Consider the following 57671-nt stretch of genomic DNA (forward strand, 5'->3'; position numbering starts at 1 on the left):
GAAGCAACCGACACCACCACCTGGTTTGGCTTTAAAGACGACGTGGTTATACGCATTGCGTCAGTTGACGGCGAAACACAGTTAGATATTCGCAGTAAGTCGCGAGTTGGCCGCAGCGACGTCGGCAAAAACGCCGACCGCATCCGCGAGTTTTTAGCCGCATTGTAGCTCGTGCCTCTGGCACGAGTCTCAATGATCAGTCGCGCTGTAAGCGCGACCTACTATTTAATTGCCAATTGTAGTCGGTGTAGCGGATGGCAATGTCGGTTTCTATTAAGCGTTGACGCTGCGCTTCGTTATCCGCTAAAGCTTGTGCATATTGGCGCATATACTCACGAACGCCGGCCTCGTTGCCTTGCCTGAAGTCCTCAGCGTACCAGTCAAAGATCTTCGATAAATACAGACCCTTTTCGTCGATACCGTTTTTATCGCGATCGTGTAAAAACGACACCATTTGGTCTTCAAGCTGCTGTTCAAGTTCGTCAGCGATAAAAGCTTCTGCGCGAAGTTTAGGACAGCTTACAGCGGCACAGACCAACGCGGCATGAATGCGTGGCTCGTCAAAATGAACGCGGATTTTTTCATGTTCCAGCCAGTCCAACGTGCGCTTTTTGCCCAGTAAGGTAAAGAATTCCTGTTCCCAGGGGCTGGTGAACAAGCCACCTAAATCCCTTATTGATTCCGCGTCGCCGGATTTAAATTGATCCCAGTTGTTGATAATCAGTTGCAAGGTAAAGGCGTTATAGGCATTGATTAAAAACGCCAGTTGCTGGTTTTCGTTCCATTGCTGGTATTGCCCTTGATTGACCGAAGAAAGTTGATTGAGGTAAATATTAAGCACATCGGGAGAGTCGGCCAAAGCGGCGTAGTCAATCGCCGATTTCAGGCCGTTATCAGAAACCACCACACGCTGCTGCAGCACCTCGGTAAAGGCGAAGTGCTGATGATTAAAGTCTTTGGCATGAGAGGCCACTGTAAGTAATAAAACTAGTAAAGCAAAAAAACGCATAGTGATCTCCTGGCTATCCGTAGCGTGCGTCCCGACGCACGGTCAAATAAGGCTTGCGTCAGGACGCAAGCTACACTTAGATCGCCAATTTCGTATCATGGTCGCGCAGCATAAATAGCGCAATACAGGCTGCCAGCATTGGCCAGGCGGCAAAAAACAACAAGTTATTGAACGCATCGATGTATTGCGGGAATGAAGATAACGTGGAAACACCGTGCATTACCAATATCACACCATAGGTAATGGTTTTCCATAGGCCCGCCAAAAATGCTAAGCACAACAAGATTTGCAGAATGCCTAGTACGGTTGCGATGGTTGCTGATAATCCTGCAATACCGTAAAAACCTTCGAATACCGCGGCGGTATGGCCTGGATTTAACAGTTTATCCAGTGCCCACACGAACATCACAATAAAAATGCCAACGCGAAGTGTTAGCAGCGCCCAGGGTAGCTTTTGTTCAAGTGTATTACTCATTTTTAATTCCTTTATTTTGTGCCGATGATCGGTTTAGGCGCTTCGCGCGGTGTAGGCTCGTGCTTCGCACTCGCGGTTTGGGGGCTGCAAAGCTACACCGTCCGCAGGCCCTATCCCCTCGCGCCGAAGGCGGCGAGCTACACCGCGAGAGCGCAGCTCGAGCCTAAACCGCGCGCAGCGCCTACCCCGCGAGCGCAGCGAGCCTATTTGAACTTCTGAAAAGGCTCATCGACCGGCGTCTGTGCAATGGCGTTGGTGTAGTTGCTCATGGTTTTTTGCGCAATACCCAAAATAACCTCTAGCACCTGACGATTGCCGTAGCCTGCATCAAAAAACGGACGTAAGTCAGTTTCCTCTACGTGACCGCGTTTCTCCAGCAGCGCCTCGGTGAAAATACGTAGCGCTTGTAGCTTCGGGTCATCAAGCGTTTCGCCATTTTTTAGTTGGCGGGTAATAGAATCATCAGCGCCCATCTGCTTGGCAATGGCAGTATGCGCCGGCACGCAATAATGGCAGCTGTGGTAAACGTTAATGGTTTGCCACACCACGGTTAGCTCGTTCTCATCAAAACTACTATTGGCAAACAGTTCGTGAATATCCTGATAAGCTTTTAATAGCCCCGGGGCTTCTGCCATCACAGCGTGCAGATTTGGGATCATGCCGAAGGACTTCTCAGAGCCCTCCAGCAGGGGTTTGCTGTCCTCGGGTGCTGATCCTTTATCGTGTAGTTTAAAGTCTGTCATAGTGCTTCTCCTGTTGCATAGTCTGTGCTTTTCTGCACAAAGTATTGAAAATTGTATTTACTATCCGAATACGCTATTGCGTTAACGGCGCGACAGTCTGCGCAATAAAACGTTTGATCAGCGTCGTATCTTCGCGCGGTTGGTTGTCCGCAGCATCCGCGTAATGTCCGGTTGGCTTGGCTACCCAGATCGAGTCTTTTTTAACCAGTTGCATTTGAGCATTACATAACGGGCAGGCGATCAGATCATTTTCATTGGCATCGCTGGGTTGACTTACCACCGGGCCGCAAGTGGGACATTCGTGCAGTGGAATGCCGTCATCACTGTGCATTAAAATCCGATCCAGCTGACCTGCTTCATCCAACGCAAACATCACTTCAACCCAGCGTTGATGAAATTGCGAACCGCTGTTCTCTTGCAATATGCTCAACGCTTTTTGTTTTGACATCGGGGCTCGATAGGGCCGCGCACTGGTCATCGCGTCAAAAGCGTCGGCGACACCTATAATCGCCGCTTCAAGCGGAATCTGCTGCTGACTTAAACCGAAAGGATAACCTTTGCCGTCAGGCCGTTCGTGGTGCAGCTCGACAGCTTTTATGACTAAATCCGACAACGGGTGAGCAGCGAGTAGTCGTGCGCCATTGCCGGGATGCATCTTAATAATGGCAAATTCATCGTCGCTTAATTGCCCGGGCTTTCCCAGCACCGCATCAGCAATAGAAACCTTGCCAATATCATGCAGAAAACCACCGAGTCCGATGCGGGCTATGTCGGCATCCGCAAAGCCCTGATGACGCGCCATCAGCTTGGCATACTGAGAGACTCGCCATAGGTGACCGCCAGTATAGGGGTCTTTTGCTTCAACGAACCACGCCATTACAGCCAAGCTCGTCAGCAGTTCCGTTTGTGACTGCCTGGATAAGGGCGTCGCAGTTGCTGCGCCAGACCATAACGCTTTAAGTCGATTAAACATAACGCTGCTCCGTTGCTGTGTTGATTACATCATAGAAGCATTAATTGCATACTGGGAAGCGCTAAAACTCGGTACCGGTGTTTTGGTCGTGTGTTCCGTTGTTTTAGATGTAACGCTTGGTGTTGCAAAGGGCTAGGCTAAAAATGCAACAACCAACGAGGAGTGTTTATTATGAAAAAAGCAACTGTTCAAACCGCCTTGATGACAGGTGTCGCTATGGCATCAATGGCAACAACCAGCGCGATGGCCGCCGGTAATTCACAGCTGACACTGGCAAGTGCGGCCCCACAAGAAGTGCAGCAGAAGTTTAACCAGTGGCTTGGCGGAGAACAAGTGGAAGGGCGCATGGAGCGTTGTTATGGTATTGCCCTAGCGGGAGAAAACGATTGCCGAGCGGGCGCAGGCACCAGCTGTGAGGGAACGTCGACGGTCGATTTTCAGGGTAATGCCTGGACGTTTACGCCCAAGGGAACCTGCAGTTACATTTTGACGCCCGAAGGTGAAGCTTCATTACAGCCGTTAGACCGCAACACGGCATAAGTTATGACGGGTTTTAACTCGGTGCCAGTCCGATCCCTGGGTAGCGGGATTGGACTGAGTTTTAAAGCTGATTTTTATGATGCCGTGATGTCCCTTGAACCATCTGCATTCTGGTTTGAAGTACATACCGAGAATTACTGCGCGGTGGGCGGCCCGCGGCGGCGCATGTTGGCAGAAATAGCTGAACGTTTTGCTGTAAGTCTGCATGGCGTTGCGGGCTCGCTCGGCAACAGTTCGCATGATCCACACGCCCATTTAAAGCAAGTGAACCAATTGGTGCGGCAAATAAATCCGGCACTGGTGTCGGAGCATGTTGCCTGGTCAATGAGCGATCACGAATATTTTGCCGATCTGCTCCCCATCAAGCGCACGCAACAAGCCCTTCAGACATTGGTTAATAATATTGACAGGTATCAGAATGCGGTTGGCCGGCAAATTCTTATTGAGAATCCAACGCACTATGTTGACTTACTCCACGACTGTGCAGAGCCCGAGTTCATGCTTGAGGTAACGCAGCGCAGTGGCTGTGGTCTACTAATGGATTTAACCAACCTTTACTTGAGCCAGATTAATTGTGGTATCGATGCCGGGCAGTATATCCGGAAGATACCGGCCAACGCGGTTGGCGAACTTCATGTTGCCGGGTTCGAGCCCGATGTGGGCGTGCATGGACTCCTAATTGATAGCCACAGCCAGCCGGTACCTGACGCAATCAAAGATTTATTGTCACTCGCTTACCAACAGTGGGGTGATAAACCTACGCTGCTTGAGCGTGATGCAAACCTGCCAGCCTTTTCTGAGCTCCAGCAAGAAGCGCAGCAGTTGCTTGATATCAAAGAGGACACTGTGCATGCCATCGCTTGAACGGGAAATGATTAAGAATTTTCGATTTGGGTGCGCGAGTCACCGATTTGCGATTTATGCAAATAATCGGATGGCGGCACTACGCACAGCCTTAGAGCAGAATTTTAAAACATTAGTTGCTTATTGCGGTGCGCCTGGCGTGCGACCGTTGTTGCGCGAGTATTGTCAGGCTCACCCGCCGACCTCGCCCTATTTAGTCTATTTTGGAGAGCGACTCAGCGAGTTTCTCCGTCGCCGGGGTTTGTTCGTTGAGGCCGACCTTGCTGCGCTCGACTATGCCTGGCTGTCGGCGCTAATGGCGCCTGAAGTCATTGCTGCCGCGGCCACGCAGCTGACTAAGCCCGGCCGGCTGTCACAGCTACAGTTAAATCCTAGCTTTTGTATCTGTTCGTGTCAGACACACAACTTAGCACAATGGTTGTCATTAACGCAGCAAAGCACACAACAACCATTGCCGAATCAGGATGACAATGCGCAACTTCATACAATCGATGTCTTACTTTACCGCAACCAGCATATGCAGATTAATGTGTTGCCATTGAATGAGCCTGAGTCGCTGTTTATTGAATGTTTGCTACAAGGTTTAACCGTAGAGAAGGCGGCGCAAAGGGTTGCCAGTGGATACCCTGCATTTTCCCTGAGCGAGTGGTTTGCGCGCTTACTTGTTATGGGAGCCTTTTATGAAAAGTCTGAGTAAAGTCCCGGAGTTCGCTCGAGACAGTGTTTTGCTGGGTACACGCTTGTTATTGGGGCAAGTTTTTCTTGCTTCAGGGTTATCAAAATGGAACGCCTGGTTTGACTTTGATGAGTCGAAATTAACGTTATTTAAATACGAGTTTTTTTGCCCTGATCCGCCGCGGGAAAATGCGTTGCAATTGTGTGAGGCAGCAACTTTAAGTTACCCACCTGACAGTTTTGGACTCTGGATTGCAGAGACTATGGCGTATCTTGCCGGTGTAACCGAAGTGGTGTTACCTGTGCTGCTCATTGCGGGTCTACTGAGTCGTCCGGCCGCTATGGGCCTGCTGGGTATGGCACTGTTCATACAGTTAGCGGTGTATCCCAGCTGGGGGCACTTTATTAATCCGGCTGCCTGGTGGCTGCTTGCTGCGGGCTTCATTATCGTATTCGGGCCCGGCCGCTTGAGTGCTGACTTTATTATCCGCAAGTTTTGGCTTAAAAGGAAAAAACTATGAAGCTAGTGCATAAGATCTCGTTGGCATTTACTGCGGTGGCATTGGTTTTTGTGGTGTTTATCAGCTTGATGGTATTCACACTGAATGTTAACCAACAAAGTATCGAGCGGATTGATCACTACAATAATCAGCTAACAACTGCCGGCACCGCACAACGATTGCTATTAGCGATGGAAAATGGTCAGCGAGGCTTCATTATTACTGGTTATGACGATTTTATGGCGCCTTATTCTACCTCTCTTACTCAGTTTAACGACAGCCTTGCTGGGTTGAGAAAGTCGGAGTCGACTGCGGCCGGAAACAACGCATTGCAGGATATTCGTGATATTTTTGATGGCTGGCACGAGATCGCTTTGTTACCCACTATCGAAATGGCAAAGCAGGGTGATTTAGAACAAGCCCGCCGATACATTGGTCAAGCACGTGGTGAAATGCTGTTGGAGGATTTACGTACCCTGTTTGCTGATTATCGAACACTCAAACACGAGGCTATTACGCAACAACAAAAAAAGGCGACGTTTTATGACCAGCTGAGCTTTTGGGTTATGTTTGGCGGTGCGGGGTTACTTTTACTCGTAATTTTGGTTGCTGCGCTGTCAATTCGGCAGCAGCTGTTAAGTCGCCTGCAACAGGTCACTGATGTGGCGGGTGCAATTGGTCAGGGTAATTTAGCTAAACCAGTAGCGACTGACCAAGCCGATGAAATTAATGCCGTTATGCTTGCACTGGAGCATATGCGCAGGCAATTACAGCACACACTTGATGGTGTTCAGCGCGCCAGTGACGAGATTCATCAAGTCGGCAATGATTTAGTGAGCACAGCGAGTGAGCTAAGTCATACCGTAGAGCGGGAGAGTGTGACAAGCGATGAGGTAGTGCAGGCTATTGATGCGTTAAATGACCACATTGAACGTGTTGTGACACAATCTTCGCAAGCCGGGGAAGTTGCTGCTGGCGCTGGCGGGCGTGTGCATGAGAGCGCATCGACTGTCGAGCATGCGGTGGCGACGATGCAGTCGATTGCGACGTCAGTTAACGAAGCGTCATCAGATGTGCATAGCCTGGGGAAACAGTCCCAGCAAATCACCGAAATTATCGACACCATTAAAATCATCGCTGACCAAACTAATTTACTGGCACTCAATGCCGCTATCGAGGCAGCTCGTGCCGGCGAACATGGCCGAGGCTTTGCGGTGGTAGCTGATGAGGTCAGAGCGTTGGCTAACCGAACCAGTCGCTCGACCGGTGAGATAGAAGCGATGATCGAACAAATTCAGCAGGTTGCACAACGCTCAGTAACGCAAATGAATGCGGGCGTGGAGCGGGTCAATCAGGGGGTTGAAGAAGGGCAGGCAGCTAAGCAAGCAATGCAGACGATTCAAACGCATTTTGATGAAGTCGTTGCGCTGGTTACGCAGATATCGACTGCGTTGGATGAACAAAAACAAACCAGCACAACGTTATCAGCAAGTAGTAAAGAATTTCAGCGCAGCGTTGATGAAACAGCAAGTGCCAGTCAAACAACCAGCGCAGCGGCTGAACAACTCGATCGCTTATCGGCGCAGCTGCAACAGTCTTTAAAACAGTTTCAGCTTAAAGGCACATCAGTGTGAGGAGTTATCACAACTCACGGTAATGATTAGCCGAAACGTTGGCATAGCGCTTAAAAAAGCGGCTGAACGCGGTTGCAGACTGATAGCCCAGTTGCTCAGCGATAAGTTCCAATGGCAGGTTGGTATTACTGAGCAACATGCGTGCACGTTGCAGACGCAATTGATCAACCAACTTTTTCGGTGCCAGACCCGTTTGCTTGTGACAGCGTTCGGCGAACGCACTCGGTGATAAAAACACTTTTCGCGCCATAGCCTCGACGGACCAGTCGCCGCCGGGTTCGTCAATGATGGCAAGCACGAGTGTGCGTAAGTGACGATCCTGCAACGCGGCCAATGGGCCATTAAGTTCTTGGTGGGCTTCAAGCACTGCCCGTAGCAGGTGAATGGCCAACACATCACTCAAACGTTGTACGATAGTTTGGCTACCGGGCTCGCCGGCTTGAGTTTCGGTTCTGATCATACGAATCAGTGCTTGCATATCATGCGCTTGTTGTTGGTGATTAAGCACTATCCAGGGCGGCAATAACCTGAACACGGTGTCGGTGATCTGTGACGGGCTGTCAATGTCGTAGCAGACAACGCCGTTTTGTTGATGTTCAAGTTGGCAAAACTGCGGAATATCTTGTTCAGGAATTTCGCTGGGTACGGGCTGGCGACTCAGGAAATGTGAAATGCCTTGATTAACGAATACCACATCGCCTGCATGAAGCGCCTGCACGTCAGTCTGGTTTGACGGAAACCCAAACCAACAATCGCCTTGTGTTATTAGGTGCAGAGCTGCTTTGTCGGGCTCTCGGGCGAGTAGGGTCCAGTCGCCACACAGGCCCGACTGAAAGTGAAACTCGGTGCCTTGTGCAACTTGATTGAGTAGCGCATCAACAGTATTTGGTGTTTTGGTTGCTGAGTCCGGTGTTTTAGTCATGTTGTTTTGCTTTGGACAGTGTCATTATTTAGTAAATCACTCGCTAAGAGTGCAGTAAAGGGGTAATCGTCATTGGCAATCAAAACGGTAACATTAGCGCGTCCGCATCCGGCTATCGTCGGTGATATGGTTCCTTTTTTAGAAAAGTTGGGTATTGAGGTAGAGCAAATAACGCGCCTTGAACAGTTGCAATACGAGCTGACGTTAACAACCGATGCAGTGGTGATTTCATTAGCCGTGACCTCAACTGTAAGAGCAACCGTTGAGCGTGTGCTAAGCGAAGTAATGCGATTGAATCCTAACGTGTTACTCATTTTTTCCAGTGAGTTACCGCTTAAAAAGAAACAGAAGAACTTATTTTATATGTTATCACGCTACTTTGAGAATCCTTGCATCACCGATTGTGATAATGAATGCGCTCCGACCTATGATGGGCGCTGTCTGTATATTTGTGGTGATGATTTAAAGCTTGAAGGGCGCCGACAAAAAGTAAGGGATTTGATAAAACGTTATTAAAACATCCAAAATACCAATGAGTTACGTAATCCAATGACGATGTAGGCTTTGCGGTATAGGCGCTTCGCGCGGTGTAGCTCGTCGCCTTCGGCGCGAGGGTATAGGGCCGAAGGCCGGTTTAATGCGTGAAGCTTATACCCCCTCGCGCCGAAGGCAGCGAGCTACACCGCGAGTGCGCAGCACGAGCCTACACCGCGCGCAGCGCCCAAACCAGAATCAATCGATAGGATAAAGCAGTGAAGAAAACAGTTATTTTGGCCTTAACGGCCATCCCGCTGGCAGCCCCTGTTATGGCACAAGAGCCAATGGAAGTCATTGAAGTGATGGGCCGCGATAGCGAACAGCTGGTATTGCCGTCGGAAGAAGAGACCGAAGGCTTATTTGGATTGGCTGAGAGTCTCAAGGATATTCCGCGTGCGGCGACGGTGATTAATGAATCGCTGATGCAGGAAGCGGCGATCGATGACTTGCACGATATTGCGCGTTTTGTGCCCAACAGCTATGCAGCGGCTGGCTTTGGCAACCCGTCACTGCCAACTATTCGCGGCCAGCTGGGCGAATTATATGAAGCCGGTATGCGCCGTCAGGCCGGTAATAATGGCTTAGGCATTCCGATGTCCTTTAATGCCATCGAGGGCATTGCGGTGGTTAAAGGCGCACCGCCGGTGATGTTAGGCACCAGTCAGCGGGTCGGCGGTTTTGTTAATTTACAGCCCAAAAACGCCAACGTTAACCGTGCTCACACGCGACTGGCGGGTGAGTGGGGGCAATGGAGCCAATACCGTCTGCAGTTAGACCACAATGCGGTATTAAAAAGTGATGAACAGGCATTGCGGGTCAGTGCTGAATATATCGATGAAGACAGCTTCTACGATTATCACCAGCACCGCAGCGATGACTTATTGGTCGCTTACCAGTGGCAGCCCAATAGCGATACCCAGCTTGACGTCGCATTGGAGTATTATGACGTCGCCTGGACCGACAATGCCGGCATCAACCGGCCGACACAGAACCTCATCGATAATAATATGTACATTACCGGCCAGGGCGTGCAGCCTAACGGATCGACGGTGCCGGGTGCCGGTGCGGTTATTAGCCCGACTGGCGAAGTGCGCATTGATCGCAGCACCACACTGAACGATCCACGCGACACTAATACCGCGGAAACGACCTTGCTGCATGCTAAGTTGCAGCATTACTTTAATGACGACCTGGTGTTAGTTAATCGCACTTATTATCAGTATTTAACCCGCGAAGGCATCAATCAGAATAGCTTTGTCGAGATCATCGATGACGCCCATACCTTTGAGAACCGCACCGAGCTGCATATTGCCAAAAAGACAGTGATCGGTGCTAATTTGCGGGTTAATGATGTGTTGGGTTACAGCCAGTTCACGACCGAAGCAGACAATCCAATCGATTTAACAGGCCCGTTGAGCAACCGTCGCATTCCATTGACTGATGCGCAGCAAGCGCGATTAATCGAGCTGCGACCGGGGCTTTTTGTGTCGCCGGGCGGCCAATACGATTTAGACGGCGATGGTGCCGGTGATTTTAATCTGTCTGATACTACCGACTCGACCAGCTATCAGTGGGGTGTGTTTGCGCAACACGAGCAGGCACTAACCGAACGCTGGAGCATCACAGGCGGCGTGCGAGCCGATTATTATGACGTCGATGCCGAAGATCCGCTGGCGCCTGCCGGTGTTGAAGCGCAACGTGACGGCTACAGTGACTGGTTATCGGCGCTGAGTTTATCCACACAATATGCCTGGACGCCGGATTTAACCCTGTATGCAACCGCCTATAAAAGCGACTCGACCTCGAATTCTATGGCCGGCGGCACCGTACTGAATGCGGCTGGTGTGATTGATGAACAGAACTTTGCCACCGAAAACGAATTGTATGAAATTGGCCTGAAATACGCACCGTCTGATGCGCGCTGGTATGCCGACGCGACGCTGTTTGACCAAACCCGCAGCCTGCGTAATCGCGATGGCTCTAACAGCGGTATTCGAACCGAAGGTATTGAAGGCCAGTGGCATTTTGCGGCTGACGCATACTGGGTAACATTGGCCGCCAGTTATATTGATGCCTACTGGGATAATTCGGCGTCGTCGCAGGGCACCGGCCAGGTTGCTGATGCCTTTGATGATTCGCGCCCTGATATTATCGAGGGCACCGGTGTGGGCTCGCCAAATTTCACCTTGTTTCCGGCATCGACTCAACAATTGCAGGGTATTCCAGAGGTGCAGGCGTCACTTGTGGCGGGCTGGTCGATCACGGAAAATTGGTCGGTGGGCGGTGATTTAAGCTATACCAAGCACTTTCCGCTGGACTATCTGCAAACGGTGTTTATCCGTGACCAGCATACCCTGAATTTGCACACGCAGTACCGTGTGACGCCGCAACTGACCGCACGGCTGGATGTATTTAATGTCACCGATCAGGATAACTGGTCACCGGTATTCGAAGGCGGCTATTTTGGTGCCACGCTGGCATTTCCATCGCAGCCCGTGCACGCTCAGTTAAGTGTGCGTTACGCATTTTGAGGCTGGAAAAAAGCAATTAATGACCTATAATAAGACCTGTTAATAGTCTTTTAGGAGGTCTTATGAAAACGGTCAGGCCCATTTACGCACGCAACTCGACCAGTATTAGCGAGTTGAAAAAAAATCCGATGGCGGTTGTTGAGGAGTCTCATGGAGAGCCGGTAGCGGTGCTGAATAGAAACCAGCCCGCGTTCTACTGTATCCCGGCAGCGACCTATGAGGCGCTGATGGAAGAACTCGATGATAGGTATTTAGCTGAGTTGGTGAAGAAACGTCGACATGAAGATGAAGTCGAGGTGAATATCGATGACTTATAAGCTGACGTTTAAACGTTCAGCTTATAAAGAATGGAAGAAGTTGAACAAGGATGTTCAGGCGCAATTTAAAGTCAAGTTAAAACAGAGGCTTGAGTCGCCGCACATATTATCCTCTCGTCTAAGGGGGATGGATAACTGTTACAAAATTAAGTTACGCAAACTAGGGTACAGACTGGTTTACCAAGTAAGAGATTCCGAGCTTGTAGTTACGGTAGTAGCTGTTGGCAAACGGGATAAAAACCAAGTGTACGAGAGTGCACGCAAGCGATTGGATTAATTCTTATGTCATTGAAAAAGCTACTGTTGCTGTTGGTTATTATTGCGCTGTTTATCAGTGCATTTGTTTTTGATTTAACCCAGTATTTATCGCTGGATGTACTTAAAGAGAAGCAACAGCAGCTTAATTCATTGTTTGCTGAAAACCCTGTCAGCACCTTTGCGATTTATTTTGCCATTTACGTTATTTCTACAGCGCTTTCTCTGCCCGGCGCGACTGTATTAACACTAGGGGCCGGCGCGATATTCGGGTTTGGTTGGGGCTTGTTGTTAGCTAGCTTTGCCGCCTCTGTTGGTGCTTTCTTATCATTTTTAAGTGCCCGTTTTATTTTGCGCGACTGGGTACAGGCTAAATTCGGTGAGCGACTGGATGCGATCAATCGCGGTATTGAACGTGACGGCGCGTTTTACCTGTTGAGCTTGCGACTGGTGCCGCTGTTTCCGTTTTTTGTCATTAATCTGGTCATGGGGCTGACCCCGATCAAAGCCTGGACTTACTATTGGGTCAGTCAGGTGGGTATGTTGCTGGGCGCTGCGGTTTATATCAACGCCGGTACTCAGCTGGCGCAAATCAATAGCCTCGGCGATGTGGTGTCGGCGGATCTCATAGGCGCCTTTGTCTTACTTGGCATTATGCCGATTATCGCCAAATTTATTTTAAGCATCGTTAAACGCCGCAAGGCATTCAAAGGCTACCAAAAGCCGAAGTCGTTCGATAACAATATGGTGGTCATTGGTGCCGGTTCTGCCGGGTTAGTCAGTGCTTATATTGCCGCCGCGGTAAAAGCGAAGGTCACATTGATCGAGCGCGATAAAATGGGCGGCGACTGTCTGAATACCGGCTGTGTGCCCTCTAAAGCCTTGCTGCATGTGGCGAATGTGGCACACCAGGCGCGTCATAGCGAACATCTCGGCGTTAAAGCTGACAATGTGCAGGTCGATTTTAAGCAGGTAATGCAACAGGTACAAGACGTTATTGGTAAAATCGAACCCCATGATTCGGTGGAGCGCTATGAGCAGCTGGGTGTTAATGTCGAACTCGGAGAGGCGCGTATTGTGTCACCATGGGAAGTCGAAATAACACAAAATGGCGAGACCAAAACCATCACTACCCGCGCTATCGTAGTGGCGACCGGGGCGCGTCCGTTAGTTCCTGAGTTCGAGGGACTGGGTAACATCGATTACCTGACTTCCGATAATTTGTGGTCGTTGCAGGAATTGCCTGAACGATTGGTGGTACTCGGCGGTGGCCCGATTGGCTGCGAATTATCACAGGCCTTCCAACGGTTAGGTTCACAGGTAACCCTGGTGGAGATGGCGGATCGTATTTTAGGTCCGGAAGATCAGGATTCGGCGGAATTGTTAGCTAAGCAGCTGCAAAACGATGGTATTGACTTAAAAACCGGTCACAAAGCTAAGCGCTTTGAACAACACAACGGCGAAAGCCTGTTGGTGGCGGAACATGACGGCAAAGAACAACAGATCCCGTTTGACCGGGTATTGATAGCGCTGGGCCGTCAGGCCAACGTCAGTGGTTTTGGCCTGGAAGAGCTAGGTGTCGAAACCGATCGCACCATCAATACCAACGAATTGCTGCAAACCAATTATCCCAATATTTATGCCTGTGGTGATGTGGTCGGCCCGTATCAGTTTACTCATGTTGCCTCGCATCAGGCTTGGTATGCAGCCGTTAATGCCTTATTTGATCCGCTTAAAACCTTCCGCGTGGATTATTCGGTCATCCCCTGGGTCACTTATACTTCACCGCAGGTTGCAAACGTGGGTCTGACCGAACAACAGGCGCAACAGAAAAACAAGGAATACGAGGTTACGACCTACGATATTGGCGAGCTCGATCGCGCGATAGCCGATGACAATGCCTATGGACGGGTTAAGGTATTGACCGTGCCGGGCAAAGATAAAATTCTCGGGGTTAATATTGTCGGCCCGTCTGCGGGTGAGCTGTTAGCCGAATATGTGCTGGCGATGAAGCACGGCATTGGTCTTAATAAAATTCTCGGTACCATCCATAGCTACCCTACGCTGGCAGAAGCCAATAAATACGTTGCAGGTGAGTGGAAGCGTGCTAATGCGCCGCAGAGCTTGCTAAACTGGGTGGAGAAATTCCATCGCTGGCGTCGGAGTTAAAATGCGCACGTTAATCCTCGGCTTATTGTTATTACTGTCTAGCGCAGCTTATGCGCAGCCGCAAACGGTCTACTTTTATGCCTGGGGCGGCAATCCGGCGGTTAACGACTACCTGCGTTGGGCAGCACGTGAGCTTAAAGCGCAGGACATCGAATTGCGCCACGTTAAGGTGGCGGATATTGCCGAGGTGGTAAAGCAATTAACCGACGGCCGCAGTAACGCCGACTTGATGTGGATAAACGGCGAGAACTTTCATGCTCTAAAAGCAGCGGATAAGTTGTACGCGGCAGCCGAACAGGTGCCAAACCTGGCCCATGTGCGGGACGAATTGAACTGGCAAACCGACTTTGGTGAATCGGTCGATGGTTTGGAAATACCCTGGGGGGTGGGTCAGTTTTACCTGCTCAGCTGCCAAACCTGTTTAACCGGGAACACCATTTCAGCCGAAGAGTTACTACTATATGCCGAACGCAATCCCGGCCAAGTCAGCTATCCGAAACCACCGGAGTTTCATGGCACGACCTTTTTAAAAGCGTTATTACTGTCGTTAAGCGAACAAGATGAGGTGTTCCAGCAGCCGGTGTCGGCAGTCGATGCCGAAAAACTCACGCAACCGTTGTGGAATTACCTACAGCGACTGCATCCGCTTTTATGGCAACAGGGCGAGAACTTTCCCGCGTCGGCTTCGGAAATGCGTAATTTATTTGCCAACAGCGCGTTGGATATCGCGGTCAGTTTTAACCCCAACGAAGTGCAAACACTCGTCAGTCAGGGCCGAATCCCTTCAGGAACGCAGCGGGTGACCCTGGGTGATGCCGCGATTACCAACCATCACTATCTGGCGATCCCTGCGTCGGCTAAGGCGAAAGATGCGGCCGTTGAGGTGATTAATTTTATGCTCAGTGACCAGGCTCAGCTGCGTAAAGCGCAGCTTGATGACTGGGGCGACCCGGCGGTTGTCGAACTGTCAGGCGCCAAAACACCCGCATTGTTGCCGGTAGCACCGGATTTTCACGCCAGTTGGCAAACCTACCTGGAGCAGGCGTGGTTAGAGCGCTTTCAGTAACGGTATTACTGGTATTAGTCGGCGTGCCGCTACTCGCGGCATTGCAGGCTTTGCAATTGCCATCAACCATTGACTGGGCGCTATGGACATGGCCGTTACTGCAAACACTCTTAGTAACAGGGGTCAGCGCGCTGCTGGTTGCCTGGCTGAGTCTTGCGGTTGCGCCTGTTATTGCAAATAGTCGCTGGTTTAATGGTCTTAGCGTGGTGCTGGCAACACCGCATGTTGCCTTTGCTGTGGGGATTGTGTTTTTGTTCAGCCCTACGGGTTATCTGGTACGCCTTGTCGAAGCCATGACCGGTCTGCTGCCGACACCACCTAGCGGCTGGCCATTACCGGATAAGTCGCTGCTGACGTTGACGCTGGTTTTGCTGCTAAAGGAACTCCCTTTTATGTTGTTGATGGTCAGCACCCAGCTAAAACAAATTCCCTACCAGCGCTGGTTGTTGCAGGCGCAGAGCATGGGCTGGTCGGCACGCCGCAGCTGGTGGTCGTTGATTGTACCGGTGCTGTTATCACGCCTAAAATTACCCTTGGCTGCCATTATTATTTATACCGTGTCGGTCGTCGATATCCCTTTGTTATTAGGCCCCAATGCGCCGGGTTTACTTGCCGTGGTGGCTTTTGAGCAACATTACCAATGGGGCAATCAGGATAATGCCAGTCAGGGCGTGTGGTTGCTGATATCAACCAGCGCCCTGGCATTGGCGGCCATGTTGATGGCTATTCGCGCGTATCGGTGTGTGGCTGAACGCTTACGGCAGCAGTTTGCTAAAGCGTCGCGACGACAATGGCATCTGTCGTTTGCGGGCAGCGCCGTTGCGGCGGCGCTGGTTTTGGTGTCGCTACTGGTTATCGGGATGTTAGTGGTGCAAAGTATTGCCGGAGCGTGGTTTTATCCCGATTTACAGCCCGGCGCATGGCAGCCGCAGCGCTGGTCAACGGAGTGGCCCTATATGGCACCCCTGTTATGGGATACGTTTTGGGTTGCTCTAGTTAGCGCTATAGCGTCGGTGGCGGCAGCGGTTATGGTATTAGAGCGACAACGACAGCGCCGGCAAAAGCAGCTGAAGGTATTGCCATTACTGTTGTTGTTGGTGCCGCAGTTGGTGTTGGTTCTGGGCTGGCAACAGCTTGCAGGACAGGGCTCTGAGGGCGCTGTTTTAGTGTGGTCACACGTGGTATTTGGCTTCCCTTATGCGTACCTGGTTATGCACGGCGCCTGGGTGAATTTCGACGAGCGTTGGCTTTATCAGGCGCAAAGCCTGGGCTACAGCTATGGTCGTGCCTGGTTTACACTGGTGCCCCGGATGCTGAAAGGACCGCTGCTAACGGCCTTTGCTATCGCCTTTGCGGTGAGCATTGCGCAATATCTGCCGACGCTGTGGCTGGCAGGGGGGACTTTGCCGACCTTAACCACCGAAACAGTCAGCATCGCCTCCGGCGGCGACTGGCGTTTGGCTGCGGTCTATGCGGTGATGCAGACGTTATTGCCGTTGCTGGTATTCAGTTTGGTTTTAATGATTCAACGTCGACAACGGGGAACACAAGTCAGTGTCTGACAATACGGATTCATTACTAATTCGACAGCTTAACATCAGCCGGCAGGGTAAGTCGCTGATAAGTCTGACGGAACTAAGGGTTAAGCCCGGTGAGGTGGCGACCATCGTTGGCCCCAGTGGCAGCGGCAAAAGTACGTTATTGCGCTGGGTTCTGGGCGAGCCGCTGCATGATTTTAATGCCAGCGGCGAACTTTGGCTGGGTGGCAAACGTATGGATAAAGAGCCCATTGAGCGGCGTCAGATTGGCTTGATGTATCAAAAAGGTGACCTGTTCCCACACTTGACGGTATTGCAGAATTTACTCTTTGCGCTGCCGCGGGTTGGCAAAGCAGAGCAGCGGCAACGTGCAGAGCAGGCACTGCAGGCGGTGGGATTACAGCATAAACGAACGGCAATGCCGGATGAGCTCAGTGGGGGGGAACAATCGCGTATTGCTTTGATCCGATCGTTGCTGGCTGAGCCTGAGGCCATTTTGCTGGACGAGCCGTTTTCGGCGCTGGATACGCAATTGCGTCGGCACATTCGCGAGTGGACTTTTGCGCAAATCAAACAACGCAATATCCCGGCCATTTTAGTGACGCATGATGCGGCTGACCATGGTCAGGGCCCGTTGGTAGAACTTGGGGAAACACATGTTTGATCCGGTTATTACGCCGCTAACGCGAAAAATACTCGAGCCAGCAGTGGGCTGGTTAGTTAAGCGCAATATCAGCGCTGACCAGGTAACGGTGAGTGGTTTCTTAATCGGCTTACTGGCAGTACCTGCACTGGCGTATGAATTTTACACTGTGGCGTTGCTGTTTATTTTATTAAACCGCCTGGCCGATGGCCTGGACGGTGCGGTAGCTCGGCAGACTCAGCAGACAGATGCCGGCGGCTATCTGGACATTGTACTGGATTTTATTTTTTATAGTGCGGTAGTGCTGGGTTTTTTACTGGCAGAACCGGCGCAAAATGCGGTGGCCGCCGGGGTGTTAATGGTGACCTTTATGGGCACCGGCTCAACGTTTTTAGCCTTTGCCGGTATTGCCGCCAAACGCGGTATCGAGAACCTCGATTACCCGAATAAATCGTTGCACTACATGGGCGGTTTAACCGAAGGCTTCGAGACCATACTGGCGTTTGTGCTGTTCTGCCTGTGGCCGCAACACTTCGTTATGCTCGCGTACGTATTTGCCACCGCCTGCTGGCTAACCGCGCTAACCCGCCTGTACAGCGGCTACCGCACACTCCAGTAGCTCGTGCCCTGGCACGAGGCGCGAAGAGGACACACGATTTATGACGATGGAAGCGATTATACGACTGACAATTTTTCTTAGCGTGCTGGCGTTGATGGTGGGCTGGGAAGTGGCGCGGCCGAAGCGGCAGCCGCGGTATAACCGTTGGCAGCGTTGGCCGGCGAACCTCGGCATTGTTGTTATCGATACGCTGGTAACGCGTTTGTTAGTGCCGGCTGGTGTGGTAGGCGCGGCGCTATGGGCACAGCAGCAGGGCGTGGGCTTGTTCAATATGCTGCAAGTGCCCGCTTGGCTTGCTGTCGTGGCGAGCTTTATTTTACTGGACATTGCCATCTACTGGCAGCATCGCGCGTTTCACCGTATCCCCGTGTTATGGCGTCTGCATCGTGTACACCATGCCGATCCGGACTTTGACGTAACTACCGGATTACGCTTTCATCCCATCGAAATAGTCTTAAGCCTGGGCATTAAAGCGGCCGTGGCTGTCGTGCTGGGTGCGCCGGTTTTGGCGATTATCATTTTCGAAGTGGTATTAAATGCCTGTTCGCTGTTTAACCACGGCAATGTGGCACTGCCGCCAAAGTTAGAAAGAGCCGTTCGCAAAATCTTGATCACTCAGGAACTTCACCGCATTCACCATAGCAGTGTAAAAACAGAAACCAACTCCAACTACGGTTTTAGTGTTAGCTGGTGGGATCACCTGTTTAACAGCTACACCGGCCAGCCCCAGGCTGGCTCAGACAACGTCGACATCGGCCTGACCGACTACCGCGACGCCTCGCTCACCACCAAACTTTGGGGCCTGCTGCGTATTCCTTTTAGGTAAATCAGCTGTTTGTGCCTGCTGCACGGCTATTGGTCGCTTCGCGACGGCTGTTTGCCCTGCGGGCGGCTATTTGTGCCTACGGCACGGCTGTTAGCAGCGAGCCTACGGCCGCTGCGGCTTTATTGCTGGGTGCATTTAAGCGTCTTTTTTTGTCTTTAAACAGCCGCAACGAGCGAAGGGATGTTGCCAACAGCCGTCGCGAAGCGACAAACAGCCGCCCGCAGGGCAAATATCCGTCGCAAAGTGGCAAGGAGCCGCCCGCAAGGCAATGAACCGGTGAAGCCCCTTGTCCGCGTTTACAGATAATGCTATATAGTACACAAAATATTAACAAAATAAGGTGCGCGCATGGACAGAGATGCGATCCTTTTGCGTAACAATGTCAACGTTCGTGGTGATGGAGATACCACGCTGCTTTTTGCTCACGGGTTTGGCTGTGATCAAACCATTTGGAATCAGGTAGCGCCGCACTTTTATAACAAATGTAAAGTCGTGTTGTTTGACTACGTTGGTAGCGGTGAGTCTGATTTAAATGCCTACGATGAACATCGTTATGACTCGCTGGATGGCTATGCACAAGACTTAGTCGAGGTAATTAAGGCGCTCGATCTGGATAACATTGTGCTGGTCGCTCATTCGGTCAGCGGCAGCATTAGCGCTATTGCCTACCCGGAGATTAAGCAGCGGTTAAAGCACATTGTTATGCTGAACCCGTCACCGCGTTACATCCATGACGAGCCGGATTACGAGAGCGGCTTTGCTAAGGAAGACGTGGATCAGCTGATTATGATGATGGAACAGAACTTCTTCGGCTGGGCGCAAACACTGGCGCCGCAGGTGATGGAAAACCCCGAGCGGCCGGAGCTAACGGAACAATTACAGCAACATTTTACTGCCGGTGAAAATCGCCTCGTGCGTGCGTTTGCCCGCGCGACCTTTTATTCGGATACACGTGACAAGCTTAGTGCGGTCGACTGCCCGGTGACTATTTTGCAGGCCGATAAAGATATCGTTGTGCCAAAGCAAGTTGCTGAGTACACGGCTAAGCAATTGCCGAACGCAAGACTAATTGAGATCGATGCGCGGGGGCATTATCCGCATGTCAGTGCACCAGCGCAGATTGCGGAGCAGCTAGAATCGTTAATCGAATCGTTGAAGTCGACTGCATGATTAAAAGTATTCGTGACTGGCCCATACGTACGTTGAAGCTTGAATTAGACGGGCGAACCATTAAAGATGTGAGTCGGGCGTTTGCTGCGCATATGGGGCAAACGCCCGAGCAACTTATCGATACGTCTCTCGACTCGATATTGACTGCCGCCTCGCGGTTGTACTTCTTATCCGCCCTGGACCCAAAGTTACGCCAAAATCTGGACTGTGAACAACACACGCTTTACTTAAAAACGCCGCTCGGCAGTTTGCCGTTTTTAACATCGGCACATCCGCAACATGCTAACCAGGCCTTACTTGTTTTTATGCCGGCGGATCAACACCTGGTACTGCAACAACAACTGATCCAGGAGCGTGACTATACCGAGAGCCTGAATCGTGATTTAAGTAGGCAACAACATCAGTTAATCGACCAGCGTAATCGCCAAAAAGAGTTGCTGGAAAAGCTCGAAAATACTAACCATGAATTACTGCAAACCGAAAAGCTTGCCGCATTGGGCCAACTCGCTGCAGGTATCGCGCACGAAATTAACAATCCGGTTGGGTATATCCAGTCTAACCTCAATAGCCTGGATCATTATCTCACGACATTACTGGCTATTTTAACGGACGCTAAAGGTGACGACATCAAGCAGCGTCTGGCAGCCGAGAACTTTGATTTTATCAAAGACGACCTGGTGGATTTGCTGAACGAGAGCCAACAAGGGGTGCAGCACATCACCAGTATCACGCAGGCGTTAACGCAATTTACCCGTGCCCCGGGCAAGGAGCAAACCTGCGAGTTGCATGATCAAATCAATACTACCCTGCGGGTCATCCATAACGAACTTAAAAATAAAGCTCATATACAGCGCCAATTCAGCCAAAGTCCGTTAAGGGTTAGGTTTGATCCGGCGCAGCTTAACCAAGTGATGATGAACCTGCTAATCAATGCCGCGCAGGCTATTGAACGGTTTGGCGAGATCAATATTGTCAGCGAAATTGACGGCAATTATGCCAAAGTCACGATAACCGACAGTGGCGCGGGTATGGATGAACATACCCTGAACCATGCGATAGAGCCGTTTTTTACCACCAAACCCGAGGGCGAAGGCACGGGGCTGGGGTTATCGCTGGTGTATAACATGATACGTCGGCATTTTGGCAAACTACAGATAGACAGTGATGTCGGGCAGGGCACAACAGTGACTTTGTGGCTGCCGTTAGCACAGGAGTGTGACAATGACTCAGATAGCGAATCCGGAACAACAGCCCGGTAGCTCAACGATTGCTCGTGGCTACTGGTTTGCACTGGCCTGCATTAGCAGCGTTTGGGGTGGTTTAATTACATTGGGCGCGCTGCTGGATATGTTTGGGACCAGCACGCGGCTGATGTTAGCCGATGGTATTGTCACCTTATGTGTTGCCGCTTCAGGGTGGCTGATTTTACTCAGTGATCGGTTTAGACAACGACTCGGACTTGTTGACACCTGGTTGTGGCAATCGCTCGCCGTGCTTGCCGCAGTTATCAGTGCAGCTTTATTGCTCCAGGCATTCAGTACTAACCTGTTAGTATACAACGCTGTGGTATGTGCTCAGCTAGCCATAGGTTTTGCGCTTTTACCCCATTTAAAAGCGGGCTATCACCAAGCGCAAGATACGATTTGGGTTTGGATTTATTTAACGCTGATATTACTGCTGGGCTTTGCCTGGCTAAATGTTGTTAATCGACCACTAGCTTCAGCCAGCATCCTTTATAATTCATTACCCGGCATTATTTTAGTCACCAGCTTTGCGCTTCTGACTGCAGCTGAAGTTATTCGCCAATTATTGCTGGCGCAAGCCGCTAAACCAACCGATGCAACGACATCGATTAATCAACTCGACAATGATCTAGCCCGGTTACCCCTGCCGGTGTTACTGATTGATTACGAAGGCAAGGTTATTACCACAAATGGCTCAGGGCTGCGTTGGAATAGCGCTGAGGCCAGCACCCTGGTTGGTCGTCATATTCACTGCTGGTTAAGCGAGGACGATTGGCAAACGTTGCGTCTGAGTTTGCAGCGGCAACCTGATCACTTCAGTTACCGCACCCAGTGGATCAATGAGGATGGTAAGTGCGTTATTGATTTGAACATAAGTCGTCGTGGTGAATATTGGGTAGTACTGATTATTGAGCAACAGGAGCTGTCACTGGTGCAACAGCAACTACAGCAGGTGGTTGTGGCGCGAGATAATCTTGGATATATCGTCGACCATCATCTGCAGCCACCCGTGCAGGCCATGCAGCAGCAACTGCTTGAGATTAGCGACCAGACCGACGACGCCGTTTGTAAAGAACGGCTGCAACAGTTATTAAGCGCGATGCGGCAGTGGTTGCGCTTGTTACAAGAAACCCAAGCTTATGTGTTACTTGATCGTCATCAGCTGCATGCCCGCAGCTGTAACCTCGAAGAGATTAGCCAGCAGGTGGGGACTGAATACCACGAACGCCTGCAGCATTTACGCGCCTCATTGCAAATTAGCGTTAACCACCAAGCAGTTGGCGATGCAGGCCTGTTATATGAGCTGGCTAAGCAGTTGGTCAGTAACTCACTTAAGTTTAACTCCCCACAACGGCGGTTGCAGTTGCAAATTTATACGCAGCGCTTAGGAAGCAATAAAGTTGCCTGGTGCTTTGCCGATAACGGACAGGGTTTTAAAAACCACCATGCAAAACGCCTGTTAAAGCCGTTTAGTCGTGGTCAGGGAGTCGAAACCATAGCCGGTAGTGGCATGGGATTGGCGCTGGTGGACAAAATTGTTGACTTACATCATGGAATGTTGACTATAGAGAGTTCGCCTGAACAGGGATGCTTAATTAAGGTGGTGCTGACGCAGGCCGCTGAAGGATAAACGATGACATCTGATGCATTATTATTACAACTACTAGAAGATATGCCCTCGGCCGCATTGCTGGTCACACTAGAGCGAAAAATTCTGTATGCCAACCCGGCAGCAGAGTCAATGCTGATGCAAAGCGACATTGAGTTACGTGATCGTATTTTGCCATTAAACTTTGAGGCGGATTCGCTGTTGGGTGCGACTGGTACGTTGGCTTTGCCAAACGGCACTGAGCTTCCGGTTAGGCATTTTAATGTACCAACGTTTTGGCACGGCAACCCTGTGCGAATGGTACATTTAGAAGACGTATCCGCACTGCAGGGGCTGCAGGAAAAAGTTGCCAAGTTTGCTAATTATGACACGTTAACCGGCTTACCTAACCGCAGCCTGTTAGAAGATCGCCTAAAACAGGCGTTCAACTTAGGCCAGCGAAACAGGGGCTGTCTGGCGGTGGTTTTTTTTGACCTCGACGGTTTCAAACCCATCAACGACACCCTGGGTCACGAGCTTGGTGATAAATTACTGCAAGCCGCTGCCGAGCGTTTTAAACAACACATTCGCCCTGGCGATACGTTAGCGCGTTTGGGTGGTGATGAGTTCGTGGTGGTATTGCCGGATTTAAGTCACCCCAGCGACGCGGCATTGGTTACAGAAAGGATGCTGGCATCTATTGCCGAGCCTTTTATTATTGATAACAACGAGTTGCCAATTTCGGCCAGCGCCGGCATCGCCACCACCCAATTATATGATGAGCAACCGCTGCAGCTAGTGCGTCAGGCAGACATGGCGATGTTCGAGGCGAAAAAGCAGGGGCGCAATAATTATCAGTGGTTTGATCCCAAGTTGGATGAATCGACTAGCCGCACGCTGAAAATTCGTCATGCGCTCAAAGCGGGCATTGAGCACAAGCAGTTTGAACTGCACTACCAGCCACAATTTGATTTAGCCAATAACGAAATTATCGGCTGCGAAGCCTTGGTGCGCTGGAACCATCCTACCATGGGCATGATTTCGCCGGTCGAATTTATTTCAATTGCGGAAGATACCGGCCAAATCGTTACCCTGGGGCGTTGGATCCTGCGCAGGGCGTGTAAAGATTTTGCTGAGCTACGTAATCGTATGCTCTCTGACGCGACGGTGTCGGTAAACATCTCGGCTATCCAGTTGTTGCGGCAGGAATTTGTTGGTGACGTGGAAACTGCGCTGAAGGAATCGAAGTTACCCGCGCGCTGTTTAGTGCTGGAAATGACCGAGTCCGTGCTGGTAGAAAGCCCGCAGTTGGTCAGTCGTAAATTATCAGAACTTGAAGATTTAGGTGTGCACGTTGCTTTGGATGACTTTGGTACGGGCTACTCAAGCCTCAGTTATCTAAAAGACTTGGCGGTCGATTGGGTTAAGATTGATCGTAGCTTTATTCAGGAGCTGACGCATGACAGCCAGAATGCCGCTATTACCGAACGCATTATCTCGATGGCGCACCACTTAAAGTTACAAGTGCTGGCAGAAGGTGTGGAGACCAGCGCGCAACGCGATTACTTGCGGCGGGCCAATTGCGATGCCATGCAGGGCTTTTTGATGGCCAAGCCCATGCCTAAACCAGCGTTAATTGAGTTTATTAACGACTACCAGGCGGATGCTGCCTTTGATGACGAACGGGAAGCGCGGACGTTGTTGATTGTGGATGACGAGGAGAACGTGCACAAATCACTGCGGCGCTTATTGATGCGGGATGGGTACCATATTCTGACGGCATCAGGGGTTAACGAAGCCTTTGATTTACTCGCGCAAAACCGCGTCGATGTGGTGTTATCCGATCACCGCATGCCGCAAATGCAGGGCGTCGACTTTTTAACGCATGTGCGCTCAATGTATCCGCACACAGCCCGAATAGTGCTGACCGCCTATCAAGATGAGGAAGTACTGTCGAAGGCATTAAACGAAGGCGAAGTATTTCGCTTTTTAACCAAGCCTTGGGACGACGAAAAAATACGCCAGGCGGTGAGGGCGGCGCTAGCCAGCTAGCCGACAGCTGGCGCTGCTTGGCGCGGCCTGCGGCCGCTTGTTTGGCGGCGCGTGCTTCGCCGCGCCTTGCTGGGCACTCGCGTTGCTCGTTTGCCTGGCGGCGCTGCGCGCCTTGCTAAACCGGGCTCGTGCTTCGCACTCGCTTTATTCCCAATCCTGCGGTGCGTTCGGCTTCGCCCGCGGATACACAGGCCTCCCGTCGACTGCGGGCTCGCCCCGCCGGTGCGTTCGGCTCCGCCTCTCTAAACCGACGGCTACTTACGATATGCAAAGGTTCTGCTACGACTGCAGAGCCATCTCATTTTTTGTGTTTGGACGTTGAATTCTTTTCAGGTGTGAGTGGCGTTCCCGGCAGGAGTCGAACCTGCGACCTGCCGCTTAGGAGGCGGCTGCTCTATCCTGCTGAGCTACGGGAACACGGCGCGAATTATGCCACCCAGGCAGGATGAGAGCAAGGTGGACATATCAACCCTCGGCGCCTTGAATGCCTTTTTGCATGAATTCAACACCCTCACCGTAAAAATGAAATGGCGCTCGCGATGAAGAGGGCCTCTTGCATATCGTAAGTAACCGCCGGTTTAGAGAGGCGGAGCCGAACGCACCGGCGGGCGAGCCCGCAGTCGACGGGAAGTCTGTTTATCCGCGAGCGCAGCCGAACGTACCGGCGGGGCGAAACCCGCAGCCGACGGGAAGCCAACAACATAAAGCGAGTGCGAAGCACGAGTCAAGCTTAGCAAGGCGCGCAGCGCCGCCAGGCAAACGAGCAACGCGAGTGCCCAGCAAGCCGCCGAAGGCGGCGCCTAGCGCTCTACCGGAATAACCCAGTCGTTAACCTGCACGTTGGTCAGAATACCGTCGCCGTTTAATTCGGCCACGGCGGTGTTGTGCTGTACCTGGGTAACTTCAACGGTAAACTCACTTACCTGCCATTTTTGCCGGTAAAGACCTTCGTTATCAACAAAGTTTGATGGGTGTACCACCTTTAACTGATCGCCAACACGCACGCCATGTTGTTCGCCCAGGTTAAATTGAATTTGATTGTCCTGTTGCCAGACAATCCGGCCACGAGTGGGTTTACAACGTAATTGATCGCGCACGCCGGCGGCTAGATCTTCAATGCCTGTCATCAGTGCCGCACCAAAGGGCTTATCCCAGAACTCATTAGCGGCAACGTCAACAGCTTCATTGCGGTCGTAGGTCCAGGCCTCGATATCATTGACCCGGGCGCGGGTCAGTAATTCACCACTGCTGGCATTTAAAAGGTACAAGGTCAGCGCATAGTTGCGGCGGTAATCTGAATCCAGGTAACCCCAGCCGCGTTCAATTTCAACCATAGACAAATCATCGAATAGGCCAAACACCACATACTGGCTGTCATTTGCCATGCCGATTTCGCGCGCCATCACGCCCAAATGTTCCAGGTTAAGCTGGTTTAACGCGTCATTAAGGCCGGTATTACGCGACAGCGTGTGGCTTACAAAAATACGGTCGCTGCGGCTGGCTATTTCGCGTGTCAGGCGATCGGCGGCGACTTTACCTAACGACCATACTTGCCCAAACGCACCATGTTCGCGGTTACTGAGTTCAAAGGGCACAACCGTTAACGCGACCTTGTAATTATCCGCCTGACAGGAATTATCACGGTTCCAGATTTCGGCCTGTAGCACAACAAACATGCGGTCGCCGCGGACTTCTTCACGGATAATATTGACGCGCTCGACATCGCCGGTGGCGCTGACCTGGGTTTGGTTGGTACTGAGCACGCCGTCAACAATGGACTGAACGCTGGAAATTGAACTGCCGGTCATTAGCAGCGCCTGCTGCAGTGCGTTTTCTATCGCGCGTTTACGTGCGGCATCGGTGTCGCCGTTAACAATGCGCGCACTGCCCTGAGCTTCGACGACGCGCGCCTCGGCCGTAACGGCAAACACCAAAACTAACGCCAGAAGTATGATTTTCCAGTTCATTCACTACCCGCTTGACAGAATTTTGTCGGTATTTATTAACTGAACTGACAGAAGCAAAAAACGTACCACTAAGAACTTAGTAATAAACTACCCGTTTAATTTTCTGCTGGCGGCTAGTGCTTTGGTAAATGCGGTGCACCTTCTGAAAGTCCAACTTCAGTTCAGTGGCATAATACTCGCCGACGGTATAGGTGCGAATAACCTCGGCACCACGGATAACACCATCGACCGAGGCCTGGAAGGTATCGTTAGTCAGCGCCCAATTTTCCACTGAACTGCCGCCGGCAATACGTTGCCCGTACACTTGCTCGGCCAACTCGCGGTAGGCTGCTAACTTGGATGCACGCATCGCGGCTAAGTCTTTGTGCTCCTGGTTATCACCAGGTTGATCTGCAATAGGTGCGTAGCCAACCGCGGTTAGTACCGGGAATTGATCCGGGGTTTCGGTTTCCCATTCCACGTGTTGCTGGTCGTAAGCCAAATTGTAATAAGCACTGCAGCCGGATAACAGCATGGATGCGGCAATGGCGAATGTAGCAGCGTATCGTTTCATGACAACCTCGTCGTATTTGCGGTAACACCTTACGTGATACCTGCTATAACGGCAGCAGCACAAAAATCTTTAGGTGCAAGTAGCCACCTTAAAGACTAAACTTCTGCAACAGCTTAATCACCATCGGATGCTGAAACGGCCGCTTAAGCGTAATCGCATAAAACTGCTCATACACATTAGGTAGCTGCAAATAACGCGTCAACTGGCCGGAATTTAGCTCGTCCCGCACAACCACGTCGGGGATCACTGCCAACGCACCGGTATCGCGGGTCAGCAGCCGTAACATGGCCATGTCATCAGCCTCGGCCAGAATAATCGGCTGCCAATTATACTCAGCACTGAGCATGTCAAACGCCGATCGCAGCGATAGGTTTTCCGGCGGTAATACCCAATGCCGGCCAATTAACGCATCAGAGGTCAGCGCATCAATGCCAAGCCCGGGTGGGCCAATCAATGATACCGGCTGACGCGCCAGTAACCGACTTTGCCATAATTGTTTGTCACCGCCGCGCACATTGGTATTGGCCAGCGCAATATCAATTTGGTGATTAGCTAGCTCAGTAAATAGCTGATCCGGCGTCATCGAGTGCAGACGGTAATGCACTTGCTGCTGATGCACCAGGTCACTGATAAAGGCCTCGACAAAGTTACGCGACATCGTCGAGGCATGACCAATACGGATAACCGCAGGCTGCGATGACGAGCCGTCCTTGATTTGCTGCACCAGACTTTCGCCCTCGGCAAAAATGCGGTCCGCATGTTGTTTGGCAATATGACCGGCTTGCGTCAACACCAGTTGTCGTCCCCGACGTTCGAATAACGGTGTCCCCAGCCAATCTTCCAGCTGTTTAATTTGCGACGATAATGCCGATTGCGACACATGCAGCTTTTGTGCGGTCTGGGTTAAATGGCCACTATCGGCAACATGCCAAAAATAAAATAAGTGCTTATAATTCACGCGAGCCTCTTAAATGTTCTTTTAAAAAGAACGAATTGTTAGTTTATATCTATTTTACTTAACATTGTCCAGCCGCCACACTACCCAAGTTAATTATTTGGTAATACGTAGGACGGGGTATGGCAGAACTGCTGACAATTTCAGGAATTCGGCCCATATTGCTGGCGCTGGTGGGCGTGCTGGCGATGGTGGTGCTGCGCTACTCGTGGCGTAACTTTCGTTTAGACCCGCGCCGCGGCGTTTTTATGCGCTACATGAGCCTGTGTCTGGCTGCGGTGCTGGTACTCATTGTCAGTAATCACTTACTGCTATTTTTTGCCGCCTGGGTATCGATAAGCCTGCTATTGCACCAGTTACTGATGTTTTACCCCGAGCGCGACAGGGCGGTGTTAGCCGCGCACAAAAAGTTTATTCTGGCCCGCTGCTCCGAAACCTTTCTGGGCATCGCACTGCTGCTAATTTATCTGCAAACCGGCACCGCGACACTTGATCGTGCGTTAGCGTTGATGCCACAGGAGCCTCACCTTATGCAGCATGCCGCGGCCATTTGTCTGGTAATGGCGGCGCTGATTAAATGTGCCCAGCTACCACTGCATGGCTGGTTAATTCAGGTGGTAGAAGCGCCAACACCGGTATCAGCGTTGTTGCACGCAGGCATTATTAATTTGGGCGGCTTATTACTATTGGTCACTAAACCGGTGTGGAGCGTCTCCACGCCCGCCATTTGGCTACTGTGCCTGGTGGCGGCAGTATCATGCTGTGTTGCGGCATTAATTATGGCGACACGGATCAGCATAAAAGTTCGCCTTGCATGGTCTACCAGCGCCCAGATGGGGTTAATGCTGCTGGAAATCGGCCTCGGTTACTACGATCTGGCGCTGCTGCATTTAGTCGCGCACTCGGTTTATAAGGCGCACGCGTTTTTGTCGGTGAGCGAAGTGGCGTACATCAAGCAATCGGAAGCGCGTTCACTGCCGCGGGTAGTCATGGTGTTTGTGCTATTTCAGCTTGCCTGTATTGCCGCGGCATGGCTGCTCACCGGGTCGGCTAAATGGTTGCCATCGGCGCTGTTGGCTATGGTCCTGGCAACCATTTGGATGAATTTAAACCGCAGTGGCTGGCGACTGTTACTGTCTTCAGCGCTGGTTATCAGTTATGGCCTGCTGGTGTGGGGTGCTGCGCAGATAATCGATAATCGTGATATTTCGCTGCCATTAGAGTTAGCCACCGCCGCCATCGCTAATGTGTTTGCCATTTGCTATTGGCTGATACATCACACCCCGCAATATGCTGTCAGTCAGCGCTGGTTTATTAGTTTAAATGCCGGTTTGTATCTGGATGAATGGCTGACCCGGTTAGTGTTGTGGCTATGGCCGAGCCATCCCATCCACTACTATCAATCACGCAATAATGTCAGTGCCGTAAAGGGAAAGTTGTATGAGCAAACTCGCTGAAGTTGCCGCGCAGGCTGTCGCTAACGTCGCCCCGCAATGGCCGCTGCCACAGTGGGTGGCGGTTAATCCATTGTGGGAATTTCGGCATCGCCCGCTGCCGGAGGTTGCCGCTGAATGGCGCTATTATGGTGACGTGGCGTTAACCATGAGTGCCGAGTTTTATCTACAGCAGGCAGAGCAGGGCGGTATCGATGCAGAGCTGATTAGCGAGGATATGCGGCTGGGTTTACTTAAGCTTCGCGAAACGCCGCGCTTTTATAATGTCAGCCATCTGGTTGACCGCTATCAGCAGCGCCGCCGCAAAATGCTGTGGCACGACGAGGTGGTATTCCAAATAAGCCAGAGTTGCGGTTTGTTTATGCAGTTTCCGCGGCGCTTTCAGGGGCAGGGCAGTGCCAGTTCGCTTTACCAGCACTGGTTAACGATTTCGCGCGCGGACCGCGGTATCGAAACACTGATGGATGAAGAAGATCTGAACCAACTGTTTGCCGGCTTGCCCGATACACCGGCCGCGCTGTTTCAGGCCTGCGAGGAAACTTATCTGGCGTCGGCTGGTGATAGCGAACAGCGCTATTATTGTCAGGCACTGCTGACTGACGTGCTCGGCTGGGCCGCAGCCTTGAGCTATCAGGACCGTCAGTATGGAAGTGACTGGCTGATCCAGTTATTGGCGATTCGCATGGCCTGGGATTTTATTTTGTGGCAGCTGGCAGAAATGACCAACGCGGATGTGTTTGCATCCATTGCGGACCATTTCAGGCAGCAATTAAGCCATAGCGAACAGGCGTTAGAGCAAGTCAGTGAGCGCCAGGCGGTGTTCTGGCAATGGCAAAAAGCTTACGAGAAAACCCAGCTTAAGAAGCTACAATTTAAGCCGGCGCCTGAGGTATCGGCTGATAAACCTGAGTTACAAGCGGTGTTTTGCATCGATGTGCGCTCTGAGCGCTACCGCCGCGCTTTACAAGCTGCCGGGCAAGCACAAGGCTTGCCAACCCGGACTAAAGGCTTTGCCGGCTTCTTTGGCGTGCCGTTGGGGCGCGAAGACGAGCAACAACGCATCCCGCATGTTCCGGGCTTATTGAGCCCGAGCTTTTACGTTAAACAGCAAGGTACCGACGCGCCGCTAAAAGATTTACTGTCCCGTGCATTTAATAGCCCGGCATCGATGTTTACCGGGGTCGAAGCACTGGGTCTGAGCAAACTGGTGGAATTGATCAAGGGCAAACCAGGCTTGTTGGATACCGCGACATTTAATGCCGACTCAGAGATTTATCACAACGGTCAGCCAGTTACCTGTGATCAACTGGCGGAGATGTGTGCGCAGGCATTGGCCGGTATGCAATTTACCGAATTCGCTGAACACGTGGTGCTGGTCGGGCATGGGGCTAAGCACAGTAATAACGCCCAGCGGGCGGGCATGAACTGCGGCGCCTGTGGTGGCCAAACGGGAGCCCTTAGTGCCCGCGTATTGTGCCATTTACTGAATCAGTCGGCTATTCGCCAGCGTTTGTCCGCCCACGGCTACAACATTCCCAGCAATACGGCCTTTTATGCTGCTTTGCATGAGACAGTGACCGATGAGGTTTTTTGGCTCTCGGACGATGTCCCGGAAAAGCTGCAGGCAACGTTTAAACAGGCAAGTGGGGCGCTGCAGCAGGAACACAATCGTGCAACCCGTGCCAACCACTGGGCCGAACTACGGCCGGAATGGGGCCTTGCCGGTAATCAGGCTTTGTTTTTTGGTAACGCCCGGCGTTTAAGCGAGCAGAACCCGCAGGGCCATACCTTTTTGCATGATTACGACGCGCAACGTGATACTGACGGCTCATTGCTTACTGCATTGCTATCAGCACCGGGATTGGTGGCGAACTGGATTAACTGGCAGTACTACACCGCGGTGACCGAGCCCGCCCGTTTAGGCAGTGGCAATAAGTTGCTGCATAACCGCGTAGCCAATGATATCGGCGTATTCGAAGGTAATGGCGGCGACTTGCGACTGGGGCTTGCCTGGCAGTCTGTGCACGACGGCGAAGATTTCGTCCATAAACCGTTGCGTCTTAGCGTCATTATCGAAGCAGACGACGAAGCGCTTATCCACAAAGCCCTGGCACAAGCCAGCGACTTTAACCAATTGTACCAACATCAATGGATTGACGTTTACCGACTCAACGCACGAGGTGATCTATGCCCAATCGAGTAAGAACCGACAGCGAGAAAACGTCAGCGCCGTCAACGCGCACCTGTTATTTATTGAAAGATCTCTACGACTGCATTCGCAATCGGCCGTTCAATAAGCCGTTCAGCCTGCAGCACGAAGATGGCAGTGTCGATGAAGGACTAACAACAGAGCAAGACATGAAAAACGCATTATGGCGACGTAAAAACCCATTTTTACAGCGCCCGGTAGTTTTTAAGTGTTAAAAATCATACTAAACGCTAGCGTATTTTGCCTTTGGCGTTGTAGGTCAGGCTGTCTTTTTTGGCGTTTGAGAGGATGGCTTGTTTGAGCTGTTCGATGCTGTTTAAGGTAGATTGCACAACGCGTTCGTTTACCGCACTTTGCTGCTGCACATCAGCTAGCTGACGTTTTATTTCAGTTACTTGTGCGGCGAGGGCATCGTCGTCTTTTAACAAGTTTGCATCGGGATGTTCACGTAGCGTGGCGTCAAGCGAAGATACCTGCTCAAGCTGCTGCGCTTTTTGCTGTGCGATATCCGCAACGCTGCTGTGTTGGCGTTCTACAATGGCTTTGAGTTCTTGCTGTTGCAGTGCAGCAAGGGCATCTAGCGAGTCTGCCAGCTGTTGTAGAAGCTCGTTAACAGGTGTTGCGGTAGCGCTCATAAATTAGCGGTTACTCGTCGCCGTCAATTTGCGAACCAAACAGATCGCCTTCGAACTGCGCTAACTTAGACGCTAAACGGTCAACGTCGACTTTATACGAACCGTTTTCGATTTGCGCCTTGATGCGGTCAACCTTCGCCTGGTCGATACCGCTGCTGTTCATCGCTTTTTCCTGCAGGCCGCTAAGTTGTTGCGCCTCTGAGGTTAACGATACGGAATCACCGCCGCTTTTAGCGGGTGCCGGGCTGTTGCCGGAGTTATTACCACCTTCCACCTGACGGTTAGTCTTGGTGTCGATAGTGGTATTTTTTAATCCTGCATTATTGATATTGATTGGCATATTGTCTCGCCTCGCTAGATAGAAGTTCTCGTGCCCTTATCGACACTTTGCGAGAAACCTTTAATCTTTTTTGCTACTTTTTTGACCGTCGACATATTACAACTGCACGGTCACTTCGTTTAAACCGGTGACAATCGCTTCTAACGACTTGTTAGAACGCGTGTTTTGCACCGCCACCGACTCGCCTTTCAGGCCGTCAGCCAATGCTTTGCCACTGGCTGTTATTTGCAATGCCTTGCTTTTAGCCACTATTGTAACCTTTTCCCCCGAACAAACAAGGCAGGTGTCGCTGGCTTCAATCGGCTGTCCGGAGCGCACGCGTCTTTTGATCCGCGCGCCGACTAACGTATCTGCTGAGGTAAATACATTAGATCGAATACGATTAATATCCACTTCTTGTGTGGTCAAATCAGATTCCGAAACCAGGTGCCCCGGAGACATCGGTACTGCAGCCGTAATTACCGGCTTATAACGATAAATACGAACCGGCACATAGGTACGCCAGGCGGTTGGTGCGGCGCACTCAATTTCAACCGTGGTATAACTATCGAGCCCTGAATTAGAGGCAAAACTGACCTGCGGCTGCTCGCTGCATTTTTTGGCCACCATACGCGGATCCAGGTTATTCGCCACAATCTCGACCCGACCATTATCGGGCGCAGTTACCTGAGCTTTAACAAAGTCGTGCGCCAACGTCTGCAAGGCTTTGTGATCTAAACTATCGCTTTTACGTTCGTTTGCATTCGCAACCGAGCCCGAATGCGCTATGATCAAAAGCAAACTGATTAATAAGCTATTGCGTATTATCATTGTCTAATTCCACTAAGGTTTAATGGTCTTCTGCCGACACATTCTTTAACAATAGAGAATGTTACTAACGTCAAGTTTTTGTCACTGACGTTACGGCACCACGAATTACAATAGCTTAAGCAAGGAGCATGCCAGCGGTCAGCCTGCTCCGATAAAAGGAGTGAACATGGCGAGTATCCTGGACTCGGTAAACCAACGCACACAGATGGTCGGCCAAAATCGGCTGGAATTATTACTGTTTAAGCTGGCCGGTAAACAGCGTTTTGGTATTAATGTATTTAAAGTGCGCGAAGTGCTGCCGTGCCCTAAGTTGACCGCCATGCCGCATCGCAATCGTTTAGTTCGCGGTGTCGCTCATATCCGTGGCCAGGCTATCTCGATTATCGATTTGAGTATGGCTACCGGTGGCCCGGAAATTACTGACATCCAAAACCGCTTTATTATTATTGCCGAGTATAACCGCACGGTGCAGGGCTTTTTGGTCGGTGGTGTTGACCGCATTATCAATATCAATTGGGAAGAGATCCTGCCACCGCCAAAAGGCACAGGCCGCGATGCCTATCTGACCGCGGTTACCGAAATTGACAAAGAGCTGGTCGAAATCATCGATGTCGAGCGTATTTTGGCCGACATCACCCCGGTTAATACCGACATCAGCGAAGAAGTCGCTAACCAGCCCATTAACGTGGCGAAAGAAAACCTGACGATTTTGATCACCGATGACTCGGCCGTGGCTCGTGGCCAGATTAAGCGTGCGTTGCAGTCACTTGAAATTCCAATGGAGATTAAAAAGAACGGTAAAGAAGCGCTGGACTGGTTAAAAGAAAAGGCTCAGGAAGTCGACGGCGATGTGCATCCGCACGTGCCGGTGCTGGTATCAGATGTCGAAATGCCGGTTATGGATGGCTATACCCTGACCGCCGAAATCAAAGCCGATCCCAAACTCGCCGGTGTTCATGTTATTCTGCATACGTCGTTGAGTGGGGTGTTTAACCAAGCTATGGTTAAAAAGGTGGGCGCCGATGACTTTATCGCCAAATTCCACCCCGATGAGCTGGCAACTGCCGTTAAAAAATGGCTTAATGCAGAAGCAGACGTCAATATTGAATAAGCTTAATCAGAATAAAAACAACGCAGTAGAGAAAACGTGACCAATAAAGAGCTCAGTCAGTCAGAGTACCAGGAGTTTCGTCAGTTTTTAGAGCATCAGTGCGGTATCGTGCTCGGTGATAATAAGATGTACCTGGTTAAAAGTCGCCTTAGCCCCTTGATGGCAAAATTTAACATCGACTCGCTATCCGAGTTGGTGAAAAAGTCGATGAAGATCAGCGAGCGCGCACTGCGGGCAACGGTTATCGATGCCATGACCACGAATGAGACACTGTGGTTTCGTGACACCTATCCGTTTGAGATCCTGGCGAGCCGGGTACTGCCGGAATTTAAAAACAATGCGGCACCTGTCAAAATTTGGTCATCGGCCTGTTCGTCAGGGCAGGAGCCGTACTCTATTGCCATGACCTATCTGGAATACAAAGCCAAAAACCCCGGCGGATTAAAAGGCGGCATTCGTATTACTGCCACAGATATATCGAACAAAGTCTTAGACCAATGTGCGGTAGGAGAGTATGACAGCCTTGCAATAGCCCGTGGCCTGTCGGCTGAACGGCAAAAGAAATTCTTCACCGAAGGCAGCAAGCCCGGAGCCATGAAAGTAAAGAACGAAGTAAAAAGCTTCGTTCAATTTCGACACTTAAACCTGTTAGACAGCTACGCATTGCTCGGCAAATTCGACATCATTTTTTGCCGCAACGTACTCATCTACTTTTCTGCGGAAGTAAAGCGGAAAATCATTGCCCAATTCCGGCAATCCCTCAATCCCGGCGGCTACCTTTTCCTGGGGGCATCAGAATCAATTTCCGGTCTAACCGAAGACTTCGAAATGATCCGCTGCAACCCGGGAATCATTTACAAAAGACGTTAACGTGCTTCGCTGCGTTAACGTCTTTCGCTAGGCGCGGCCTGCGGCCGCTTGCCAGGCAGCGCGTGCTTCGCCGCGCTTTGCTTGGCGGCATTCGCTTCGCGATGCCTTGCTAGGCGCGCCTATCGGCGCTTGTTGCAAAAGCCGTAACTTGCGCCTCCGGCGCAAGAAGGCTCGTCGCGCCAAAGGCGCGACTTGCGTTTTTACGTCAAGGGGCGAAGCCCCGCCAAGCAAGCGGGCAGAGCCCGCGCCGAGCAAGGCACGGCGAAGCACGTGCCGCCCAGCAAGCCAGCGAAGCTGGCGCCTAGCGTTCCACCCTGGCACGATCTCTGCATAGTTTCCCATATCAAAAACACGGGAGACGAAAAAATGGCACTTTCCATGGAAAAAATCATGGGCATTCAGCAATACACGCTGGGCGTACGTACCCAACGTGCGGAGATGATTGCCAATAATATCGCCAATGCCGACACCCCCGGCTACAAGTCCAAAGGTCTTGATTTCCAGCAAGCGCTTAAACAAGCGCAGCGCGGTTCAGAAAGCTACAAGCTAGCCCGTACCCACGACAAACATTTTAACGTCGAAATAAAACCCACCGGCCAGGAAAAGTTCCGCGTGCCGACACAACCTGATACCGGTGACGGCAACACCGTCGATGTGCAGTTGGAACAAAACTTGTATGCACAAAATGCATTGGAATACGAAATGACCATGAACTTCCTTGATGGCCGCATCAGCGGCGTAAAGAAAGCACTTAGTGGTCAATAACGGGGTAGGCAGTCATGAGCTTATTTAACATTTTTAATATCAGTGGATCGGCGATGAGCGCTCAGTCTGTGCGCTTAAACACCACCGCCAGTAATTTGGCGAATGCCAACTCGGTCAGCAGTAGCGTGGATGAAACTTACCGCGCGCGCAGCCCAGTGTTTGCGACCGCATTAGCCGACGCCGGTGGCAATTACCGTGGCGACAGCCTGACTAACCAAACCCAGGCCGGGCAAGCGGCCGGAGTCAAAGTTAAAGGTATCGTCGAAAGTCAGAAACCACTGCAAATCGAATACGCGCCAAATCACCCCATGGCAGACGGCAACGGTTACATCTACCGTTCTAATGTCAACACCATGGAAGAGATGGCCAACATGATTTCCGCCTCGCGCTCGTACCAGAGCAACGTGCAAGTCGCGGATACCGCCAAAACCATGACTCAACGCTTACTGCGTTTAGGTCAGGGTTAAGTAACGGGTAACCAGGAGATAACCGATGGAAGGCGTAAGTAATAACTCCTTCATTGATAAAATGCGATGGCAAGAAGACGAGCAAGCAAAGTTCGAAGATCCATCGCAACGTCAACGTTTGGAGCAAGAGGATTTCTTTCAGTTGCTGACTCAGCAATTGAACATGCAAGATCCAACTAAGCCTGCGGACAATGATCAGATGATCGCGCAGATGACCAACTTTACTATGGCCGAGGGAATATCGGAGCTGTCGAAGCAGTTCACGGCGTTTACCGAAAACATGAATTCCAGCCAGGCATTGCAAGCGTCTACTCTTGTTGGTCGCAATGTTTTAGTGCCGACCAATAAGGCACACATGGAGGCTGGAGGCACTGCTTCGGGGATGATAGCTACGCAACAGTCTGCACAGAATGTTCGTATTTCGGTCAAGGACGAATCAGGCTCAGTCGTTCGAACAATTAATGTCGGTGATATTGGCCAAGGTACTAAAGACTTCCAATGGGATGGCCTTGATGAAGCCGGCAATCCATTGCCGGAAGGCAAATATACGTTTACTGCCAATGCCCGCATTGGCGATAGCAGTGAAGAGTTGCCCTTACAAATGAACGCCGCAGTTCAGAGCGTCAGTATGGGCGGCGAACGCGGCATTGTTCTTAATCTTAAAGGTTTAGGTGGCATCAATTTTGCAGATGTTACGGAAATCAGTTAATTAGTGAGGTGATTTATGTCATTCAATATCGGTTTAAGCGGTATTAACGCGGCGCAAAAGGATCTTGATACCACCGCCAACAATATTTCAAACGTTCGTACTACCGGTTTTAAACAATCGAGAGCGGAATTTGCAGATGTGTATGCATCAAGTATTTTTAGTTCGAACAATGCTAAAGTGGGTGATGGTGTGCTAACCGCTACTGTTGCTCAGCAATTTAGCCAGGGTACCTTAGAGTTCACCAACAATTCGTTGGATATGGCGATTAGCGGTAACGGCTTTTTCGCAACGACCAGTGAGATTGGTCAGCAGGATTTTACTTACACCCGCTCTGGTGCGTTCAAGTTAAACAACGAAAGTTTCATTGTAGATAACCAAGGTAATTACCTGCTAGGTTTTCCAGTTGATCGCCAATCGGGAGCTCTGCAGTCGACCAGTTTAGCGACTGCAACGCCACTGCAGATACCTGATTCAGCCGGAGCACCATCAGCGACGAATAACGTGTATCAGTCATTTAACCTGGATTCACGTGCACCGGGTGTAACTGTTCCAGAGCCAGCTGCGACACCACCTATTCCGGGCAACCCGTTTGATCCTGAAGATCCAACTTCGTATACTTCGTCGACGTCATCGACTATCTATGATTCTTTGGGTGAGTCGCATATCGTTACCACCTATTATGTAAAACGTGACTCAAACCAAGCCGGTATTCCGGATAATTCTTGGGATGTTTACACCACGGTCGATAATCAGCCGGTGGATTTAGGAAATACAGGTTCTGCATTACCGGGAGGAGTCAATAATCCTAACGGTAACCCGGTACAAGGCTTTCGAGTACAGTTTGATGACTCGGGTACTCCTCAAGGGCCACTGGGTGGCACGGGCAACACCTTCGAGGAGCAATCTTTTTCGTTGCAAGGTGTGCTGACGAACGGCGCAGCGACAAGCCAACAGGTTAACATCTTCTTCCGTGATCGTAATGACCAAAATGGTGATTCGGCGCCTACACAGTTCGCGTCTGATTTTGAAGTAAATCTGCTAGAGCAAGACGGCAGCACGGTGGGTCGCTTAACCAACCTCGATATCGGTGAAGATGGCTTGATCCAAGCGAGCTACTCTAATGGTGAAGTACAGTATTTAGGCCAAGTGGCAATGACTCGATTTGCCAACGAGCAGGGCTTGCGTCAGGTGGGCAACACCTCTTGGAAAGAAACTCGTGAATCGGGTGAAGCACTTGCTGGTGCGGCAAACTCAGGCACCTTTGGTGCGATTGAATCTTCTGCATTAGAAAACTCTAATGTAGATTTGACCAAAGAGCTGGTGGATCTGATCGCAGCGCAGCGTAACTTCCAGGCCAACTCGCGGTCACTGGAAGTGAACAACACGTTGAACCAGACTATTCTGCAGATCCGGTAGGGGCTGCGCCCGGGGTAGAAGCTTTGCTTGGTTTAGGGGCTTCGCCAGGGTTAAACTTTTTCGGCGGTGCGGAGGCTTTTTGCGATTTCGTCGCGGCTATTTGTGCCTACGGCACGGCTGTTTATCGGCTTGCTTCGCTCGCCGATGGCTGTTTAAACATAATGAGGGGCTTGCATTCGCAAGCCCTTTTTATTTCTTGCGCTAAAAGCGCAAGCTACTGACACTCCGTAGCTCGCGCTTTTAGCGCGAGGCGTTTTCGACTTTTTTTTACAAGCGAAGCGCCAAGCAAGTGGTCGAAGGCCACGCCAAGCAAAGCGCGGCGAAGCACGCGCTGCCCAGCAAGCAGGCGCAGCCTGCGCCTAGCACCTCGAAGTTGGCATGATCTCTGCATACTCCTAACCAAGACGACAAATTTTTGGCTGGAGGTCAGCGATGGATAAAATGCTTTGGATTGGTATGAGCGGCGCAAAAGAGAACATGAACGCCGTCTCACTACGTGCCAACAACCTGGCAAACGCCAATACCACCGGGTTTAAAGCCGACTTACAACAGGCGCGATCGATGCAGGCGTTTGGAGAAGGCTTGCCTACCCGCGTGTTCGCTATGACAGAAAGCCCGGGGCAAAACTTCGCCGCCGGCGCCCTGCAAACCACCGGTCGTAACCTGGATGTGGCAATACAAGGGCAAGGCTGGATTGCCGTGCAGGACGAAAACGGCAACGAGCGTTATACCCGCAACGGCAGTTTGGAAATCGGCCCCGATGGCATGCTTAAAAACGACCGCGGTCAACCGGTCATGGGCGATGCCGGTCCGATTTTTATTCCCATGCCTATCGATAATTTAACCATTGGCGCCAACGGCAATATCTCTATACGCCCGCAAGGTGCGCCGGAGGATGCAATGGAGTTGGTTGACCGAATTAAACTGGTTAATCCGCCTAACGGCAATATCAAGAAAACGAACGATGGTTTGTTTGAGCTAAAAGACGGCCAGCAAGCGCTTGCCGATGCTAACGTCAAATTATCCATAGGTGCGTTGGAGGGGAGTAACGTCAATGCCGTCGAAGAAATGACGCAGATGATTGCTCTGCAGCGCCAATACGAAATGAACGTCAAAATGATGAAAACCGCCGATGAAAATGCCCAGCGAGCTGAATCGCTGATGCGTATCAGTTAATTGGCCGGTAGAGGAGCAATACCATGAACCCAGCATTATGGATTAGTAAAACCGGATTGGACGCGCAGCAGCGCGATATTTCGGTCATCTCGAACAACCTGGCCAATGCCAGCACCGTGGGTTTTAAAAAGAGCCGCGCGGTTTTCGAAGATTTGCTGTATCAAAACATCAACCAGCCGGGCGGGCAGTCTGCGCAGGATGTAGAACTACCTAACGGCCTGATGATCGGTGCCGGTACCAAAGTGGTCGCAACGCAAAAGTCTCACACTCAGGGTAACGTGCAAACCACCGATAACTCGCTGGATGTGATGATTTCCGGCAAAGGCTTTTTCCAGATTTTAATGCCGGACGGCACCGTATCCTATACCCGTAACGGCCAGTTCTCGCTGAACGAAGAAGGCGAAATGGTCACCTCCGGTAACGGCTACCCATTAGAGCCAGCTATCCAGATTCCTGAAGATGCGATTTCGGTAAGTATTTCGCAAGAAGGCGAAGTAACCGTGCGTCAGCCGGGTAATGCCGATAACGCGGTGGTTGGCCAGATGAACCTTGCCAGCTTTATCAATCCGGCCGGCCTCGAGCCGATTGGTCAAAACCTTTATAAAGAAACCGCTGTCAGTGGTGCACCGTTAGAAGCGGTACCAGGTGTTGATGGTATGGGTACCACTATTCAGGGCGCGCTGGAAAGCTCAAACGTTAACGTAACCGAAGAACTGGTTAACCTGATTGAGTCACAGCGTGGTTATGAGATGAACTCGAAAGTGATTTCGTCCGTCGACCAAATGCTGAGTTACATCAGCCAGCAGCTTTAAGTAACACGGAATAGGTGATGTTATGCGTAATGTAACCCTGATAATCGCGAGTTTGATTTTGGCCGGTTGTGCCTCGACCCAACCTAAGCCAATGCCGGACGATCCGATGTATGCCCCGGTGCTGCCGGAAGAGCGTGCACAACCTGTGGTTCCGGATGGCTCGTTGTTTCAGGCGCAATACGCAGACAGCTTATATTCTGACATTAAAGCACGGCGGCTGGGCGATATTATTACCGTGAGCCTGCAAGAACGCACCACGGCCAGCAAATCGTCATCGACCGAAACCACCAAAGACAGCAATACCGAGTTACCCACGCCACAGATTTTTGGTCGCGACGTAACTGTCGGTGGTAACCCGTTGTCAGCAAGTTTTGGTGGTAACCGTTCGTTTACCGGCGAAGGTGACTCTGACCAAAGCAACCAGTTAAACGGTGAAATTACCGTCACGGTTATTCGTGCGCTGGCTAATGGCAACTTGATTGTACGCGGCGAAAAATGGATGCGTATTAACACCGGCGACGAATATATCCGGCTAACCGGCATGATCCGCCCGCAGGATATCAGTGCCGACAACACCATTCCGTCAACACGGGTGGCTAATGCGCGCATCGAATACAGCGGTACCGGCACCTTAGCCAACGTGCAAGAACAGGGCTGGTTAACGCGCTTTTTCAATAGCCCCATCTGGCCGTTTTAAGGGAGTATGAGCATGTTGCGGTTTTTCAAATTCTTATTAATGGCGATCAGCCTGGCATCGCTGGTGATGCCGGTACAGGCATCGCGCATTAAAGACATCGCATCGGTACAGGGCATCCGCGATAACCAACTGGTCGGTTATGGTCTGGTGGTTGGCCTGCCCGGTACCGGCGAACAAACACCGTTTACGGATCAGACCTTTCGTACCATGCTGGGCAATTTCGGTATTAATATTCCAGCCGGTGAACGCCCGAAAATTAACAACGTTGCCGCGGTTGCGGTAACCGCCAATATTCCGGCATTTGCCAAGCCCGGCCAAAAAATTGACGTAACCGTGTCATCAGTCGGTAGCGCCGACAGTTTGACCGGCGGTACCTTAATGCAAACCTTCTTAAAAGGTGCCAACGGTGAAGTCTATGCGGTAGCGCAGGGCAACTTGATTGTGGGTGGCCTGGGCGCCGAAGGTAACGACGGCTCGCGTATTGTAGTTAATACGCCAACGGTCGGTCGCATTCCCGCCGGCGCAACCGTCGAGCGCGAAATTCGCACTTCGTTTAGCAATGGCGATTACTTTACCTTTAATCTGCATCAATCGGACTTTACTACGGCCAAACGTGTTGCTGAAACCATCAATGGTTTAGTCGGCGAGGGCGCAGCGCAGGCCCTAGATGCGACTTCGGTGCGCGTGCGCGCGCCACGTGATTTGGGTCAGCGTGTCAGCTATATGTCGACGCTGGAAAACCTGGAAGTAGAGCAGGCGATGGGCTCAGCAAAAATCATTGTTAATGCCCGTACCGGCACGGTAGTGGTCGGCCAGAACGTCGAACTACGCCCGGCCGCTGTGGCGCACGGCAATATGCAGGTGACCATTGCCGAAAATGTGCAGGTTGATCAACCAAATCCGTTTGGCGACGGCGAAACCGTAGTTACGCCACAAAGCATAATTGATGTGCAGCAAGATGATGCTCGTATGTTCGTATTCCAGCCCGGCACCACCTTAAATGACCTGGTGCGCGCGGTTAACCAAATCGGTGCAGCACCGGGCGACATGATTGCGGTGTTAGAAGCCTTGAAGCAAGCAGGAGCAATTTCCGGTGAGCTCATCGTTATTTGATACTAACGCTTCCCGACTGTTTGAACTTGCGCCAAAGGCGCAAGCTACTTCTGGCTCGCGCTTCGGTGCCGGTGGTGTAGGTCGCGCCTCTGGCGCGACGGGGGCGGTGCTGGATAACCATTCGTTGGATTCGCTGCGTAAAGAGGCGTTTGGTGACAACCAGGAAGCCGCACTGCGTGAGGCTGCCAAGCAGTTTGAAGCGATATTTCTGAATATGGTGCTGGGCAGTATGCGCAAGGCCAACGACGTGTTTGCCGAGGGCAACATGCTGAACAGTCGCTACGGCAATATGTACCGCGATATGTACGATCAGCAGTTGACCTCCGAGCTGTCGTCGCAAGGTTCGCTGGGTTTGGCGGATATGATGGTAAAACAGCTCAGCGGCAAAGCCGATCTTAATCGCAGCGAACGCTACGGCGCCAATTTAGGTGAAGCACGCGTGGCAAGTAACAACAAGGTATCCGACCAGGGCGGTATTGATGCCGGTTTATATTACGGTGCAACCCGTGTGAATACCGCCAAACTAAGCGACGGCGAAGCACGTTTTAATTCACCGCAGGACTTTATTGATGCGGTTAGGCCGCACGCCGAAAAAGTTGCCGCCGAGCACGGCTTAAATGCCGACGTATTAGTTGCACAGGCGGCACTGGAGACCGGCTGGGGTCAGCGTATGATCCCGGGCCGCCACGGCGGCTCCAGTAATAACTTATTTAATATCAAAGCCGACCAGCGTTGGAGCGGTGATAAATCACACGTAGCGACGCTGGAATTTGACGGCGAAGTGGCAAAAAAAGAGCGCGCCGCGTTTCGCAGTTACCAAAATGTGGAACAGAGCTTGCAGGACTATGTCGAGTTTATAAAAGGTCATCCGCGTTATCAGCAGGCACTGCAAGTCGCCGATGACCCTAAACAGTACGCACAGCAATTGCAGCAAGCCGGCTACGCCACCGACCCGCAATACGCGGATAAGATCCAAGCGGTGCTGAATAGAATCGCACTATGACGTGTAGCGTGCGTCCTGACGCACGTATAGCCAAAACTTGCGTCAGGACGCAAGCTACCATTAGTTGGTAGAAACAAAAGCGGCAAAAAATTGCCGCACCCGGCTAAACATTAGCCAACGTTGGTCGATAACAAAAGCAGCCGAACATCGGCCAGCTGTAAACGGAGAGTTGATCCATGAGTTTTGATTTATTAGAGGCAGGTAAACGAGCGGTGCTGGCACACCAGCAAAGCTTGCAAACAACCGGTCGCAATATCAATAACGTCAACAACGACAGTTATGTGCGCGAACGTACCAGCTATGTCACCAACGAGTATGGTGTCATTGAAGGTACGCGTACCGAACGCCTGATCAATTCTTTTATCAACAAACAACTGAATCGCGACATCTCGCGGGTTGAATTCAACACCGCGAAACTAGAGCAAGCTGAACAACTCGATAAATTGTTAGGTAACCGCGATACCAACGTAGCCTCGGCAGTAGAAAGCTTTTTTAACGCGCTGCAAGACGCCAACAGTGATCCCAGTTCAATAACTGCACGACAAATCGTCATTACCGAAGCTGAAGGCTTAGCAACACAGTTTAATAGTTTTGGTGGCTTTTTGAATGACCAAGAAGACATCATTAATCAGCGGCTGCAAACATCGACAGAACAAATTAACACCATTACCGAAAACCTTGCTGAGCTGAACGTACAACTACAGTACGGCAACTCCGAGAATAAACAGTCAGACGTTAACTCGCTGATGAACCAGCGTGATGCCGAGCTACGCAAACTCGCAGAGTTAGTGCAGTTCCAAACCGTTGAACATGATTCAGGTGCGATTTCGGTAAACATGGCCAACGGCACCCCGCTGGTGCTGGAAAACGGTAAATTTAACAGCCTGGTTGCGAGTCAAAAACCGGACACCGGGCGCTTGCAATTATTTGTTGAAAGCCAAACCAAATCGCAAAACGAAACCCGCTACCCAGTCCGTGATGAAGACGTGGGCGGCGCGGTGGGTGGTTACCTGGATTACCGCGACAATGTATTGTTACCCGCTCAGAAGAAACTCGGTCAGTTGGCGGTAAGGGTTACTGATGCACTCAATACCCAAAATCAAAAGGGTATGGATTTGGATAACCAGTTGGGTACAAAAATCTTCGATTTATCTGATACCAAGGTCAGTGGCCTAAGTTTTATTAACAACACCGGCACAGGCGAGATCAGCATGTCGGTGCTTGAAGGTAACAGCGAGCAGTTTGGTTCAGAAAACCTGTTAGTAAAAAAAATCAGTGCAACGGAATACACTGTGCAAGCTGCAGATGTTAACGGTGCAGCGTTACCCGATGCACCGTCATTTACGATCAATGCCAGTGCGGGTGCAGGTGATTACGAAGTACCAGGTTATGGCGTGATGTTGTCGATTGATAATGCTGGCGCCGCAATCGGTGATCAATTTTTAACTAAGCCGGCAGAAGAAGCCGCATTAAATATTCAGACGCAAATGACCCGGCCGCAAGACTTAGCGTTGGCCTCACCTGTGCGACTGGTCGCGACGTCAGATAACGAAGGTGTAGCAGAGTTAGAGCTTTCTGCACTGAATGACCCAGGCGCGTTTTATAACGGTGATGCACTAGACAACGATGCGCCGCAGAGACTCGAGTTTCAAGAAAATGCTGACGGAACCTTTAATATCACGGTGTTAGACGGCGACGGTGACACCTTTGGTACCATTAATAACACTAATGACTTCGAAAATATTATTAGCCGCGCCGCCGGTGGGGGAGACGTTGACTACGATGTAACCCTGGATGGAACCCCAATTGACGGTGACAGCTTCAGCATTCAGTACAATACCGATGGTATTAACGATAACCGCAATGGCCAGTTGCTGACTGATTTGCAGCGAGAAAATACGGTACGTCGTTCAGTTATCGATAGTGAAGATCCAACACTGAGTTTTAACGACAGTTTTGCGCGCATTGTTTCGGAAGTCGGCAGTAAAGTAAGCCAGACACGAATTGCGCAGGAAACAGCTGAAGCGATAAAGTCGCAAACTGAGACCGCCTATGAGTCAGTGTCCGGAGTTAATTTGGAAGAAGAAGCGGCTAACCTAATTCAATTTGAGCAGGCCTATAACGCCAGCGCACGAATCATCACCGTGGCGCAATCAACGTTCGATACCCTGCTGCAGTCAACGAGGTAATTATGCGATTAAGTACTAACCTCTACTACAAACAAACCTTAGACAACCTGCTCCGTACACAGGAGCGGGTTAACGTGGTGCAGGAAAAGCTGACCAAACAAACCAATATTTTGACCCCGGCGGATGACCCGATTGGTAATACGCAGGTGTTGGCACTGAACGAAAAAATTTCGCAGAACGAGCAGTTCGCGCGTAATTCCAACTTTTTAGAAAATTCGCTAAAACGCGAAGAGAGCGTGCTGGGTAATATTAACTTGTCATTGAATCGTGCGCGGCAGTTGGCTGTGCAGGCTGGGAATGGGGTCAACTCAGAACAAGACTACAAAGCGATTGGACAAGAACTGGCTGCAATCGAACAAGAAGTGTTTGATTTAATGAATACCCGGGATGAAGCGGGTAACTTTATTTTTGGCGGTTATCAGAATCGGAATCAGCCGTTTGAGTACGATCCCATATCAAAATCCTATAGTTATCAAAATGACGATGGCCAGCGGACGATTCAGATTTCCCCAACGCTCAAGCTTGCCGCCGGCGACCCCGGTAGCGAAGTTTTTGGACTGGTCAATAAACGAACTAATGTGACCTTGCAAAGTGACACCATTGGTGTTGAAAGCGTTGGTGTTCCCAATCGTAAAGAATTTCTAGAATTATCAGAAGATTTATATGACCCGGCGACACCAGCGAATAACTTTGTTCGTTTGGAATTTACCAGTCCAACTACCTTTAACGTCGTTGATTCAGCGGGCAACCCTGCAGGGGCCCCGCCATTGACGGGACAAACCTTTACCCCAGGTAGCCCGATTGAAGTTGCGGGGTTGGAAATTGAATATACAGGAACGCCGGCTGCAGGTGACAGCGTCGAGGTGGGCTTTGACCAACCGGTGGAGCGTAATGTTGCAACGGTTATTGGTGACCTGGCGAATACGCTGTTAAACTCTGCCGGCAAATCCGAAATCGAAATTCAAAACCAAATCAGTTTTGGTTTAGACGACTTGTCCACCGGTAACGACCAAATTTTATCAGCAAGGTCGGGCGTGGGCGCGCGCATCAATGTGATGGAAAATGCTAATAATAGTAACGCCGATTTCCAGGTGGTTAATAAAGAGACCCGTGCGTCGATAGAAGACATCGATTGGGCAACGGCCATTACCGACCTGACTAAATCAGAGACGATCCTGGAAGCGTCACGGCAAATCTTTAGTCGGGTTAGTGGGTTAAGTTTGTTTGACTATCTGCGGTAAAAAAATCTCAAAAAATATTAAAGGTTACTCGGTAACCGCCGATACAAAAATTAACCAAGATAATGAAACAGTTTTAGCTAACATCGCCTGGAGGCAATCATGGCTTTATATGTAAACACTAACGTCTCTTCTTTGAACGCTCAGCGTCAATTGATGACATCAGGTAACGGCCTGGACACAGCATTTCAACGTTTGTCTTCAGGTTTTCGCATCAATAGTGCAGCGGATGACGCTGCGGGTCTGCAAATTTCAAGCCGTATGACTTCACAAATCCAAGGTCTTGACCAGGCTGTTCGAAATGCTAATGACGGTATTTCTGTAGCGCAGACCGCTGAAGGTGCGCTGCAAGAGGTTACGCAATCGCTTCAAAGAATGCGTCAGTTAGCTGTGCAGTCGCAGAACGGTGTTAATACTGCTGAGGACCGCGATGCGTTGCAAAAAGAAGTATCAGCGCTGAAAACTGAAATCACACGAATTGCAGATAATACGCAGTTTGCTGGAAAGAATCTATTGGATGGCAATTATTCCGAGAACTTCCTTGTCGGTGCTGAAGCGGGTCAGAACATTGGAATTAGCTTGTCAGCTACAGCCTTTAACGCTGCAGCTCTAAGTGTTAATGGCTTAACTGTTTCTACGGTAGGGGGAGCAAGTACTGCGCTTAGCTCGATAGATGCAGCCATCGAAACGGTCAACAGCACACGTGCGGATTTGGGTGCGGTTCAGAATCGTTTTCAGTCAACTATTCGTAACCTGAGTAACGTGTCTGAGAATGTCACCGCGGCGCGCTCTCGAATCAGAGATACCGACTTTGCTGCTGAAACCGCGAACTTGACCAAATTCCAGATTCGCCAGCAGGCAAGTACTACTATATTAGCTCAGGCGAACCAGCGTCCTCAGGCAGCACTTTCACTGCTGGGTGGCTAACCCGTTAGTTGAAAAGTCTCTTAAAAAAGAAGAAGCCACTCTGGACAGAGTGGCTTTTTTGTTTTCAACTATAGAAAAAGGAGATCTCAATGTCGAATACTCAATACAGTGAAATGATGAAAAATTTAAGTCAGGACGCGGTTAATTTTGTAAATTCAGAATTTGGGCAAGAGCTAGATTTCTCGATCGGCAGCATAAAAATGATTGATGAGGTGATAAGTCAGTTAAAGTTAAATTTTATTGAGCAACTTACTGATGATAAAGTGATTTTTACTTTGTCTAATATGCTTGGTGCATACTGTGGAGAAGTCTTTAAGCAACAATTTGGCGGCACTTGGCTAGTTACAGAAGAACAAAAGGGCCAACATCAGTGTTTTATCGAATACCAAGGCAAAACTTTTCCTTTTGCTGGTGTCGTTTACCTTAATCTAACATCGGAAAATAGCAAATCTGTTTCAGATTATTTTTCATTAGCCGCTGAACCATTTTTAGACGTTTAGTAACCTTGTCGATCGTGCACGTAGAAAAAATTGCCGCTTTTTTTAAAAATAAACTAAAGAGCGGCAAAGTCTTGCCGATAATATTTATGAGATACCTTTTTCTCTCACTATCGGAGGATGTGCTATGGCACTTTATGTTAATACAAACGTTTCATCTCTGAACGCTCAACGTCAGTTAATGCAATCGGGCAACGGCCTGGATACAGCGTTTGAACGGTTGTCGTCAGGATTTCGTATCAACAGCGCAGCAGATGATGCTGCAGGCTTGCAAATTTCAAGCCGAATGACGTCTCAAATTCAAGGTCTTGATCAAGCTGTCCGGAACGCAAATGACGGAATCTCTGTTGCTCAGACGGCAGAAGGCGCGCTTCAAGAGGTAACTGATTCATTGCAGCGGATGAGACAACTTGCGGTTCAATCGCAGAACGGTGTGAATTCTCAAGCAGATCGCGATGCACTGCAAAAAGAAGTTGCAGCGCTGACCAGCGAAATTACTCGAATAGCTGAGAACACTCAGTTTGCGGGTAAGAACCTGCTCACCGGTTCCTATGACGAGTCTTTTCTTGTTGGTGCAGAGGCAGGACAGAATATTGGTGTAACTATCTCTGGTGTCGGTGGAAGTGGCTTTACAGCCACAGCGCTAGGCATTGATACTCTATCAATTTCTGGTGTAAGTGGCGCATCAGCAGCGTTGGCAACACTCGATACTGCATTGACAAACGTTAATGATACTCGAGCTGACCTCGGTGCGGTTCAGAATCGTTTTCAGTCGACTATTAGAAACTTGAGCAATATCTCAGAAAATGTAACAGCCGCTCGTTCTCGGATTCAGGATACAGACTTTGCAGCTGAAACGGCAAATCTAACCAAATTCCAGATTCGTCAGCAGGCAAGTACGACTATTCTTGCACAGGCAAATCAACGTCCACAAGCAGCGTTATCGCTACTTGGATAGAAATAGCCGTGTTGTTTGGCTATAATTTAGCCAAACAACACTTTTTCGAGGCAAAATACCATGGGTATTGAATTAAATGCTTTAAGCAATTCGTTTTCAGGCACTGCTGTTGAATCAGGAAAGCGTAACGTCATTGAAGGGTCAAAGGATACTGTGGCGCTTAAACAAAAGCTTGAGTCTTCTGAAAAAGTAAACGGTCTAAATAAGTCAGAGGATGATAAGTCAAGGATAAAATCCACCGATGAGTTACGGGAGTTGGTAGACGAAGTAAATCGCAATGAAAGCATCCGCCAACGTAATTTAGAATTCAGTGTCAATGAAGATATAGGGGCAACCATTGTTAAGGTTATAGATTCTGAAAGCGGTGAGTTGATACGTCAGATACCGTCAGAAGAAATAGTCCGTCTAGCAGAGAAATTAAGCGATCAACGTGACGAAACCGGAAGTGAAGAAAAAAGCTCCGTTGGGTATTTATTTAACAGCACGATCTAAGCAGCGGGTTTAAGTTTGTTGTGGATTTAGGAGGTCAATATGGCAATTTCGTCATTAGGTGTAGGTTCGGGACTTGCATTAGAAGATTTAGTGACTCAGCTAGTTCAAGCGGAACGGCGTCCTAAATTAGAGGCATTACAAAGGCGTGAAAACGACGTCAGTGTCTCGTTATCTGGCTACAGCAAACTTAAATCCGGGTTGTCTAAAGTGCTCGAAAGCTTAGAGAAGCTCTCAGATCCCGATAAGATGAATAGTAAAGCTGCTATTATTAATGGACAATCCTCGACTTCAGTGTCGTCTAACGAAGATGAGGATGGCGAAGCCTCGGAATTAAACCCGTATTTATCGGCAACTGTGAGCCGAAGCGCGGCCGAAGCTAGTTATCAAATTTCTGTTGAATCTTTGGCACAAGGAACTAAAGCTAAATCTGCTGCCTTTTCATCTGCGGATGAGGTAATTTCAACGACAACTGGCACGCTCTCTTTATCGACTGCCAGTGGAGATAATACATTTTCCGTTGATGTAGCCGCAGGTGCTACGCTTCAGGAAATTGCCGATGCAGTCAACTCATCAGAACAAAACTATGGTGTTAGTGCGTCGGTTATCAATACGGGAGGGAGCACCCCTGAGACAAGGTTAGTGTTAAGCTCGAACTTAACGGGTCAAGCTAATGAACTTGTTGTAAGTAACGATAACGCGGAATTGGATTCGATTTCGACTGTTGCCACAGGGGCGTCTGCCGGTTTATCCATAGCAGCAGAGGACCAAGCCCGTGATGCCAAGATGATTGTTGATGGTATCGAGGTCTTTAGCTCGACAAATACTTTTACAAACGCAATAACAGGCGTTGAACTTGTTGCCAAGCAGGCATCCCCCGGTGATAAGCAAACGGTGGAGGTTACGACAGATAAACCAGGTGTGAAAAAGAATATTGAGGAATTTGTCGATGCTTATAACAAATTTGTTGATCAAGCTAATACCTTGACGCAGGTTAATGTTGAGGGGCGTAGTGGCCCTTTAGTTGGCGATTCGATGTTGCGAGGGTTGCGAGCTGGTTTAAGTAATATAGTTGGTGGCGCAGTCGGCTCTGCCCCGGCTGGTACTAACACGCTATATGGTATTGGGTTAAGTTTTGACGATGATGGCAAACTGACTTTTAGCGCTGACGGTGAAGCGCAGCTAGACAAGGCTCTTGATGAAAACTTTGAAGGCGTAAGTGAGTTGTTTGCTAACACAGATGGCATAGGTAGCCGTTTGGAGGGTTATATCGAACAGTACACCCAGCGTGGTGGTTTATTTGAATCAAAAGAAGACGTTTTTGAGTCAAATAAGGAAAATATTACTAAAGAAAGAGAGCGGTTTGAACGATATATGGAGAACTTTGAGAAAAACCTGCGTGAGGAGTATCAAGGACTCGACGCGATGTTAGCTCAAATGAATCAGACAATGACTGCTCTGCAAGGCCAATTAGCGAGCTTGCCGGGGTTCGGAGGTAACAGTTAATGAATAAGAAAGGTTTAAACGCATATAAACAGGTTGGTATACGGGATCAATTAGGAACAGCAGATCCATACCAGATCATACAAATGCTAATGCAGGGAGCCATTGATAGAATGGTCATGGCTCGGAGTGCTATTGAGCGTAAAGATTTGGCCGCTAAATCTGAACATATAAGCAAAGCAACGGCAATCGTTAAGTCACTTAATGATTCACTGCTTCCTGTTGAAGGTGGTGAGGACGTAACGAGCAACTTAGCTAGTCTTTATGATTTTATCGTTGAGCATTTGCTCCAGGCATCGCAGGAAAATTCAGCTCAAAAAATTCACGACTGCCAAAAAATTATGACAACAATCAAGGAAGGTTGGGACTCTATTCCACAAGACGTCAGAAGCTCGACACTTAGCCAACGAGAATCATTGGCTGTGGCAGGAGGTTAATTGGCTAAGGTCTATGAAGCCAAAATTGCAAGGTGTCGTGAAGCTGTGACGTCTGAATTGACTAGTGAAGGCTTTGATCTCGAAGCTGCAGAGAAAGTCATAGCCGCTTATTGTACTAATCTGCAATTTTACAGTGATGAACTGAAGGTTACACAGCCCCCTGAAACCGCCGGTAAATTGATGAAGGAGGAGCTAACGTTTTTATCCCATGCGATATCGAGGTTAAAAACGCTTCAAAATGACCGGCGAGACGCATTATTAGAACTGGCTAAAGGACGAAAAGCAAAAAGTAAGTATTGAATGGCATAGCATTTGCTTGTAGTTTTGATTAAACGTCAAAATTTTGAGATGCTAAAAACTATGCAAACCAACATAGCCTATCAAACGCTAGATGATCAGAGCCAAACTGAAATAGACAAGCGCATTTATGACGCACACAATAGTCGAAAAGAGAGAAACCTAGCGTTTTTTAGCGTTCAATTCCCCGAACTTCACAAACAAATTTTGAATAACCAGTCGACGAAAGCGAATATATTTTTTAATAGGAATGAAGAAGTTAATGTTGTGAACACGGAGACTGGTGAAACTTTATATCCACTCAACTGCAATCAGGCGCAGCTAGAACACGTCAAAAACACATCAATACATAGTTTAAAATACTCTGCCAACCAGTTCGATGAAATTTATTCTGTTCACGGAGTAATTACAGGATTTGATAGTCAGCTAGTTGGACCGCGGGCGCGAGACTCTCTCATAGGTCTTGGTATCGGTTTAGGTGCTGCTTATGAGTACTTAGTCCAACATGAAGGTTACAAGAATTTAGTCGTTTTTGAACCAAGTCTCGACTTATTATTGGCGTCGTTTTACTCTACCGATTGGTATAAGGTTAACCAGCTTCTTAACTCTAGAGGCGGTAACTTAGCATTCCTAATTAATTCAACTGGTTCAGTGTTAGATGATGTAGAGGAAGTTCTAAACGTATTCAAATTGGATGATCTTGATATATACCAACACCTTCACTATCCGAATTATGACGCTTTTAGTTTCCTACTAAGAAAATTAGGTTATGACAATATTGATAACCGACTCTTGCTAGAGACTACAGAAGAATTCGAGAAGATTGAAAATAATGTCCCCCTTTTCAGTCAAACATTGGCTCAACAAGTAGCTGAGAGTGAACCGGAAGCTTGCGCTATAGAGAAGTACGAGTTTAGATTTAAAGAGAATATCGAATGCTTTGAGCAGTATTTTCCTGATATTGCCTTAGCAATGCGTGATTACAGTCCTAAAAATTGGTTTTTTGTACCCAGTAAAAACTTTTCTAAAGCTAATATTTACAACAAAAATCGACAAGCTTTCTGGTATGGATTGGATCCTGGCGCGGATGCCAATGCGAGTTTTTCAACATTCCTATCGAATCCGGTTAAAACATTACCTACTCACTCGATTAATGGTGGTAAATTAAGTGAGTACACGTTTTATCGATATGCTGGAAAAATTCGCGATTTGTTAAATTCGATGACAGTCCGTAAATCTGGTTTACCTGAAAAAACCCCGTCGTTGATACTAATGTCTAGTGCTCTAGGGCATGCTCAAAAGAAAATTGTTGAACAGGTTGATATCGACTATCTATTATATTACGAGCCTAATATCGAGTTTTTCTATTGGTCGCTTTTTACCTTCGATTGGAAGGTTCTTATTAGTAGTTTTGATCTTAATAAAAAGAAATTGAATTTAAGTATTGGTGACGACGGGAGTAATCTGGTTTCAGATATAAAGAGTTCAATGGTGAAGGAGAACGGATTTTATTTACTGAATTCATATCTTTTCCTTGAGCGTCATATTTCGCAACTCAGAAAACCTATTCATATGTTTAGAGAAGAGTTGACGGTTTCTGTTGCTCTTTCTGAGACTTTTCACCATGCGCGATATGCTATTTCTCATTGTTTGAAAAATTTTACGCTTGGTAACACTGTGGTGAATACTGATACGATAAAATCTACTGATATTAGGTCGAACGAGGTATTAATTGTCGGTAATGGTCCCTCGCTCGATCTTTACTGGGATTTAATTAAAGAAAAAAGAAGTCACTTCATTATTGTTTCTTGTGGTACTGCTTTAGGCGCTCTGTGGAAGCAGGGAATAACTCCTGACTTTCATGCTGAAGTTGAACAGAACAGGGTTACTTACGATATTATTTCATCGATAAAGGATAAAAGCTATTTAAAATCAATTTGCCTATTGGCACCCGTTTGGACTCATCCTGATACCGCAGGTTTATTCAAAAAACATTATGGAATTTTTACATCTTTAGGTGGCGGAATGGAGGTGGTAGGTCAGTGTCTAGAGGTTTTAAAGAGGAAGCCACCGATTGCTCTGTCCGGCAATCCGACAGTATCCAATTTTGCGGCTAGTGCTATATTGACTCTAGGCTTTGAGAAGGTAACGTTAGTTGGGGTTGATTTAGGATTTAATGATATTTTAAAGCACCACTCTAAACATTCCTCGTATTATCGAGATGATGGAAGTGAGAAATTCTCATATGAGGACACTGTTGAGGATCGGATCATAGTAAAGGGAAATAAAAGGTCGTTTATTTATACTAAGCTTGAATTTTATTTGGCTATTAAAAACTTAGGTCAGTTAGTTCGAACATTTCCGAAAGCCAGGGTGAATAATTTAAGCGACGGAGCCTTTATAGATGGGACTAATTATATTAACCGTTCTGATTTTGAAAACAGTTTGGCTCGAAATTTTTGTTTTGAAAATACAGGGTTTGATGAGTGCTTTTCCAAAGATTTAACAAGAGATTTGGGTAGAAGGTTAAGTATGCAGATAAAAAAAGAAAAATCAGTACGGCTACCTGATGAGATTAAAGCTATTTTGTTGAAGGTGAGAGAAGACCCGCAGGATGCAATCGAATATCTAAGTAATTTGAAAAGAAATTTATTAGAGCAAGCCTTAAAAGGAAATTTAATTGCTTATAGCTTATTCTCACCTGTTTTGCCTTACCTTGGCTCTGTTTTAATGAAGTTGTCAGATTGTGATTTTACCATAAGTTCTAATGCAAAATTATTCGAAGATACAGTTGACATTTTAATAGAAATGATAGGGTCGTTCGATGAGGAGTATAAGGATGACCCTTATATGCTAGAGTCAACTTCAGTCAACACTGGTTTAACTGTCTAAGTAGGAATTATTATGGAAGTCGGGAAGAATATTCTTATTACTGGGGGGACAGGATCTTTTGGACATAAATTTGTGCCCATGACCCTCGCTAAATATAACCCTAAAAAAATTATCATTCTTTCCCGCGACGAGATGAAGCAGTGGGAAATGGCGAAGTTGTTTGAGGGCGATCCGCGCGTGCGTTTTTTCATCGGCGATGTGCGTGATAAAGACCGTCTATATCGGGCGCTCGATGGCGTCGATTACGTGGTTCATGCAGCGGCAACTAAGATTGTCCCCACTGCGGAATATAATCCGTTTGAGTGTATTAAAACCAACGTAAACGGCGCTATGAATCTAGTCGATGCGTGTATTGATAAGGGCGTTAAAAAAGTGGTGGCACTTTCAACCGATAAAGCCAGTAGCCCAATTAATTTATACGGTGCCACCAAACTCGCCTCTGATAAGCTATTTGTGGCTGGCAATCATTATGCGGGTGCAAAGAAAACGCGTTTCTCTGTTGTTCGTTACGGCAATGTAATGGGCTCACGTGGGTCAGTGATTCCATTTTTTATGTCAATCCGCGATAAGGGCGTTTTGCCTATCACAGACGATCGCATGACACGTTTCATGATTTCTCTTGAGCAGGGCGTAGAGCTCGTCTGGCATGCTTTCGAAGATATGGTCGGCGGTGAAATTTACGTCAAGAAAATCCCGTCCATGAAAGTCACGGATGTGGCTAGTTTAGTTGCCCCAGATGCAGAACAGGAAGTAGTCGGTATTCGCCCAGGCGAGAAACTTCATGAGCAGATGATAGGCTTTGAAGATGCACCCTATACCTACGAATACCCGGAGCATTACAAAATACTGCCGGCTATCAATAATTGGGACAAGGATGCTGACCGTATTAAGGACGGCACAAAAGTGCCTGAAGGTTTTACCTATTCCAGCGATAATAACTCAGAATGGATGACTGACGAAGCACTGCAGCAATGGCTTAACAGTAACTTTGAGAAAATCGGTAAAATCTGATGATACCCTACGGCAAACAAGATATTCGCCAGCATGACATTGATGCGGTGGTTGAAGTACTGCAGTCTGATTTCCTGACGCAAGGGCCGCGCGTACCCGCGTTTGAGCAGGCAGTAGCTAAAAAAGTAAGGGCTGAGTACGCGCTTGCGGTCAACAGTGCTACATCAGCACTACATATAGCCTGTCTCGCGCTCGAGTTGGGGCCAGGTGATGTGTTGTGGACCACGCCCGTGACCTTTGTTGCTTCAGCAAACTGCGGGCTGTATTGCGGTGCTGACGTTGATTTTGTTGACATTGATCCAGCCACTTACAATATCAGCGTCGAGGCGTTGCAAACCAAATTGCAGCAAGCGGCTGCCCGCGATTGTCTTCCCAAAGTGCTGGTTGTTGTGCACTTATGTGGACAACCTTGTGAGATGGCGGCAATCAAAGCGCTCGCTGACCAATACGGTGTCAAAGTGATTGAGGATGCCTCTCACGCTATCGGGGGTAAATACCGGGGTGAATACATTGGTAACGGACAATACAGTGACATTACCGTTTTCAGTTTTCATCCGGTAAAAATCATCACCACAGCGGAAGGCGGAATGGCGTTGACCAACAGCAAAGCGCTTGCGCAAAAAATGGATTTACTGCGCAGTCACGGCATCACCCGGGATACGGAAAAGATGACTCATGCCAGCCATGGCCCCTGGTATTACCAGCAAATCGACCTGGGTTTTAATTACCGGATGACCGAGCTTCAGGCTGCGCTGGGGCTCAGCCAGCTTGAGCGTCTGGATGAGTACGTCGCAAAACGCCATGAGCTGGCAGCAACTTACGATGAGTTGCTAAAGACGTTACCGGTAACGACACCGTTCAAGCACCCGGACAGTTACTCAGGTCTGCATCTTTACGTTATCCGTCTGCAACGAGACAAGATAGAGCGCTCTCACCGAGAATTCTTTGAGGCGTTGCGCGCGCAGGGTATTGGTGTGAATTTGCATTATATTCCGGTGCACACCCAGCCGTATTATCAAAACCTGGGGTTTGTGGCTGAAGACTTCCCCAACGCGATGGCTTATTACCACGAAGCCATCAGCTTGCCGATGCACCCCAACCTGACCGACGACGAGCAGCGTACAGTGGTTGCGGCGCTAAACAAGGCGTTGTCGGTATGACGGTCGCGGTCATCCCGGCCCGGGGCGGCAGTAAACGGATACCCCGCAAGAACATCAAACCCTTTTGCGGCAAACCGATGATTGCCTGGTCCATTGAGGCCGCGCTGGCCAGTGGGTGTTT

General features: G+C 49.6%; 58 protein-coding genes and 1 tRNA gene (2 of these 59 running past the window's edge). 47 read left to right on the forward strand and 12 right to left on the reverse strand.

The window, feature by feature from the left end; genetic code table 11:
• Positions 1-168: the 3' end of a DUF1499 domain-containing protein gene (locus tag DEU29_RS02970; protein ID WP_133538754.1), read on the forward strand. It extends 540 nt beyond the left edge of the window; the window shows 168 of its 708 coding nt (coding positions 541-708); the start codon falls outside the window, past its left edge; it ends in the stop codon at positions 166-168.
• A gap of 28 nt (positions 169-196) precedes the next feature.
• Here DEU29_RS02970 and DEU29_RS02975 read toward each other — a convergent pair whose 3' ends face one another.
• The 4 genes from DEU29_RS02975 to DEU29_RS02990 form a co-directional block, all read right to left on the reverse strand.
• The gene (locus DEU29_RS02975; protein WP_133538755.1) at positions 197-1009 is read right to left on the reverse strand and encodes a DUF547 domain-containing protein; all 813 of its coding nucleotides are present in this window, start codon (positions 1007-1009) and stop codon (positions 197-199) included.
• A 76-nt stretch (positions 1010-1085) separates the two neighbouring features.
• Positions 1086-1484, reverse strand: a complete 399-nt coding sequence (locus DEU29_RS02980) for a hypothetical protein (protein WP_133538756.1) — start codon at positions 1482-1484, stop codon at positions 1086-1088.
• Positions 1485-1687: 203 nt separating this feature from the next.
• Positions 1688-2227 (reverse strand): carboxymuconolactone decarboxylase family protein, encoded by a 540-nt coding sequence (locus tag DEU29_RS02985; protein WP_133538757.1) that lies wholly within the window; start codon positions 2225-2227, stop codon positions 1688-1690.
• Positions 2228-2300: 73 nt separating this feature from the next.
• A complete protein-coding gene (locus DEU29_RS02990; RefSeq protein WP_133538758.1) occupies positions 2301-3200 on the reverse strand; it encodes an HD domain-containing phosphohydrolase in 900 nt (299 codons plus the stop codon).
• A 171-nt stretch (positions 3201-3371) separates the two neighbouring features.
• Here DEU29_RS02990 and DEU29_RS02995 point away from each other — a divergent pair, with 171 nt between their 5' ends.
• Genes DEU29_RS02995 through DEU29_RS03015 form a run of 5 tightly spaced genes read left to right on the forward strand, consistent with a single transcriptional unit; the run spans position 3372 to position 7413 of the window.
• Entirely contained in the window at positions 3372-3740 is a 369-nt protein-coding gene (locus DEU29_RS02995; protein WP_133538759.1) for a BufA1 family periplasmic bufferin-type metallophore, read from the forward strand.
• A gap of 3 nt (positions 3741-3743) precedes the next feature.
• Entirely contained in the window at positions 3744-4604 is an 861-nt protein-coding gene (locus DEU29_RS03000) for a DUF692 domain-containing protein (RefSeq protein ID WP_133538760.1), read from the forward strand.
• Positions 4605-4611: 7 nt separating this feature from the next.
• Positions 4612-5301 carry a DNA-binding domain-containing protein gene (locus DEU29_RS03005; protein ID WP_279513216.1) on the forward strand — a complete coding sequence of 230 codons (690 nt, stop codon included), beginning with the start codon at positions 4612-4614 and terminating at the stop codon, positions 5299-5301.
• Positions 5285-5800 (forward strand): DoxX family protein, encoded by a 516-nt coding sequence (locus DEU29_RS03010; protein ID WP_133538762.1) that lies wholly within the window; start codon positions 5285-5287, stop codon positions 5798-5800. Before DEU29_RS03005 ends, DEU29_RS03010 begins: the two co-directional genes overlap by 17 nt.
• The gene (locus DEU29_RS03015) at positions 5797-7413 is read left to right on the forward strand and encodes a methyl-accepting chemotaxis protein (RefSeq protein ID WP_133538763.1); all 1617 of its coding nucleotides are present in this window, start codon (positions 5797-5799) and stop codon (positions 7411-7413) included. The genes DEU29_RS03010 and DEU29_RS03015 overlap by 4 nt, the downstream gene beginning before the upstream one ends.
• A gap of 7 nt (positions 7414-7420) precedes the next feature.
• On the opposite strand, the gene DEU29_RS03020 is transcribed toward DEU29_RS03015, so the two are convergent.
• Complete coding sequence (locus tag DEU29_RS03020; RefSeq protein WP_133538764.1) at positions 7421-8335, reverse strand: AraC family transcriptional regulator; 915 nt, start codon at positions 8333-8335, stop codon at positions 7421-7423.
• Between the two features lie 72 nt (positions 8336-8407).
• Between DEU29_RS03020 and DEU29_RS03025 the strand changes: the two genes are divergently transcribed.
• The 14 genes from DEU29_RS03025 to DEU29_RS03090 all read left to right on the forward strand — a co-directional run bounded on the left by DEU29_RS03025 (position 8408) and on the right by DEU29_RS03090 (position 24890).
• Positions 8408-8851: a hypothetical protein gene (locus DEU29_RS03025; protein WP_133538765.1), complete on the forward strand. Its 444-nt coding sequence runs from the start codon at positions 8408-8410 to the stop codon at positions 8849-8851.
• Positions 8852-9141: 290 nt separating this feature from the next.
• Entirely contained in the window at positions 9142-11403 is a 2262-nt protein-coding gene (locus DEU29_RS03030) for a TonB-dependent receptor domain-containing protein (protein WP_133538827.1), read from the forward strand.
• Positions 11404-11465: 62 nt separating this feature from the next.
• Complete coding sequence (locus tag DEU29_RS03035) at positions 11466-11720, forward strand: type II toxin-antitoxin system Phd/YefM family antitoxin (RefSeq protein WP_133538766.1); 255 nt, start codon at positions 11466-11468, stop codon at positions 11718-11720.
• Positions 11710-11997, forward strand: coding sequence for a type II toxin-antitoxin system RelE family toxin (locus DEU29_RS03040; RefSeq protein WP_133538767.1), 288 nt, complete (start codon positions 11710-11712; stop codon positions 11995-11997). The genes DEU29_RS03035 and DEU29_RS03040 overlap by 11 nt, the downstream gene beginning before the upstream one ends.
• Before the next feature lie 5 nt (positions 11998-12002).
• A complete protein-coding gene (gene lpdA, locus DEU29_RS03045; protein ID WP_133538768.1) occupies positions 12003-14144 on the forward strand; it encodes a dihydrolipoyl dehydrogenase in 2142 nt (713 codons plus the stop codon).
• Position 14145: 1 nt separating this feature from the next.
• Positions 14146-15210, forward strand: a complete 1065-nt coding sequence (locus DEU29_RS03050; protein WP_133538769.1) for an ABC transporter substrate-binding protein — start codon at positions 14146-14148, stop codon at positions 15208-15210.
• Positions 15189-16772: an ABC transporter permease subunit gene (locus DEU29_RS03055; protein WP_133538770.1), complete on the forward strand. Its 1584-nt coding sequence runs from the start codon at positions 15189-15191 to the stop codon at positions 16770-16772. Before DEU29_RS03050 ends, DEU29_RS03055 begins: the two co-directional genes overlap by 22 nt.
• Positions 16765-17412 carry an ATP-binding cassette domain-containing protein gene (locus DEU29_RS03060; RefSeq protein WP_133538771.1) on the forward strand — a complete coding sequence of 216 codons (648 nt, stop codon included), beginning with the start codon at positions 16765-16767 and terminating at the stop codon, positions 17410-17412. Before DEU29_RS03055 ends, DEU29_RS03060 begins: the two co-directional genes overlap by 8 nt.
• Positions 17405-18010 carry a CDP-alcohol phosphatidyltransferase family protein gene (locus tag DEU29_RS03065; RefSeq protein ID WP_133538772.1) on the forward strand — a complete coding sequence of 202 codons (606 nt, stop codon included), beginning with the start codon at positions 17405-17407 and terminating at the stop codon, positions 18008-18010. Before DEU29_RS03060 ends, DEU29_RS03065 begins: the two co-directional genes overlap by 8 nt.
• Positions 18011-18050: 40 nt before the next feature.
• The gene (locus tag DEU29_RS03070; RefSeq protein WP_208107602.1) at positions 18051-18836 is read left to right on the forward strand and encodes a sterol desaturase family protein; all 786 of its coding nucleotides are present in this window, start codon (positions 18051-18053) and stop codon (positions 18834-18836) included.
• Between the two features lie 348 nt (positions 18837-19184).
• On the forward strand, positions 19185-20006 hold the full coding sequence (locus DEU29_RS03075) for an alpha/beta fold hydrolase (RefSeq protein ID WP_133538773.1): 822 nt from the start codon (positions 19185-19187) through the stop codon (positions 20004-20006).
• Entirely contained in the window at positions 20003-21265 is a 1263-nt protein-coding gene (locus tag DEU29_RS03080; protein ID WP_133538774.1) for a sensor histidine kinase, read from the forward strand. Before DEU29_RS03075 ends, DEU29_RS03080 begins: the two co-directional genes overlap by 4 nt.
• Positions 21228-22880, forward strand: a complete 1653-nt coding sequence (locus DEU29_RS03085; RefSeq protein WP_133538775.1) for a sensor histidine kinase — start codon at positions 21228-21230, stop codon at positions 22878-22880. Before DEU29_RS03080 ends, DEU29_RS03085 begins: the two co-directional genes overlap by 38 nt.
• A gap of 3 nt (positions 22881-22883) precedes the next feature.
• Entirely contained in the window at positions 22884-24890 is a 2007-nt protein-coding gene (locus tag DEU29_RS03090) for an EAL domain-containing protein (protein WP_133538776.1), read from the forward strand.
• 340 nt (positions 24891-25230) lie between these two features.
• Here DEU29_RS03090 and DEU29_RS03095 read toward each other — a convergent pair.
• The 4 genes from DEU29_RS03095 to DEU29_RS03110 all read right to left on the reverse strand — a co-directional run bounded on the left by DEU29_RS03095 (position 25231) and on the right by DEU29_RS03110 (position 28368).
• Positions 25231-25307: transfer RNA gene (locus DEU29_RS03095), tRNA-Arg, on the reverse strand.
• A 383-nt stretch (positions 25308-25690) separates the two neighbouring features.
• On the reverse strand, positions 25691-26857 hold the full coding sequence (locus DEU29_RS03100) for a flagella assembly protein FlgT (RefSeq protein WP_133538777.1): 1167 nt from the start codon (positions 26855-26857) through the stop codon (positions 25691-25693).
• Positions 26858-26933: 76 nt separating this feature from the next.
• A complete protein-coding gene (locus tag DEU29_RS03105; protein ID WP_133538778.1) occupies positions 26934-27410 on the reverse strand; it encodes an LPP20 family lipoprotein in 477 nt (158 codons plus the stop codon).
• An 88-nt stretch (positions 27411-27498) separates the two neighbouring features.
• Positions 27499-28368: a LysR family transcriptional regulator gene (locus DEU29_RS03110; RefSeq protein ID WP_133538779.1), complete on the reverse strand. Its 870-nt coding sequence runs from the start codon at positions 28366-28368 to the stop codon at positions 27499-27501.
• Positions 28369-28487: 119 nt separating this feature from the next.
• Between DEU29_RS03110 and DEU29_RS03115 the strand changes: the two genes are divergently transcribed.
• The 3 genes from DEU29_RS03115 to DEU29_RS03125 are packed head-to-tail and all read left to right on the forward strand — an operon-like array spanning position 28488 to position 32243.
• A complete protein-coding gene (locus tag DEU29_RS03115; protein WP_133538780.1) occupies positions 28488-29822 on the forward strand; it encodes an NADH-quinone oxidoreductase subunit L in 1335 nt (444 codons plus the stop codon).
• Positions 29806-32022, forward strand: a complete 2217-nt coding sequence (locus tag DEU29_RS03120) for a putative inorganic carbon transporter subunit DabA (protein WP_133538781.1) — start codon at positions 29806-29808, stop codon at positions 32020-32022. The genes DEU29_RS03115 and DEU29_RS03120 overlap by 17 nt, the downstream gene beginning before the upstream one ends.
• Entirely contained in the window at positions 32007-32243 is a 237-nt protein-coding gene (locus DEU29_RS03125; RefSeq protein WP_133538782.1) for a hypothetical protein, read from the forward strand. Before DEU29_RS03120 ends, DEU29_RS03125 begins: the two co-directional genes overlap by 16 nt.
• 15 nt (positions 32244-32258) lie before the next feature.
• Here the strand turns inward: DEU29_RS03125 and flgN are convergent, their stop codons facing one another.
• The 3 genes from flgN to flgA all read right to left on the reverse strand — a co-directional run bounded on the left by flgN (position 32259) and on the right by flgA (position 33813).
• Positions 32259-32663, reverse strand: a complete 405-nt coding sequence (flgN, locus tag DEU29_RS03130) for a flagellar export chaperone FlgN (RefSeq protein ID WP_133538783.1) — start codon at positions 32661-32663, stop codon at positions 32259-32261.
• A 10-nt stretch (positions 32664-32673) separates the two neighbouring features.
• Complete coding sequence (gene flgM, locus DEU29_RS03135) at positions 32674-33003, reverse strand: flagellar biosynthesis anti-sigma factor FlgM (protein WP_133538784.1); 330 nt, start codon at positions 33001-33003, stop codon at positions 32674-32676.
• Between the two features lie 96 nt (positions 33004-33099).
• Entirely contained in the window at positions 33100-33813 is a 714-nt protein-coding gene (flgA, locus tag DEU29_RS03140) for a flagellar basal body P-ring formation chaperone FlgA (RefSeq protein WP_133538785.1), read from the reverse strand.
• 166 nt (positions 33814-33979) lie between these two features.
• Between flgA and DEU29_RS03145 the strand changes: the two genes are divergently transcribed.
• The 24 genes from DEU29_RS03145 to pseF all read left to right on the forward strand — a co-directional run.
• Positions 33980-34924, forward strand: coding sequence for a chemotaxis protein CheV (locus tag DEU29_RS03145; RefSeq protein ID WP_133538786.1), 945 nt, complete (start codon positions 33980-33982; stop codon positions 34922-34924).
• Between the two features lie 36 nt (positions 34925-34960).
• Entirely contained in the window at positions 34961-35794 is an 834-nt protein-coding gene (locus DEU29_RS03150) for a CheR family methyltransferase (protein ID WP_133538787.1), read from the forward strand.
• A 366-nt stretch (positions 35795-36160) separates the two neighbouring features.
• Positions 36161-36559: a flagellar basal body rod protein FlgB gene (gene flgB, locus DEU29_RS03155; RefSeq protein ID WP_133538788.1), complete on the forward strand. Its 399-nt coding sequence runs from the start codon at positions 36161-36163 to the stop codon at positions 36557-36559.
• A gap of 14 nt (positions 36560-36573) precedes the next feature.
• Positions 36574-37026 carry a flagellar basal body rod protein FlgC gene (gene flgC, locus DEU29_RS03160; RefSeq protein ID WP_133538789.1) on the forward strand — a complete coding sequence of 151 codons (453 nt, stop codon included), beginning with the start codon at positions 36574-36576 and terminating at the stop codon, positions 37024-37026.
• A 25-nt stretch (positions 37027-37051) separates the two neighbouring features.
• Entirely contained in the window at positions 37052-37735 is a 684-nt protein-coding gene (locus DEU29_RS03165) for a flagellar hook assembly protein FlgD (RefSeq protein WP_133538790.1), read from the forward strand.
• Positions 37736-37750: 15 nt separating this feature from the next.
• Positions 37751-39151, forward strand: a complete 1401-nt coding sequence (gene flgE / locus DEU29_RS03170; RefSeq protein WP_133538791.1) for a flagellar hook protein FlgE — start codon at positions 37751-37753, stop codon at positions 39149-39151.
• Positions 39152-39583: 432 nt separating this feature from the next.
• Entirely contained in the window at positions 39584-40327 is a 744-nt protein-coding gene (gene flgF / locus DEU29_RS03175) for a flagellar basal-body rod protein FlgF (protein WP_133538792.1), read from the forward strand.
• A 23-nt stretch (positions 40328-40350) separates the two neighbouring features.
• Complete coding sequence (gene flgG / locus DEU29_RS03180; protein WP_133538793.1) at positions 40351-41139, forward strand: flagellar basal-body rod protein FlgG; 789 nt, start codon at positions 40351-40353, stop codon at positions 41137-41139.
• A 22-nt stretch (positions 41140-41161) separates the two neighbouring features.
• Positions 41162-41836 carry a flagellar basal body L-ring protein FlgH gene (flgH, locus tag DEU29_RS03185; RefSeq protein ID WP_133538794.1) on the forward strand — a complete coding sequence of 225 codons (675 nt, stop codon included), beginning with the start codon at positions 41162-41164 and terminating at the stop codon, positions 41834-41836.
• Between the two features lie 12 nt (positions 41837-41848).
• Positions 41849-42949: a flagellar basal body P-ring protein FlgI gene (locus DEU29_RS03190; protein WP_208107603.1), complete on the forward strand. Its 1101-nt coding sequence runs from the start codon at positions 41849-41851 to the stop codon at positions 42947-42949.
• Entirely contained in the window at positions 42930-43952 is a 1023-nt protein-coding gene (gene flgJ / locus DEU29_RS03195; RefSeq protein WP_133538795.1) for a flagellar assembly peptidoglycan hydrolase FlgJ, read from the forward strand. The genes DEU29_RS03190 and flgJ overlap by 20 nt, the downstream gene beginning before the upstream one ends.
• 176 nt (positions 43953-44128) lie before the next feature.
• Entirely contained in the window at positions 44129-46141 is a 2013-nt protein-coding gene (gene flgK, locus DEU29_RS03200) for a flagellar hook-associated protein FlgK (protein ID WP_133538796.1), read from the forward strand.
• A 2-nt stretch (positions 46142-46143) separates the two neighbouring features.
• Positions 46144-47382, forward strand: a complete 1239-nt coding sequence (gene flgL, locus DEU29_RS03205) for a flagellar hook-associated protein FlgL (RefSeq protein ID WP_133538797.1) — start codon at positions 46144-46146, stop codon at positions 47380-47382.
• Between the two features lie 99 nt (positions 47383-47481).
• Positions 47482-48306: a flagellin domain-containing protein gene (locus DEU29_RS03210; RefSeq protein ID WP_133538798.1), complete on the forward strand. Its 825-nt coding sequence runs from the start codon at positions 47482-47484 to the stop codon at positions 48304-48306.
• 89 nt (positions 48307-48395) lie between these two features.
• A complete protein-coding gene (locus DEU29_RS03215) occupies positions 48396-48806 on the forward strand; it encodes a hypothetical protein (protein ID WP_133538799.1) in 411 nt (136 codons plus the stop codon).
• Between the two features lie 124 nt (positions 48807-48930).
• Entirely contained in the window at positions 48931-49761 is an 831-nt protein-coding gene (locus DEU29_RS03220) for a flagellin domain-containing protein (protein ID WP_133538800.1), read from the forward strand.
• A gap of 60 nt (positions 49762-49821) precedes the next feature.
• On the forward strand, positions 49822-50253 hold the full coding sequence (locus tag DEU29_RS03225) for a flagellar protein FlaG (RefSeq protein WP_133538801.1): 432 nt from the start codon (positions 49822-49824) through the stop codon (positions 50251-50253).
• A gap of 39 nt (positions 50254-50292) precedes the next feature.
• Positions 50293-51756, forward strand: a complete 1464-nt coding sequence (gene fliD, locus DEU29_RS03230) for a flagellar filament capping protein FliD (RefSeq protein ID WP_133538802.1) — start codon at positions 50293-50295, stop codon at positions 51754-51756.
• A complete protein-coding gene (gene fliS, locus DEU29_RS03235) occupies positions 51756-52190 on the forward strand; it encodes a flagellar export chaperone FliS (RefSeq protein ID WP_133538803.1) in 435 nt (144 codons plus the stop codon). The genes fliD and fliS overlap by 1 nt, the downstream gene beginning before the upstream one ends.
• Positions 52191-52490 carry a hypothetical protein gene (locus DEU29_RS03240; RefSeq protein WP_133538804.1) on the forward strand — a complete coding sequence of 100 codons (300 nt, stop codon included), beginning with the start codon at positions 52191-52193 and terminating at the stop codon, positions 52488-52490.
• Between the two features lie 60 nt (positions 52491-52550).
• A complete protein-coding gene (locus DEU29_RS03245; RefSeq protein WP_166635871.1) occupies positions 52551-55379 on the forward strand; it encodes a motility associated factor glycosyltransferase family protein in 2829 nt (942 codons plus the stop codon).
• 12 nt (positions 55380-55391) lie between these two features.
• Complete coding sequence (gene pseB / locus DEU29_RS03250) at positions 55392-56390, forward strand: UDP-N-acetylglucosamine 4,6-dehydratase (inverting) (protein WP_133538806.1); 999 nt, start codon at positions 55392-55394, stop codon at positions 56388-56390.
• Positions 56390-57550, forward strand: coding sequence for a UDP-4-amino-4,6-dideoxy-N-acetyl-beta-L-altrosamine transaminase (gene pseC / locus DEU29_RS03255; protein ID WP_133538807.1), 1161 nt, complete (start codon positions 56390-56392; stop codon positions 57548-57550). The genes pseB and pseC overlap by 1 nt, the downstream gene beginning before the upstream one ends.
• Positions 57547-57671 carry the 5' portion of a pseudaminic acid cytidylyltransferase gene (gene pseF, locus DEU29_RS03260; protein WP_133538808.1) on the forward strand. It continues 568 nt past the right edge of the window, so the window shows 125 of its 693 coding nt (coding positions 1-125); the start codon lies at positions 57547-57549; its stop codon lies off the right edge, out of view. Before pseC ends, pseF begins: the two co-directional genes overlap by 4 nt.

Origin of the sequence: Idiomarina aquatica (assembly GCF_004362895.1) — a bacterium.
GTDB lineage: Bacteria > Pseudomonadota > Gammaproteobacteria > Enterobacterales > Alteromonadaceae > Idiomarina.

Excerpts from the sequence above, each read along its gene's own strand:
- DEU29_RS03210 (WP_133538798.1), top strand. The coding sequence starts at position 47,482 with ATGGCTTTATATGTAAACACTAACGTCTCTTCTTTGAACGCTCAGCGT.
- DEU29_RS02990 (WP_133538758.1), bottom strand. The coding sequence starts at position 3,200 with ATGTTTAATCGACTTAAAGCGTTATGGTCTGGCGCAGCAACTGCGACG.
- DEU29_RS03165 (WP_133538790.1), top strand. The coding sequence starts at position 37,052 with ATGGAAGGCGTAAGTAATAACTCCTTCATTGATAAAATGCGATGGCAA.
- flgM (WP_133538784.1), bottom strand. The coding sequence starts at position 33,003 with ATGCCAATCAATATCAATAATGCAGGATTAAAAAATACCACTATCGAC.
- DEU29_RS03085 (WP_133538775.1), top strand. The coding sequence starts at position 21,228 with ATGACTCAGATAGCGAATCCGGAACAACAGCCCGGTAGCTCAACGATT.
- DEU29_RS03245 (WP_166635871.1), top strand. The coding sequence starts at position 52,551 with ATGCAAACCAACATAGCCTATCAAACGCTAGATGATCAGAGCCAAACT.
- flgN (WP_133538783.1), bottom strand. The coding sequence starts at position 32,663 with ATGAGCGCTACCGCAACACCTGTTAACGAGCTTCTACAACAGCTGGCA.
- DEU29_RS03120 (WP_133538781.1), top strand. The coding sequence starts at position 29,806 with ATGAGCAAACTCGCTGAAGTTGCCGCGCAGGCTGTCGCTAACGTCGCC.
- DEU29_RS03215 (WP_133538799.1), top strand. The coding sequence starts at position 48,396 with ATGTCGAATACTCAATACAGTGAAATGATGAAAAATTTAAGTCAGGAC.
- DEU29_RS03100 (WP_133538777.1), bottom strand. The coding sequence starts at position 26,857 with ATGAACTGGAAAATCATACTTCTGGCGTTAGTTTTGGTGTTTGCCGTT.
- DEU29_RS03220 (WP_133538800.1), top strand. The coding sequence starts at position 48,931 with ATGGCACTTTATGTTAATACAAACGTTTCATCTCTGAACGCTCAACGT.
- DEU29_RS03050 (WP_133538769.1), top strand. The coding sequence starts at position 14,146 with ATGCGCACGTTAATCCTCGGCTTATTGTTATTACTGTCTAGCGCAGCT.
- flgC (WP_133538789.1), top strand. The coding sequence starts at position 36,574 with ATGAGCTTATTTAACATTTTTAATATCAGTGGATCGGCGATGAGCGCT.
- DEU29_RS03105 (WP_133538778.1), bottom strand. The coding sequence starts at position 27,410 with ATGAAACGATACGCTGCTACATTCGCCATTGCCGCATCCATGCTGTTA.
- DEU29_RS03020 (WP_133538764.1), bottom strand. The coding sequence starts at position 8,335 with ATGACTAAAACACCGGACTCAGCAACCAAAACACCAAATACTGTTGAT.
- DEU29_RS03115 (WP_133538780.1), top strand. The coding sequence starts at position 28,488 with ATGGCAGAACTGCTGACAATTTCAGGAATTCGGCCCATATTGCTGGCG.
- DEU29_RS03030 (WP_133538827.1), top strand. The coding sequence starts at position 9,142 with ATGGCACAAGAGCCAATGGAAGTCATTGAAGTGATGGGCCGCGATAGC.
- DEU29_RS03080 (WP_133538774.1), top strand. The coding sequence starts at position 20,003 with ATGATTAAAAGTATTCGTGACTGGCCCATACGTACGTTGAAGCTTGAA.
- DEU29_RS03065 (WP_133538772.1), top strand. The coding sequence starts at position 17,405 with ATGTTTGATCCGGTTATTACGCCGCTAACGCGAAAAATACTCGAGCCA.
- DEU29_RS03225 (WP_133538801.1), top strand. The coding sequence starts at position 49,822 with ATGGGTATTGAATTAAATGCTTTAAGCAATTCGTTTTCAGGCACTGCT.
- flgA (WP_133538785.1), bottom strand. The coding sequence starts at position 33,813 with ATGATAATACGCAATAGCTTATTAATCAGTTTGCTTTTGATCATAGCG.
- flgF (WP_133538792.1), top strand. The coding sequence starts at position 39,584 with ATGGATAAAATGCTTTGGATTGGTATGAGCGGCGCAAAAGAGAACATG.
- flgH (WP_133538794.1), top strand. The coding sequence starts at position 41,162 with ATGCGTAATGTAACCCTGATAATCGCGAGTTTGATTTTGGCCGGTTGT.
- DEU29_RS03010 (WP_133538762.1), top strand. The coding sequence starts at position 5,285 with ATGAAAAGTCTGAGTAAAGTCCCGGAGTTCGCTCGAGACAGTGTTTTG.
- DEU29_RS03070 (WP_208107602.1), top strand. The coding sequence starts at position 18,051 with ATGACGATGGAAGCGATTATACGACTGACAATTTTTCTTAGCGTGCTG.
- DEU29_RS02980 (WP_133538756.1), bottom strand. The coding sequence starts at position 1,484 with ATGAGTAATACACTTGAACAAAAGCTACCCTGGGCGCTGCTAACACTT.
- flgL (WP_133538797.1), top strand. The coding sequence starts at position 46,144 with ATGCGATTAAGTACTAACCTCTACTACAAACAAACCTTAGACAACCTG.
- DEU29_RS02985 (WP_133538757.1), bottom strand. The coding sequence starts at position 2,227 with ATGACAGACTTTAAACTACACGATAAAGGATCAGCACCCGAGGACAGC.
- flgK (WP_133538796.1), top strand. The coding sequence starts at position 44,129 with ATGAGTTTTGATTTATTAGAGGCAGGTAAACGAGCGGTGCTGGCACAC.
- fliD (WP_133538802.1), top strand. The coding sequence starts at position 50,293 with ATGGCAATTTCGTCATTAGGTGTAGGTTCGGGACTTGCATTAGAAGAT.
- DEU29_RS03145 (WP_133538786.1), top strand. The coding sequence starts at position 33,980 with ATGGCGAGTATCCTGGACTCGGTAAACCAACGCACACAGATGGTCGGC.
- DEU29_RS03190 (WP_208107603.1), top strand. The coding sequence starts at position 41,849 with ATGTTGCGGTTTTTCAAATTCTTATTAATGGCGATCAGCCTGGCATCG.
- DEU29_RS03075 (WP_133538773.1), top strand. The coding sequence starts at position 19,185 with ATGGACAGAGATGCGATCCTTTTGCGTAACAATGTCAACGTTCGTGGT.
- DEU29_RS03035 (WP_133538766.1), top strand. The coding sequence starts at position 11,466 with ATGAAAACGGTCAGGCCCATTTACGCACGCAACTCGACCAGTATTAGC.
- pseC (WP_133538807.1), top strand. The coding sequence starts at position 56,390 with ATGATACCCTACGGCAAACAAGATATTCGCCAGCATGACATTGATGCG.
- flgG (WP_133538793.1), top strand. The coding sequence starts at position 40,351 with ATGAACCCAGCATTATGGATTAGTAAAACCGGATTGGACGCGCAGCAG.
- flgB (WP_133538788.1), top strand. The coding sequence starts at position 36,161 with ATGGCACTTTCCATGGAAAAAATCATGGGCATTCAGCAATACACGCTG.
- DEU29_RS03000 (WP_133538760.1), top strand. The coding sequence starts at position 3,744 with ATGACGGGTTTTAACTCGGTGCCAGTCCGATCCCTGGGTAGCGGGATT.
- flgE (WP_133538791.1), top strand. The coding sequence starts at position 37,751 with ATGTCATTCAATATCGGTTTAAGCGGTATTAACGCGGCGCAAAAGGAT.
- pseB (WP_133538806.1), top strand. The coding sequence starts at position 55,392 with ATGGAAGTCGGGAAGAATATTCTTATTACTGGGGGGACAGGATCTTTT.
- DEU29_RS03015 (WP_133538763.1), top strand. The coding sequence starts at position 5,797 with ATGAAGCTAGTGCATAAGATCTCGTTGGCATTTACTGCGGTGGCATTG.
- DEU29_RS03125 (WP_133538782.1), top strand. The coding sequence starts at position 32,007 with ATGCCCAATCGAGTAAGAACCGACAGCGAGAAAACGTCAGCGCCGTCA.
- DEU29_RS03040 (WP_133538767.1), top strand. The coding sequence starts at position 11,710 with ATGACTTATAAGCTGACGTTTAAACGTTCAGCTTATAAAGAATGGAAG.
- DEU29_RS02995 (WP_133538759.1), top strand. The coding sequence starts at position 3,372 with ATGAAAAAAGCAACTGTTCAAACCGCCTTGATGACAGGTGTCGCTATG.
- DEU29_RS03005 (WP_279513216.1), top strand. The coding sequence starts at position 4,612 with ATGATTAAGAATTTTCGATTTGGGTGCGCGAGTCACCGATTTGCGATT.
- fliS (WP_133538803.1), top strand. The coding sequence starts at position 51,756 with ATGAATAAGAAAGGTTTAAACGCATATAAACAGGTTGGTATACGGGAT.
- lpdA (WP_133538768.1), top strand. The coding sequence starts at position 12,003 with ATGTCATTGAAAAAGCTACTGTTGCTGTTGGTTATTATTGCGCTGTTT.
- DEU29_RS03090 (WP_133538776.1), top strand. The coding sequence starts at position 22,884 with ATGACATCTGATGCATTATTATTACAACTACTAGAAGATATGCCCTCG.
- DEU29_RS02975 (WP_133538755.1), bottom strand. The coding sequence starts at position 1,009 with ATGCGTTTTTTTGCTTTACTAGTTTTATTACTTACAGTGGCCTCTCAT.